At 64.8% G+C, this 56,765-nt stretch carries 55 protein-coding genes (1 of these 55 running past the window's edge); 21 read left to right on the top strand and 34 right to left on the bottom strand.

The window, feature by feature from the left end; genetic code table 11:
* A protein-coding gene (locus K289_RS0100270) for an enoyl-CoA hydratase (RefSeq protein ID WP_027549601.1) crosses the window boundary here: on the bottom strand, positions 1-699 show its 5' portion. The gene continues 132 nt to the left of window position 1, outside the view; the window shows 699 of its 831 coding nt (coding positions 1-699); it begins with the start codon at positions 697-699; its stop codon lies off the left edge, out of view.
* 115 nt (positions 700-814) lie between these two features.
* Positions 815-1,516 (bottom strand): SDR family oxidoreductase, encoded by a 702-nt coding sequence (locus K289_RS0100265; RefSeq protein WP_027549600.1) that lies wholly within the window; start codon positions 1,514-1,516, stop codon positions 815-817.
* Positions 1,517-1,550: 34 nt separating this feature from the next.
* Here K289_RS0100265 and K289_RS50120 point away from each other — a divergent pair, with 34 nt between their 5' ends.
* From K289_RS50120 to K289_RS0100250, 4 genes are all read left to right on the top strand, one after another.
* Complete coding sequence (locus tag K289_RS50120; RefSeq protein WP_156917729.1) at positions 1,551-1,727, top strand: hypothetical protein; 177 nt, start codon at positions 1,551-1,553, stop codon at positions 1,725-1,727.
* A gap of 31 nt (positions 1,728-1,758) precedes the next feature.
* Entirely contained in the window at positions 1,759-3,543 is a 1,785-nt protein-coding gene (locus K289_RS0100260; protein WP_027549599.1) for an acyl-CoA dehydrogenase family protein, read from the top strand.
* Between the two features lie 47 nt (positions 3,544-3,590).
* Positions 3,591-4,679, top strand: a complete 1,089-nt coding sequence (locus K289_RS0100255; protein WP_027549598.1) for a Zn-dependent alcohol dehydrogenase — start codon at positions 3,591-3,593, stop codon at positions 4,677-4,679.
* 142 nt (positions 4,680-4,821) lie between these two features.
* On the top strand, positions 4,822-5,436 hold the full coding sequence (locus K289_RS0100250) for a 2-hydroxychromene-2-carboxylate isomerase (RefSeq protein ID WP_027549597.1): 615 nt from the start codon (positions 4,822-4,824) through the stop codon (positions 5,434-5,436).
* 3 nt (positions 5,437-5,439) lie between these two features.
* Here K289_RS0100250 and K289_RS0100245 read toward each other — a convergent pair whose 3' ends face one another.
* The 6 genes from K289_RS0100245 to K289_RS0100220 form a co-directional block, all read right to left on the bottom strand.
* Positions 5,440-5,796, bottom strand: a complete 357-nt coding sequence (locus K289_RS0100245; protein WP_027549596.1) for a nuclear transport factor 2 family protein — start codon at positions 5,794-5,796, stop codon at positions 5,440-5,442.
* Between the two features lie 147 nt (positions 5,797-5,943).
* Positions 5,944-7,416: an amidase gene (locus K289_RS0100240; RefSeq protein WP_027549595.1), complete on the bottom strand. Its 1,473-nt coding sequence runs from the start codon at positions 7,414-7,416 to the stop codon at positions 5,944-5,946.
* A 173-nt stretch (positions 7,417-7,589) separates the two neighbouring features.
* Positions 7,590-8,561 carry an iron exporter MbfA gene (mbfA, locus tag K289_RS0100235; RefSeq protein ID WP_027549594.1) on the bottom strand — a complete coding sequence of 324 codons (972 nt, stop codon included), beginning with the start codon at positions 8,559-8,561 and terminating at the stop codon, positions 7,590-7,592.
* Positions 8,562-8,626: 65 nt separating this feature from the next.
* Positions 8,627-9,775, bottom strand: coding sequence for an alpha/beta fold hydrolase (locus tag K289_RS0100230; RefSeq protein ID WP_027549593.1), 1,149 nt, complete (start codon positions 9,773-9,775; stop codon positions 8,627-8,629).
* A 291-nt stretch (positions 9,776-10,066) separates the two neighbouring features.
* Entirely contained in the window at positions 10,067-11,611 is a 1,545-nt protein-coding gene (locus K289_RS0100225; RefSeq protein ID WP_027549592.1) for an acyl-CoA synthetase, read from the bottom strand.
* Positions 11,612-11,685: 74 nt separating this feature from the next.
* Positions 11,686-12,858 carry an acetyl-CoA C-acetyltransferase gene (locus tag K289_RS0100220; protein WP_027549591.1) on the bottom strand — a complete coding sequence of 391 codons (1,173 nt, stop codon included), beginning with the start codon at positions 12,856-12,858 and terminating at the stop codon, positions 11,686-11,688.
* 154 nt (positions 12,859-13,012) lie between these two features.
* Between K289_RS0100220 and K289_RS0100215 the strand changes: the two genes are divergently transcribed.
* The 8 genes from K289_RS0100215 (at position 13,013) to K289_RS0100180 (ending at position 22,264) form a co-directional block, all read left to right on the top strand.
* On the top strand, positions 13,013-13,672 hold the full coding sequence (locus K289_RS0100215; protein WP_027549590.1) for a TetR family transcriptional regulator: 660 nt from the start codon (positions 13,013-13,015) through the stop codon (positions 13,670-13,672).
* 71 nt (positions 13,673-13,743) lie between these two features.
* Positions 13,744-14,502, top strand: a complete 759-nt coding sequence (locus K289_RS0100210) for an SDR family NAD(P)-dependent oxidoreductase (protein WP_027549589.1) — start codon at positions 13,744-13,746, stop codon at positions 14,500-14,502.
* Between the two features lie 233 nt (positions 14,503-14,735).
* Entirely contained in the window at positions 14,736-15,542 is an 807-nt protein-coding gene (locus K289_RS0100205) for an enoyl-CoA hydratase/isomerase family protein (protein WP_027549588.1), read from the top strand.
* 43 nt (positions 15,543-15,585) lie between these two features.
* Positions 15,586-17,457, top strand: coding sequence for an AMP-binding protein (locus tag K289_RS0100200; RefSeq protein ID WP_027549587.1), 1,872 nt, complete (start codon positions 15,586-15,588; stop codon positions 17,455-17,457).
* Positions 17,458-17,623: 166 nt separating this feature from the next.
* Positions 17,624-18,751 carry an acyl-CoA dehydrogenase family protein gene (locus K289_RS0100195; RefSeq protein ID WP_027549586.1) on the top strand — a complete coding sequence of 376 codons (1,128 nt, stop codon included), beginning with the start codon at positions 17,624-17,626 and terminating at the stop codon, positions 18,749-18,751.
* 121 nt (positions 18,752-18,872) lie between these two features.
* The gene (locus tag K289_RS0100190) at positions 18,873-20,120 is read left to right on the top strand and encodes an acyl-CoA dehydrogenase (protein WP_027549585.1); all 1,248 of its coding nucleotides are present in this window, start codon (positions 18,873-18,875) and stop codon (positions 20,118-20,120) included.
* Positions 20,121-20,241: 121 nt separating this feature from the next.
* Positions 20,242-21,486, top strand: coding sequence for an acyl-CoA dehydrogenase (locus K289_RS0100185; protein WP_027549584.1), 1,245 nt, complete (start codon positions 20,242-20,244; stop codon positions 21,484-21,486).
* Between the two features lie 64 nt (positions 21,487-21,550).
* Entirely contained in the window at positions 21,551-22,264 is a 714-nt protein-coding gene (locus tag K289_RS0100180; protein ID WP_035683516.1) for a nitroreductase, read from the top strand.
* Between the two features lie 207 nt (positions 22,265-22,471).
* On the opposite strand, the gene K289_RS0100175 is transcribed toward K289_RS0100180, so the two are convergent.
* Both K289_RS0100175 and K289_RS0100170 read right to left on the bottom strand, forming a co-directional pair.
* On the bottom strand, positions 22,472-22,711 hold the full coding sequence (locus K289_RS0100175) for a hypothetical protein (protein ID WP_027549582.1): 240 nt from the start codon (positions 22,709-22,711) through the stop codon (positions 22,472-22,474).
* A 135-nt stretch (positions 22,712-22,846) separates the two neighbouring features.
* The gene (locus K289_RS0100170; protein ID WP_027549581.1) at positions 22,847-23,848 is read right to left on the bottom strand and encodes a YafY family protein; all 1,002 of its coding nucleotides are present in this window, start codon (positions 23,846-23,848) and stop codon (positions 22,847-22,849) included.
* Between the two features lie 84 nt (positions 23,849-23,932).
* On the opposite strand from K289_RS0100170, the gene K289_RS0100165 reads away from it, so the two are divergent.
* Together K289_RS0100165 and K289_RS0100160 are read left to right on the top strand one after the other, a co-directional pair.
* Entirely contained in the window at positions 23,933-24,577 is a 645-nt protein-coding gene (locus tag K289_RS0100165) for a glutathione S-transferase family protein (RefSeq protein ID WP_027549580.1), read from the top strand.
* 17 nt (positions 24,578-24,594) lie between these two features.
* A complete protein-coding gene (locus K289_RS0100160) occupies positions 24,595-25,029 on the top strand; it encodes a DUF6157 family protein (RefSeq protein WP_027549579.1) in 435 nt (144 codons plus the stop codon).
* A 3-nt stretch (positions 25,030-25,032) separates the two neighbouring features.
* Here the strand turns inward: K289_RS0100160 and K289_RS0100155 are convergent, their stop codons facing one another.
* From K289_RS0100155 to K289_RS0100140, 4 genes are all read right to left on the bottom strand, one after another.
* The gene (locus K289_RS0100155; protein WP_027549578.1) at positions 25,033-25,818 is read right to left on the bottom strand and encodes an enoyl-CoA hydratase/isomerase family protein; all 786 of its coding nucleotides are present in this window, start codon (positions 25,816-25,818) and stop codon (positions 25,033-25,035) included.
* A 12-nt stretch (positions 25,819-25,830) separates the two neighbouring features.
* Positions 25,831-26,940, bottom strand: a complete 1,110-nt coding sequence (locus K289_RS0100150) for a cyclic nucleotide-gated ion channel (protein ID WP_027549577.1) — start codon at positions 26,938-26,940, stop codon at positions 25,831-25,833.
* A gap of 175 nt (positions 26,941-27,115) precedes the next feature.
* Positions 27,116-27,334 (bottom strand): hypothetical protein, encoded by a 219-nt coding sequence (locus K289_RS0100145; protein ID WP_027549576.1) that lies wholly within the window; start codon positions 27,332-27,334, stop codon positions 27,116-27,118.
* A 122-nt stretch (positions 27,335-27,456) separates the two neighbouring features.
* On the bottom strand, positions 27,457-28,890 hold the full coding sequence (locus tag K289_RS0100140; RefSeq protein WP_027549575.1) for a TAXI family TRAP transporter solute-binding subunit: 1,434 nt from the start codon (positions 28,888-28,890) through the stop codon (positions 27,457-27,459).
* Between the two features lie 407 nt (positions 28,891-29,297).
* On the opposite strand from K289_RS0100140, the gene K289_RS0100135 reads away from it, so the two are divergent.
* Positions 29,298-29,645, top strand: coding sequence for a DUF3307 domain-containing protein (locus K289_RS0100135; RefSeq protein ID WP_051310469.1), 348 nt, complete (start codon positions 29,298-29,300; stop codon positions 29,643-29,645).
* Between the two features lie 300 nt (positions 29,646-29,945).
* Positions 29,946-30,344, top strand: coding sequence for a hypothetical protein (locus K289_RS0100130; RefSeq protein WP_027549573.1), 399 nt, complete (start codon positions 29,946-29,948; stop codon positions 30,342-30,344).
* Here the strand turns inward: K289_RS0100130 and K289_RS0100125 are convergent.
* Together K289_RS0100125 and K289_RS0100120 are read right to left on the bottom strand one after the other, a co-directional pair.
* Positions 30,341-30,670 carry a YkgJ family cysteine cluster protein gene (locus K289_RS0100125; RefSeq protein ID WP_371260779.1) on the bottom strand — a complete coding sequence of 110 codons (330 nt, stop codon included), beginning with the start codon at positions 30,668-30,670 and terminating at the stop codon, positions 30,341-30,343. The genes K289_RS0100130 and K289_RS0100125 overlap by 4 nt on opposite strands.
* On the bottom strand, positions 30,670-31,368 hold the full coding sequence (locus K289_RS0100120) for a YafY family protein (protein ID WP_027549571.1): 699 nt from the start codon (positions 31,366-31,368) through the stop codon (positions 30,670-30,672). Before K289_RS0100120 ends, K289_RS0100125 begins: the two co-directional genes overlap by 1 nt.
* 118 nt (positions 31,369-31,486) lie before the next feature.
* Here K289_RS0100120 and K289_RS0100115 point away from each other — a divergent pair, with 118 nt between their 5' ends.
* The gene (locus K289_RS0100115; RefSeq protein ID WP_027549570.1) at positions 31,487-31,762 is read left to right on the top strand and encodes a hypothetical protein; all 276 of its coding nucleotides are present in this window, start codon (positions 31,487-31,489) and stop codon (positions 31,760-31,762) included.
* 36 nt (positions 31,763-31,798) lie between these two features.
* Positions 31,799-32,527, top strand: a complete 729-nt coding sequence (locus K289_RS0100110; RefSeq protein WP_027549569.1) for a glutathione S-transferase family protein — start codon at positions 31,799-31,801, stop codon at positions 32,525-32,527.
* Positions 32,528-32,794: 267 nt separating this feature from the next.
* Here K289_RS0100110 and K289_RS0100105 read toward each other — a convergent pair whose 3' ends face one another.
* The 10 genes from K289_RS0100105 to K289_RS0100060 all read right to left on the bottom strand — a co-directional run bounded on the left by K289_RS0100105 (position 32,795) and on the right by K289_RS0100060 (position 42,720).
* Positions 32,795-33,946: an ABC transporter substrate-binding protein gene (locus K289_RS0100105; protein WP_027549568.1), complete on the bottom strand. Its 1,152-nt coding sequence runs from the start codon at positions 33,944-33,946 to the stop codon at positions 32,795-32,797.
* A 79-nt stretch (positions 33,947-34,025) separates the two neighbouring features.
* A complete protein-coding gene (locus K289_RS0100100; protein WP_027549567.1) occupies positions 34,026-34,445 on the bottom strand; it encodes a thioesterase family protein in 420 nt (139 codons plus the stop codon).
* A 24-nt stretch (positions 34,446-34,469) separates the two neighbouring features.
* On the bottom strand, positions 34,470-35,231 hold the full coding sequence (locus K289_RS0100095; protein ID WP_027549566.1) for an SDR family NAD(P)-dependent oxidoreductase: 762 nt from the start codon (positions 35,229-35,231) through the stop codon (positions 34,470-34,472).
* 26 nt (positions 35,232-35,257) lie between these two features.
* Positions 35,258-37,141 carry a feruloyl-CoA synthase gene (locus tag K289_RS0100090; protein ID WP_027549565.1) on the bottom strand — a complete coding sequence of 628 codons (1,884 nt, stop codon included), beginning with the start codon at positions 37,139-37,141 and terminating at the stop codon, positions 35,258-35,260.
* Entirely contained in the window at positions 37,138-37,947 is an 810-nt protein-coding gene (locus K289_RS0100085; RefSeq protein WP_027549564.1) for a crotonase/enoyl-CoA hydratase family protein, read from the bottom strand. Before K289_RS0100085 ends, K289_RS0100090 begins: the two co-directional genes overlap by 4 nt.
* 147 nt (positions 37,948-38,094) lie before the next feature.
* Positions 38,095-38,775 carry a DUF2270 domain-containing protein gene (locus K289_RS0100080; protein ID WP_027549563.1) on the bottom strand — a complete coding sequence of 227 codons (681 nt, stop codon included), beginning with the start codon at positions 38,773-38,775 and terminating at the stop codon, positions 38,095-38,097.
* 126 nt (positions 38,776-38,901) lie between these two features.
* Positions 38,902-39,360, bottom strand: coding sequence for a DUF3237 domain-containing protein (locus K289_RS0100075; RefSeq protein ID WP_027549562.1), 459 nt, complete (start codon positions 39,358-39,360; stop codon positions 38,902-38,904).
* A 225-nt stretch (positions 39,361-39,585) separates the two neighbouring features.
* Positions 39,586-40,905 carry a TRAP transporter large permease gene (locus K289_RS0100070; RefSeq protein ID WP_027549561.1) on the bottom strand — a complete coding sequence of 440 codons (1,320 nt, stop codon included), beginning with the start codon at positions 40,903-40,905 and terminating at the stop codon, positions 39,586-39,588.
* A gap of 2 nt (positions 40,906-40,907) precedes the next feature.
* Positions 40,908-41,417, bottom strand: a complete 510-nt coding sequence (locus tag K289_RS0100065) for a TRAP transporter small permease (RefSeq protein ID WP_027549560.1) — start codon at positions 41,415-41,417, stop codon at positions 40,908-40,910.
* A 286-nt stretch (positions 41,418-41,703) separates the two neighbouring features.
* Positions 41,704-42,720 carry a TRAP transporter substrate-binding protein gene (locus K289_RS0100060; RefSeq protein WP_027549559.1) on the bottom strand — a complete coding sequence of 339 codons (1,017 nt, stop codon included), beginning with the start codon at positions 42,718-42,720 and terminating at the stop codon, positions 41,704-41,706.
* Between the two features lie 268 nt (positions 42,721-42,988).
* Here K289_RS0100060 and pobA point away from each other — a divergent pair, with 268 nt between their 5' ends.
* Positions 42,989-44,158, top strand: a complete 1,170-nt coding sequence (pobA, locus tag K289_RS0100055; protein ID WP_027549558.1) for a 4-hydroxybenzoate 3-monooxygenase — start codon at positions 42,989-42,991, stop codon at positions 44,156-44,158.
* Positions 44,159-44,176: 18 nt separating this feature from the next.
* Here the strand turns inward: pobA and K289_RS0100050 are convergent, their stop codons facing one another.
* The 8 genes from K289_RS0100050 to K289_RS0100015 all read right to left on the bottom strand — a co-directional run bounded on the left by K289_RS0100050 (position 44,177) and on the right by K289_RS0100015 (position 55,331).
* Entirely contained in the window at positions 44,177-44,809 is a 633-nt protein-coding gene (locus tag K289_RS0100050) for a glutathione S-transferase family protein (RefSeq protein ID WP_027549557.1), read from the bottom strand.
* 108 nt (positions 44,810-44,917) lie between these two features.
* Complete coding sequence (gene glpK, locus K289_RS0100045; protein WP_027549556.1) at positions 44,918-46,420, bottom strand: glycerol kinase GlpK; 1,503 nt, start codon at positions 46,418-46,420, stop codon at positions 44,918-44,920.
* A 255-nt stretch (positions 46,421-46,675) separates the two neighbouring features.
* Positions 46,676-47,449, bottom strand: coding sequence for an SDR family NAD(P)-dependent oxidoreductase (locus K289_RS0100040; RefSeq protein WP_027549555.1), 774 nt, complete (start codon positions 47,447-47,449; stop codon positions 46,676-46,678).
* A gap of 166 nt (positions 47,450-47,615) precedes the next feature.
* Entirely contained in the window at positions 47,616-48,758 is a 1,143-nt protein-coding gene (pimD, locus tag K289_RS0100035) for a pimeloyl-CoA dehydrogenase small subunit (protein WP_027549554.1), read from the bottom strand.
* A gap of 189 nt (positions 48,759-48,947) precedes the next feature.
* Positions 48,948-50,138 carry a pimeloyl-CoA dehydrogenase large subunit gene (gene pimC, locus K289_RS0100030; protein WP_027549553.1) on the bottom strand — a complete coding sequence of 397 codons (1,191 nt, stop codon included), beginning with the start codon at positions 50,136-50,138 and terminating at the stop codon, positions 48,948-48,950.
* Positions 50,139-50,201: 63 nt separating this feature from the next.
* Positions 50,202-51,389 carry an acetyl-CoA C-acyltransferase gene (locus K289_RS0100025; protein ID WP_027549552.1) on the bottom strand — a complete coding sequence of 396 codons (1,188 nt, stop codon included), beginning with the start codon at positions 51,387-51,389 and terminating at the stop codon, positions 50,202-50,204.
* Positions 51,386-53,068 carry a dicarboxylate--CoA ligase PimA gene (gene pimA / locus K289_RS0100020; protein WP_027549551.1) on the bottom strand — a complete coding sequence of 561 codons (1,683 nt, stop codon included), beginning with the start codon at positions 53,066-53,068 and terminating at the stop codon, positions 51,386-51,388. Before pimA ends, K289_RS0100025 begins: the two co-directional genes overlap by 4 nt.
* 166 nt (positions 53,069-53,234) lie before the next feature.
* Positions 53,235-55,331 carry a 3-hydroxyacyl-CoA dehydrogenase NAD-binding domain-containing protein gene (locus K289_RS0100015; protein WP_027549550.1) on the bottom strand — a complete coding sequence of 699 codons (2,097 nt, stop codon included), beginning with the start codon at positions 55,329-55,331 and terminating at the stop codon, positions 53,235-53,237.
* A 130-nt stretch (positions 55,332-55,461) separates the two neighbouring features.
* Here K289_RS0100015 and K289_RS0100010 point away from each other — a divergent pair, with 130 nt between their 5' ends.
* Positions 55,462-56,328, top strand: a complete 867-nt coding sequence (locus K289_RS0100010) for an IclR family transcriptional regulator (RefSeq protein ID WP_027549549.1) — start codon at positions 55,462-55,464, stop codon at positions 56,326-56,328.
* A gap of 66 nt (positions 56,329-56,394) precedes the next feature.
* A partial coding sequence (locus K289_RS0100005; protein ID WP_027549548.1) for an ATP-binding cassette domain-containing protein occupies positions 56,395-56,765 on the top strand: 371 nt, incomplete at its 3' end.

Genomic DNA, 56,765 nt, shown 5'->3' with positions numbered 1-56,765 from the left:
GGCTTCGTCGAGATTATCCTTCATGTAGCGCAGCGCGAGGCGCGGCCCTTCGGCGAACGATTTTGCCAGCGCGAAGGCTTCGGTCTGCAGTTTGTCGTCGGGCACGACGCGGTTGACGAGGCCGATCGCCTCGCACCTTGCAGCATCGATCTTGTCGCCGGTGAACATCAGCTCGCGCGCCCGCGCCGTGCCGATGAGCCGCGTCAGCAGCCAGGCGATGCCGTAATCGCCGCTCAGTGCGACGCGGGCATAGCCGGTGGCAACGAAGGCCGATTGCGCGGCGATGCGGATGTCGCAGGCCATGGCGATGGCGAGCCCGGCGCCGACCGCGGGGCCCGGCAGCGCCGCGATGGTCGGCTTGCGCACCGACACAAGTGCGCCGGTGAGCAGACGCTGCCGCTCCTGGAGATCGGCAACCTTGTCGTCAAAGGACATTTCGAGCTTGGCCTTGTCGCGATGCGCGCCCATGCCCTTGACGTTGCCGCCGGCGCAGAAGGCCTCACCGGCACCGGTGATGAGCAGCGCGCCGACATTGGGATCCTCGCCGCAGGTCCGGATCATCGTGCGCAGCGCGGGCGTCAGCGTGTCGGAGAGAGAATTGCGCGCCTCCGGCCGGTTCAGCGTGATCACCGCGACGCGGTCGCGGATGACGCAGAGGAGTTCATTGGTGCCGGTGTCGATGGTGGTTTCGGTGGTCATCTCGCTCCCTCTGCTCTTGTAGGGTGGGCAAAGCGAAGCGTGCCCACCATTGTTTCCGCGTCGTCCGTGGTGGGCACGGCGCTACGCGCCTTTGCCCACCCTACGGAAGTTCAATTCAAAACTTCTCCACCCAGGGCCGCAATTCCAGCTCCCAGCTCCAGGCGCTGCGTGGCTGCTGCAGGACGTTCCAATAGCTCTCTGCGATCGCATCGGGATCGAGCATCGAGTCCGGCTTGTCGTCGGGTTCGGTGCGTGCCGCGCTGCGGATGCCGCCGTCGATGACGAAATGCGCGACATGGATGCCTTGCGGCGACAGTTCGCGCGCCATGCTCTGCGCCAGCCCGCGCAGCGCGAACTTGCCCATCGCGAACGGGGCGGACTGGGCATAGCCCTTGACGCTGGCGGATGCGCCCGTGAACAGGATCGCGCCATGCTTGTTCGGCAGCATGCGCCTTGCCGCCTGCTGCGCCACCAGGAACCCGCCATAGGCGCTGACGGTGATCGATTGCGCGACATCCGCCGGCACGAGGTCGATGAAGGGTCCGCGGGTCCGGCCGCTGGCATTGTAGATGACGAGGTCGGGCGTGCCGATCTCGCGTTCGACGAGGCCAAACAGCCGCTCGACCTCCTCCGGCTCCGTCGCGTTGCAGGCAAAGGCCTTCGCGCCGGTCTCGGTACAGAGCGCGCCGAGCTTCTCGATCTTTCGCGCGGCGAGCGCGACGCGCAGTCCCTGGGCCGACAGCAGCCGCGCCAGCGAGGCGCTCAATCCTTCGCCGGCGCCGACGATCAGCGCGATCTTGTACTTCGGGTGGTCCATGGTTGGTCCCTCTGGGATAAGGAGCCGATCATCTATGCATCATGTGCGCGAACAACCAGCCGACGTACCGAACCGATCGATCACAATTCCGCAGAGCGAATTGCTCCCTCGCGGCGATCATGCCTCCCTGACAATTTGCGGCTTTATCCAACTCGCCGCCTGGAGCATGATCCACATCATGCAACGCGGCAAGCGGGAAAGCAGCCGCTGAAATGCCGCGGGACGGAAACGAAGAGGTCATCATGCATCAGCCCATCACGCCGCATCAGGCAGATGCTGTCGCGAGCCAATCGGGCCTGCTCGCGCCCGACACCACCGGCATGAATTTCTACCGCGCCGATCAGGCGTTGACGGATCTGCTGCGGATCCATCTGCCTGATGCGCTGTTCCGCCACATCGAGCCGCATCTGGACCGGCTCGGCGAGCTCGCCGGCGGCTATCTCGACGACTGTGCGCGCCTCGCCGACCGGCATACGCCGGTGCTGCACCAGCGCGACAAGTTCGGCCGCGATGTGCAGTGGATCGAATATCATCCGGCCTATCGCGAGCTGGAGAAGGCGGCCTTCGGCGAGTTCGGCATTCATGCGCTCTCGATCCGCAAGGGCATCATGGGCTGGCCGGACAAATACCCGGTGGTGGCGAAACACGCCTTCACCTTCCTGTTCAACCAGACCGAATTCGGCATGGGCTGCCCGATCAATGTGACCGACGGTTGCGCAAAACTGCTCGCGAATTTCGGCAGCGAGGCGCTGAAGGAAAAGTATCTCGACGGCCTCACGCAGACCGACATGAGCAAGCTGACGCAGGGCGGCCAGTTCATGACTGAGAAGGAGGGCGGCTCCGACGTCGGCACGCTGACCACGCGCGCAATACAGGACGGCGACCACTGGCGGCTCTATGGCGAGAAATGGTTCTGCTCGAATGCGGACGCGAAAGTCGTGATGCTGCTGGCGCGTCCCGAAGGCGCCGGGCCCGGCACGCGCGGCGTCGGCCTGTTCCTGATGCCGCGCTTCCTCGATGATGGCTCGCAGAACCATTACCGGATCGCGCGGCTGAAGGACAAGCTCGGGACACGTTCGATGGCCTCGGGCGAGATCAAGCTCGAAGGCGCGATCGCCTATGCCGTCGGCAAGCTCGATCGCGGCTTCGTGCAGATGGCCGAGATGGTGAACTCCTCGCGGCTGTCGAACGGTGTCAAGTCGACCGCCTTGATGCGCCGCGCCTATCATGACGCGATGACGGTCGCGAAGAACCGCGTGGTGTTCGGCAATCGCATCATCGACCTGCCGCTCGGACGGCGGCAGATGCTGAAGATCATGCTGCCGGTCGAGCAGGCGCTGTCGATGAGCTTCCTCACCGCCGACGCACTCGACCGCGCGGAAGCGGGCAGCCAGGATGCCGCGGCGCTGCTGCGCATCCTCACCCCGACGCTGAAATTCCGGGCCACGCGCGATGCCCGCAAGGTGTGCGGCGATGCGCTCGAGATGCGCGGCGGCATCGGCTATATCGAGGAATTCGCCACCGCCCGCCTGCTGCGCGATGCGCATCTCGGCTCGATCTGGGAAGGCACCGGCAACATCGTCGCGATCGATGCACTCAAGCGCGCGGTCGGCCGCCACGGCGCCGAATCCGCGCTCGCCGCCGATCTGCATGCCCGCCTCGACGACAGCGCCTCCGTGCCTCAGGCCTGGCGTGACCGGCTACGCGACCTCACCGATCGCGCCGTCGGTTTCGCGCGCGAGGTCGCGAGCAAGGTCGACAACGAAGCCGACGCGCGGCGTGCGACGAGCCTGCTCTATCATGTCGCAAGCGCCGTGGCGCTCGCCTGGGAAGCGCATCGCATCCATGAGATGCGCGGCGATGCGCGCCGGCTCTTGCTCTCGCGGCTGGTGATCGATCACCGGGTGTCGCCGAGCGATCCGTTCCGGCTCACGGAAAATGCCACGCAGCAGAAGATAGCTGCGCTGCTGCTAGGTGATCGTGCTGCCGGCATGAGCGAGGTTGGCGAACTGGTTCTGGCAGCGTAGGCTGCGCTTTACGATCAAACCAAAGAAAAGCGATAGGGAGTGCTTCGATGAAGGCCGCCGTCCTCTATGAAGTGAACCAGCCGCTCGTCATCGAGAATGTCAGCCTGCCGAAGCCGGGCCCGCGCGAGGTTCTGATCCGCACCGCGGTCGCCGGTCTCTGCCACTCCGATCTGCACTTCATGGAAGGCCTCTATCCGCATCCGCTGCCCGCGGTGCTCGGCCACGAGTCCGCCGGTGTGGTCGAGCAGGTCGGCTCCGACGTCACTTATGTGAAGCCGGGCGACCATGTCGTCACCTGCCTCTCGGTGTTCTGCGGCACCTGCGACAACTGCACGACCGGCCGCACCGTGCTCTGCACCGACACCACGGTGAAGATGCTGCCCGGCGCCTCCAACCGCATGCAATGGTCGAAGCCGGAGAAGCTGCACCAGTTCCTCAATCTCTCGTCCTTCGCCGAGCAGATGCTGGTGCACGAAAATGCGATCGTCAAAATCCGCAAGGAGATGCCGCTCGATCTTGCCGCGCTGATCGGCTGCGGTGTCATCACCGGCTATGGCGCGGTTGTGAACACGGCGAAGGTGACGGCCGGCGAGACCGTGGCGGTGATCGGTTGCGGCGGCGTCGGCATGGCGGCGATCAACGGCGCGCAGATCGCGGGCGCCGGCCGCATCATCGCCATCGACACCAATCCGGCAAAGCTGCAGCTTGCGACCAAGCTGGGCGCGACCGACCTCATCAATCCGGCCGACGGCGACGTCGTGAAGCAGGTCCGCGATCTCACCAATGGCGGCGTGCATCATTCCTTCGAGGTGCTCGGCCGCAAGGAGACCGCCGAGCAGGCCTTCGGCATGCTCGCCGCGGGCGGCACCGCCACCATCGTCGGCATGATTCCGTTCGGGCAGAAGATCGAGCTGCACGGCTTCGACTTCCTGCGCGAACGCAAGATCCAGGGCTCGTCGATGGGCTCGAACCATTTCCGTGTCGACATGCCCCGGCTGGTCGATTTCTACCTGCGCGGCCGGCTGCATCTGGAGGACTGGATCTCGGCCAAGCTGAAGCTGTCGGAGATCAACGAGGGCTTTGCCAACATGAAGGCGGGCAAGACGCTGCGCAGCGTGATCGTGTTCGATAGCTAGCTGGCGGTCGTGCCGAGGACCGAGGCTTGGTCGCGTCCGGTCTCAGCGCCCCGGTACACTTCGATCGATAACGAATTATTGTCGTGCCGGCGAATGCTAGGTTGGCCAGGCATCGGCGTAAGCCGATGGCTGGCGGGGCGGCATGGCTGCAACAATCGACGTCTACTACGATTTCAGGTCACCTTACGCCTATTTTGCCGCCCATCGAATCCGCGATCGGGAGATCGCGGGCCACTCGTGGCGGTGGTGTCCGGTTTCCATCGACGTGCTGCTCAATCTCCAGGCCGGTCGCGAGCCCTTCGCCCCTTACTCCGATCCGCTATCGGCGCCGAAGCGGGCGCATTTGATCGCGGATGTCCGGCGTCTGGCGGCTTACCACGATCTGCCTTTGCGTCCGCCACGGCCGGCCCGTCCCAACTCGGTCCCGGCGCTGTGTCTGGCGGCGCTCATCGACGAGTCCGCGCGCGCGGCGTTCACCATGTCCGTGTTCGACGCGCTCTGGCGCGACCGGCAGGACATCGCCGATCCCGAAGTGCTTGCCGCCTGCCTGACGCGCACGGCCGCGAGCGGTGACCTCGTATCGCGTGCGTTCACAGCGCCGGCACGCCTGCGTCTCGCGGAGCAAACAAAGGAAGCTTATGCGCGCGGGATCTTTGGCGTGCCGAGCTTTGCTGTCGGCACCGACATCTTCTTCGGCAACGACCGGCTGGACTTGTTGCGCTGGACGCTCGAACGGCAGATTCGATCTGCTTCCTAGGCCTCACCGCGACACGTGCGCCGACACCGCGAGCCACCACCTGCCGTTCTTCTTGGCCCAGCAATCGGTGTAACGGCCGGTGGCCTGCTGGCCGTCCGCCGTGGTGTAGCTGGTCGCCCCGTGGATGATGGCGAAGTCGCCCATGATGCGGATGATGACATCGCGTTCTCTGAGATTTCGGATCGCGATCGGCCGTGCCGTCTGTTCCAGGAAGGCCGCGCGATCGACCAGGGTCTTGTCGGGATTGGAGCAATAGAAATCCGGCGCCAGGATCTCGTCGAAACGCCTGACGTCGCAGTTCTGCACCGACGCGACATAGTCGCGGTTGAGTGCGGTGAGCTCTTCCATGTCCTGGCTCATGACATTTCCTTCCCTTCTGGTCATTCCGGGGCGAGCGACGTGCGAAACCTGGAGTCTCGAAGTCGTCCGCGAGATTCGCTTGATGACGGACAAGAGCATGTCTGATCGTAGCGATGCTTCGGTTTAGACCGAAACGATGAGTTCCATTCAGTCATCAAACAAAGGCGGCGGTGTGAAGCCGCCGAATTCGCGCTCGATCAGCTCGGCGAGCTTGAGCGGCGTGCGGTCCTCCAGCCACGGGCCGACGATCTGGACGCCGATCGGCAGGCCGTCGGGCGCGAAGCCGGTGGGGAGTGCGGTCGAGGGCAGGCCGGGCAGGGTGGCGATGCCGGGCCAGGCAAGATGATCCGGATAGACGTACTCCTTGCCGTCGATCTTGATCCGCCGCTTTTCCTGCTCAGGCGAATGATCGTGCGGATAGGCCGGCGTCGGCATGACCGGGCAGATCACCGCATCGAAGACCTTGAACAGCTCGCGCCATTGCGCGCGCAGCCGGGTGCGTCCGCCATTGGCCATGACCCAATCGCGATGGCTGAGCGCGATGCCGCGCAGCCGCTCCGCGGCGAGGCTGTTGTCGCTCTCGGGCAGCGCGGCCGCGGCTGCCTTGGCGCCGGCGTAGATGTCGGGCGCGAAGGTCGCGCCCAGGAACGACATCAGCATGCGCATATAGAGCCGCGACGACGCGGCGAAATCCGGCAGCAGCGGACTGTTGCGCTCAATCCTGACGCCGGCCTTGGCGAGGTTGTCGGCGAGCGCGTTGATGGTCCCGCGTACGGCGGTATCGGTCGGCAGCACCGGATCGGTGTCGATGACCAGCACTCGGAAATCCCTGAGTGCGTTGTGCCGCGGGGCCGGCAGGTCGAGTCGGTAGGCTTGGCCCGCGTCGATCGGATCGGGCCCGGCGATCACGTCGAGCAGCAGCGAGAGATCGGCGGCGCTGCGTGCCATCGGACCGATCACCGAAAGGTCGCGCTCGAACGGCAGGGGCGGCAGCGGCGGCGGGGTGTGGCCGCGCATCGCGACCAGGCCGAAGGTCGGCTTGTGCGCATAGACCCCGCAGTGGAATGCCGGCACGCGCAGCGAGCCGCCGATGTCGGAGCCGATCGACAGCGGGCCATAGCCCGCGGCAAGTGCTGCTGACGATCCGCCGGACGAGCCGCCGGGCGTGCGGCCGAGATCGTAAGGGTTATTGGTGGTGCCGTAGATGTCGTTGTAGCTCTGCCAGTCGCCGAGGCCGAGCGGGACGTTGGTCTTGCCGAGGATCACGGTGCCTGCGTCCTTTACCCGCGTGATCGGCAGGGCGTCTTCCTTGGCGATGAAATCCTTCTGCGCGGGAATGCCCCAGGTCGTCGGCAGGCCGGCGATGTTGTAGGATTCCTTCACCGTCATTGGCAGGCCGAGCAGCGGCTTGTTCTCGCCGCGCGCCAGCGCCGCGTCCGCCTCGCGTGCCGCAGTGAGCGCGCGGTCGAAATCCCTAACGCAGATCGCGTTGACCTCGGCGTCGTGACGTTCGATGCGGTCGATTGCGTCCTGCGTGAGCTCGACCGAGGAGACCTTCCTTGCGGTCAATGCCGCCGTCAGTTCGACCGCGCTCTTGAAGCTCCATTCCGATTTGGCCACTGCGCTTCTCCTGCTCTCATTGCGTGAGGGATGATGCGCAGGTTGACCAAATGCCGCAACCTCCGTTTGACGGCGATTGCTATGCTGGCAGGTTGTAGCGAAAGTGAGCCAAACAAGAGATCGCAGTCATCGCCCGGCTTGAACATTTGACCGGGCGATGACAAAGAGCGGCGCTACGCCGCCCCGATCAATATGCCCACGCCGAGCACGATCGCGCCGCCGAGCACGATCTGGAACACGGCCTGAAGGAAAGGCGTGTCCATGTAGCGTGCGCGAATGAAGGCAATCGCCCACAATTCGAAGAACACGACGACGCAGGCGATCGCCGTGGCGATCCAGAATGCGTTGGGCCATGCATCCGGCACGAGATAGGGCATGGTGTGGCCGAGCCCGCCAAGCGTGGTCATCGCCCCGCAGGTGACGCCGCGAAGCCATGGCGAGCCGCGCCCGGTTAGCGAGCCGTCATCGGAGAGCGCCTCCGCAAAGCCCATGCTGATGCCGGCGCCGATCGAGGCGGCGAGGCCGACCAGAAAGGTCTGCCAGTTCTGGTGGGTGGCGAAGGCGGCCGCGAACAGCGGCGCCAGCGTCGAGACCGAACCGTCCATCAGGCCGGCGAGGCCCGGCTGCACATATTGCAGCACGAACATCCGCCGCCGCGTGCGGTCTTCCTCGGCGCGCACGTCGGGCTTCAGGATTTGGTCGGTAAGCGCGACGGCGCGATTCTCGTGGTGCTTCTCCTCCTCGGCGAGATCGCCGAGCAAGCGACGCACGCCGACATCCTCGGCCTGCTCGGCGGCCCGCGCGTAGAACCGCTCGGCCTCGAGCTCCATGGTCCCGACTTCTTTGCGGATCGTGTCGAGCGGCAGGTTTTTCGTCAGCCAGATCGGACGTCGCCGCAGAAAACCCTTGACGTCCTCGCGGCGGATCGGCGGCAGATGCGGGCCGAAGCGCTCCTCGTAGAGCTGGAGCAGGCGATGCCGGTGGCCGCGCTCTTCCTCGGCCATCTCTTCGAAGATCTTTGCCGTGTCCGGGTATCGCTCCCGGAGGTCTTCGGCGAAAGTCATATAGATGCGGCTGTCTTGCTCCTCGGAGGAGATCGCGACCGCCAGCACCTCGCGCTCGGTCAGATCGGAAAAGTTCTTCACGATGGCCCTGCATATAGTTTAGAACAATTCTAAACTATATAGGCCGCGGTAGTTCCCGGGTCAAATCACGCCGCGCGGACCTTCGACAGGAAGTCGAGCAGCAGCCGGCTCACCTCGCCAGGCTGCTCCTGCTGCACCCAATGGCCGGCGCCATCGACGAGGTGGCAGCCGAGCATGTTGGTGCATCCGGTGCCCTGCATCGCTTCGAATACGCCGGGTCGCTGATACGTGCCCCAATCCTGCTTGCCCGAAATGAAGCACGAGGGCACGTCGATGCTGCGGCCGGCGAACAGTTGCAGCTCGTTATTGAAAACACCTGACGTGCCGCAGCGATACCATTGCAGCCCACCCTGGAATCCGGTGCGGCCGTATTCGGCGCTGTAATAGGCGAGCTCGCGGTCCGGCAGCCATTGATTGGCGGCGATGGCCGCCGGCGACGGCATCTCCTTCGCCACCGTCTCCGCCATGGTCTCGCCAGCGTCCATCACGTAGTACGTCGGCAGCTTTGCGAGCTCACCGGCGGACCACGATCTGAGCGGATAGGGCTTGTTGTCGATCCAGTCCGCGCTCTTGTGATGGTAATAGGCGCGCAGGAAATCATGCACGCCCTGCGGCGCATGATGCATGTCGGCATTCGCCGCGCGCGTCGAATAGTACCATTGGTAATGCTTGCGCGGGCGCGGCAGCGCCGCGAGCTCGCGATGTACGGGATCTTCGGCTGCAGGGTTTACCGGTGCGTCGACGGTGTTGAATGGCAACGTTGGCGGCCCGCCGAACGGCGCGCTCATCATCGTGACGGAGCGAAACACGTCGGGCCGCACCAGCGCGCACCAGGATGCGACCGGGCTGCCGAAATCATGCCCGACCACGTCGACCTGCCTGTAGCCGAACGCCGCCACCAGCCCGAGTGCGTCACGCACCAGGTTGAAGAGCCGGAACGGCGCGAGATCGCCGTCATATTCCGCGGTCCATCCGGTGGTCCGGCCATAGCCGCGCTGGTCCGGCGCGATGACGTGGTAGCCGGCGGCGGCGAGTGTCGGCATGACCTTGCGCCAGGAGAAGGCCAGCTCGGGGAAGCCGTGCAGCAACAGGACGCTTGGCCGCCCCTTCGTCTCGAAGCCAGCCTCCAGCACATGCATGGAGAGTCCGTTGATGCCGTCGATGGTACGCGAGCGGATGCCGGCGGGCAGGGGGATGTCGGGGAGGAATGCCATGGTGGTTGCCTCGGGCGCGGGCGGAGATGCGCACCATTATGCCGTGTGTGGCAATCGGCCAACCCGAAAACACGCCTGTCATTCCGGGATGCGCCGAAGGCGCAGGCCCGGAATCCATTGGGCCGCAGAACCAGTTGCATCATGGATTCCGGGTTCGACGCTGCGCGTCGCCCCGGAATGACGTGGTAGGGTGGGCAAAGCGAAGCGTGCCCACCATTCCAATGCGATCTTGAGCAAGAAATGGTGGGCACGGCGCTGCGCGCCTTTGCCCACCCTACGAATCCGTCGCCGCTAAATCTTCACCGCCGCCTTCGGCCAATACCGGTCGCGCAAATGGCGCTTGACCAGTTTTCCGGTCGGCGTGCGCGGCAGCTCTGACTCGAAATCGACCGCACGCGGGCACTTGATCGCGGAGAGGCGGCTCTTGCAGTAGGCGATCAGGTCGGCCTCGAGCTCCTTGCCGGCGCGCTTCATGTCGTGGGGCTGCACCACCGCCTTCACCTCCTCGCCCATCTCCGCGTTCGGCACGCCGAACACGGCGACGTCGGCGACATCAGGGTGGGTGATGAGCACGTCCTCGGTCTCCTGCGGGTAGATGTTCACCCCGCCCGAGATGATCATGTAGGACTTCCGGTCGGTGAGATAGAGAAAGCCGTCCTTGTCGAGATAGCCGACGTCGCCGAGTGTCGACCAGCCCTTGGCATTGTAAGCCTTTTTCGTCTTCTCGGGATCGTTGTGATAGGTGAAGGCCGGTGCGTCGGCGAAATAGACCGTGCCGATCTCACCCGTCGGCTGCTCTTCGTCGTTCTCGTCCAGGATCTTGATCTTGCCGACCACGGCGCGACCGACGCTGCCACGATGCTCGAGCCATTGCTGCGAATTGCAGACGGTGACACCGTTACCTTCCGAGCCCGCGTAATATTCGATCAGTATCGGTCCCCACCATTCAATCATGTTTGCCTTGACGTCGATCGGGCAGGGCGCGGCGGCGTGGATCGCGCCTTTGAGTGTCGAGACGTTGTACTTGGAGCGCACCTCGTCCGGAAGCTTCAGCATGCGTACGAACATGGTCGGCACGAGCTGCGACTGCGTGACCTTGTACTTCTCGACCAGCTTCAGGAATTCCTCGGCGTCGAAATGCTCCATGATGATGGAGGTGCCGCCCAGCGTGATCGCCATCATGTTGAAGCGCAAGGGAGCCGCGTGATACAGCGGCGCCGGCGAGAGGTACGTGCTCTCGGCATTCATGCCGCACATGTCGGCGCAGAGCACGCGCAGGAAGGCGTTCGGCACGTCAATCCGATTGCTCTCGAAGGCCTTCTTGACGCCCTTGGGGCGGCCGGTGGTGCCCGATGAATACAGCATGTCGTACCCGGCGACCTCGTCGGCGATCGGCGTCGCCGGCTGCGCGGCCATTTCCTTGTCGTAGGAGCGGAAGCCGGGCAGCGGCTCGTCCATCATGTAGAAGATCGGCTCGCCGGGCGCGCCCTTGATCAGGCCCTTGATCTGGTCGGCGCATTTCGGAGTGGTGATCACGACCTTGGCGCCGCAATCGCCGATGATGTAATCGATCTCGTCCTGCTTCAGATAGCGGCTGATCGCCGTGTAATAGAGGCCGCTGCGTTGTGCCGCCCAGCAGATCTCCATGAACGCGAGTCGGTTCTCCATCAACAGCGCGATGTGATCGCCGGCCTTCAGCCCGAGCGAGCGGAACAGGTTTGCGCCCTGGTTCGAGAGCTCGTCGAGCTCGCGATAGGTGATCGCCTTGCCGGTTCCGGCCATCTGGTAGGCGATCTTGTCGGGTGTAGTACGGGCGTGGATGGAGGGGTGGGTCATGGTGGAGGTCTCGAGGCAAAGTTAAGGTGTCGTCCCGGCTTTCGCCGGGACGACACCGTTATTTTGGCCGCGGCTTACAGCCGCTCCACGATCGTCACATTGGCCATGCCGCCGCCTTCGCACATGGTCTGCAGGCCGTAGCGCTTGCCGCGCTGGTGCAGGGCGTGCACCAGCGTCGTCATCAGCTTGGTGCCGGAGCCGCCGAGGGGATGGCCGAGAGCGATCGCGCCGCCATTGACGTTGAGACGCTCGGGATCGGCGCCGGTGGTCTTGAGCCACGCGGTCGGAACCGAGGCGAAGGCCTCGTTGACCTCGAACAGGTCGATGTCGCCGATCTTCATGCCGGCCTTCTCCAGCGCGCGCTTGGTGGCGTGCAACGGCGCGTCCAGCATGATCACGGGGTCGCCGCCCGTCATGGTCATGTGATGCACGCGCGCCAGCGGCTTGACGCCGAGCTGCTTCAGTCCGCGCTCGTTCACCACCAGGACGCCGGAGGCGCCGTCGCAGATCTGGCTGGCGCTCGCCGCGGTCAGCTTGCCGTTCTCAGCGATCAGCTTGACGCTCTTGATGCCGTCGAGGCTGGCGTCGAAGCGGATGCCCTCGTCGATGTGATGGGTGTCCTTGGAGCCGTCGGCGCGGGTGATCTCGAGCGGCACGATCTCCTTCTTGAAGTGGCCGGCCTGCGTCGCCGCGATCGCGCGCTGATGGCTGTTGTAGGAATATTCGTCGAGCTCATCCTTGGACAGGCCGTACTTCTCGGCCATCATCTCCGCGCCGGTGAACTGGCTGAATACGATGTTGCGATACTTGGTCTCGATGCCCGGGCTCTTGTAATTGCCAAAGCCGTTCTTGGCCGGGAGCTGCGAGGACAGGCCCATCGGCACGCGCGTCATCGATTCCACGCCGGCCGCGATCACCACGTCCATCGCGCCCGACATCACCGCCTGCGCGGCAAAGTGCAGCGCCTGCTGCGAGGAGCCGCACTGGCGGTCGATCGAGGTGCCCGGCACGCTCTCCGGCAGCTTCGAGGCCATCACCGCGTTGCGCGCGACGTTGTTGGACTGCTCGCCGACCTGCATGACGCAGCCCATGATCACGTCCTCGACCAGAGCGGGATCGACCTTGGTCCGGTCGACCAGCTCGTCGAGCACCTTCGCGGCGAGATCGGCCGGATGCCAGCCGGCGAGGCGGCCCCCCTTGCGCCCGCCCGCGGTACGCGCAGCGGCGACGATGTAAGCCTCGGCCATGTCGGTTTCTCCCTGGGATTTGTTCTGAAAGGGTTGGTTGTCGGGCGCGGATTAAAGGGGCGGACGATCATTTAGTCAATCGATCAATTAACTCTTGTGATGAGGCGCTGCTTGCGCTTATCTGCGCCCCACTCGCGGCGAGGACAGGGATCTCGTGACTACCAGCGTACCGACCAGGCTTCCGGCGACGAAGAATTCCACAGCGGAGAAGCTGCTGGTGGCAGCGAGCGAGCTGATGATCGAGCGCCACTCGATCGAGATCTCGCTGAGCGACATTGCGCAAAAGTCCGGCGCCAACGCCGCGCTGGTCAAATATCACTTCGGCAACAAGGACGGCCTGCTGCTGGCGCTGCTGGAACGCAACGCCGCGACCGAATTGTCCAATCTCGAATATCTGCTGGCGCAGCCGATCACGTCGACCGCGAAGCTGAAGCTGCATATCGGCGGCATCATCCGCGCCTATTACCGGTTCCCGTATATGAACCGGCTGATCCACTATCTCCTGCACGAGACCAAGCCGGAATGCGCGGACGCGGTCTCGAAATTCTTCGTGGCGCCGCTCCTGGACTTCCACCGCCGCTTGCTCGCCGACGGCGTCAGCCGCGGCGAGTTCCGCGCCACCGATCCGGTGCTGTTCTACACCAGCCTGATCGGCGCCTGCGATCACCTGTTCTTCGGCCGGCACGCGATGTCTCGCGCGATCGGCGTCGGCCCGGTCACCGACGAAGTTTGCCGGCAATACATCAAGCACATGGAAACGCTGATCTGCGGCGGCATCCTCACGCAAGCCGAGGAAGCCGTCGCGGCCGGATAATCCGGCCGAAGACGTTCAATCCAGAGACGTTCAAGTCCAGAGAAGAAACGCCCAAGGAAAGGTATTTTGCGATGCAGCTGAAAGACGTAGCCGTTCTCATCACCGGCGGTGGTTCGGGCCTTGGTGCCGCAACCGCCCGCGCCATGGCCGCCAAGGGCGCCAAGATCGGCGTGATCGACCAGAGCAAGGAAAACGCCGAGAAGGTCGCCGCTGAGGTGAAGGGCATCGCGCTGCACGCCGACGTCACCAGCGAGGAGCAGATCAAGGCGGCGATCGCGAAGGCGGAAGCCGCCCACGGCGTCGCGCGCGTGCTGATGAACTGCGCCGGCATCGGCGGCTCGCAGCGCATCGTCGGCCGCGACGGCGTCTACCCGCTGGAAAAGTTTGCGCGCATCATCAACGTCAACTTGATCGGCACCTTCAATTGCCTGCGCCTGTTCGCCGAACGCCTCGTGACTGCAGAACCCATTGGCGAAGAGCGCGGCGTCATCGTCAACACCGCTTCGGTCGCGGCTTACGAAGGCCAGATCGGACAGATCGCCTATTCGGCCTCGAAGGGCGGCGTCGTCGGCCTCACGCTGCCGGCCGCGCGCGATCTCGCGAGCCAGAAGATCCGCGTCAACACCATTGCGCCCGGCCTGTTCTTCACGCCGCTGCTGATGGGTCTGAACGAAGAGGCCCGCAAGAGCCTTGGCGCCCAGGTGCCGCATCCCTCGCGGCTCGGCGATGCCGCCGAGTACGGTTCGCTCGCCGTGCACATCGTCGAGAACCCGATGCTCAACGGCGAAACCATCCGCCTCGACGGCGCCATCCGCATGGCGCCGCGGTAAGGCGCTGTCTTCTTCCTTCTCCCCTTGTGGGAGAAGGTGGCATAGGCGGCCTTCGGCCGCCGTCCTTAAGAGAACGCCGAAGCAAAGCTTCGGCTATTGCGCCGGATGAGGGGTCTCTATCCGCGGCTGACCCCTCACCCAAGCGAATTCCTGGCTAGCGACGTACTTGCCCTCTCCCACAAGGGGAGAGGGCACAATAGCCGCCACCTCAAGCGCGGATGCAGGAGCGCTTTATGTCCCAACCGCTGCTGATCGAGCATGATGACGGCGTCGACCGGGTGACGCTCAATCGTCCTGAAAGCCTCAATGCGCTCGATCCGGCGCTGATCGACGCGCTCAACACCTACTTCCAGGGCCTCCAGCGCAACCGCGACACGCGCGTCGTCGTGCTGAAGGGCGCCGGCAAGAATTTCTGCGCGGGCCTCGATCTCAAGAATGCGATGGCCCGCCGGGCCGGCCAGCAGGAACCGCCCGGCGTCACCGAGTCGCTGGATTCGCAGCGGCGCATCGCCGACATCGTGATGCTGATGCGGCGCTGTCCGCAGCCGATCCTGGCGCTGGTGCAGGGCGCGGCGGCCGGCGGCGGCTTCGCGCTGGCGCTTGCCTCGGACATCCGCATCGCCACCAAGTCGGCCCGGATGAACTGCGCCTTCATCAAGCTCGGTCTTGGCGGCTGCGACATCGGCACCAGCTATTTCCTGCCGCGCCTCGTCGGCGTCTCCGTGGCGTCCGAGCTGATCCTCACGGGACGCTTCATCGGCGCCGAGCGTGCGCTTGCGGTCGGGCTCGTCTCCGAGGTCGTGGACGAAGACAAGCTCGACGACGCGGCCGAACCTTATGTCGACGCGATGATGACGGCCTCGCCCGTGGGCCTACGTCTGTCCAAGGAATGTCTCAACATGAGCGTCGATGCCGGATCGCTGGAGGCGGCGATCGCGATGGAGGACCGCAACCAGGTCCTGTGCAGCCGCTCCGAGGAATTTTCGGAAGGCATCAGGGCCTTCCTTGAGAAGCGAAAGCCTGTCTATATCAAGCGCTGAACGATGAAGATCCGCAAAGGACAATAATTCCGGGAGACGCAAAATGAGTGGGAGTGCGGCGGCGGTGATGACGAAGCCCGCCTTTCGCAAGGTCGAGTGGATCGCGCGCGACATCGATATCGAGCGCCGCGACGACGGCACTGTGGTGCTGATGTCGCGCATTCCGCTGCAGGCTTACGAGAAGCATCTTCCGGCCTCGCTCGCGAAATGGGCGAAGGAGGCGCCCGAGCGCATTTGGCTCGCACAGCGCGGCGGTCCGAAGCGCGAATGGCGAAAAGTCTCCTATGGCGAAGCCAAGCGCACGGTGGACGCGCTGACGCAAGCGCTGCTGAATCTCGAGCTCGAGGGTCGCCCGGTCGCGATCCTCTCCGGCAATTCGATCGAGCACGCGCTGATGACGCAGGCGGCGATGCAGGCGCGTTCGCCGGCGGCACCTGTCTCGCCCGCCTACTCCTTGATGAGCCACGATCACGTCAAGCTCAAATATTTGTTCGACCTGATCAAGCCGGCCGTCGTGATGGTGCAGGATGGTCCGACGTTCGAGAAGGCGCTGAAGGCGCTCGATCTCAGCGCTGTCACCGTCGTTCACGTCGTGCGGCCCTGTGACGGCATCAAGAGCGTCGGATTCGCCGAGCTCGCGGCAACGCCCGTGACCGCGGATGTCGAGGCGTCGATCGCGAAAATCACGCCTCAGACTGTCGGCAAGCTGCTCTTCACCTCCGGCTCGACCGGTATGCCCAAGGCCGTCATCAACACCCAGGAGATGATGTGCGCGAATGCGGCGATGATGATGCAGGTGCGGCCGCGCATACCGGGCGGCCCTCTGCCAACTATGCTCGACTGGATGCCCTGGAATCACACCATGGGCGGCAATGCGGCGTTCCATCCCGTTCTGGTCGATGGCGGCACGCTCTATATCGACGACGGCCGGCCGATGCCGGGCCAGTTTGAGGAGACGCTGCGCAATTTGCACGAGATCTCGCCGACCTATTACGCCAACGTGCCGGCCGGCTATGCCGCGCTTGCGGCGGCGATGGAGAAGGACGATGCGCTCTGCCGTTCCTTCTTCAAGAATCTCTCGATCATGGCCTATGGCGGCGCGCGGCTGCCGGACGATCTCTACGACCGCATGCAGGCGCTGGCAGTGAAGACCACCGGCGAGCGCATCGTGTTCTACACCGGCTGGGGCTCCACCGAGACCGCACCGACCTCGACCGGCACCTATTGGGACACCGAGCGCGTCGGCCTGATCGGCCTGCCGTTCCCCGGTGTCGAACTGAAGATGGTGCCCTGCGGTTCGAAGTATGAGCTGCGCCTGCGCGGCGTCAACGTCACGCCCGGCTATTTCGGACAGCCTGATCTCACGAAGAAGATGTTCGACGAGGAAGGTTTTTACTGCATCGGCGACGCCGGCATCTTTGTCGACGATGCGGACCCAGTGAAGGGCATCATCTTCGCCGGCCGCGTGGTGGAGGATTTCAAGCTCACCACCGGCACCTTCGTTCATGTCGGCTCGCTCCGTACTGATGCGATCGCCGCGGCCACGCCCGTCGTGCATGACGCGCTGGTCGCAGGACAGGATCGTGCCTTCATCGGCCTGCTCGCCTGGCCGAACCTGCACGCCTGCCGTCAGCTCGTTGGCAATCCGGAGCTGAGCTTCGCGGATGCGGTGAAGCATCCCGAGGTGATCGCCTGCTTCAGGCGCGGGCTGGAGACGCACAATAGGGAATGCGAGGGCGCGAGCAGCCGCATCATCGCGCGCGCGATGCTGATGGTCGAGCCGCCCTCGATCGACGGCAACGAGCTCACCGACAAGGGCTACATCAACCAGCGCGCCGGCCTCGAGCGCCGCGCGGCACTGGTGGAGCGGCTGTATGCGGACAAGCCGGATGAAGATGTGATCGTGCTGCGATGAACCGCTCCTCTCCCAACCACGTCATTCCGGGGCGCGACGAAGTCACGAGCCCGGAATCCATCGGGCCGCACATGTGCGGTGAAATGGATTCCGGGCTCGCCGCTTACGCGGCGCCCCGGAATGACGGCATCAATGAATGAGAACAAATAAGCAAAGGTAAGCCGCCATGAACTTCGATTTCTCTGACGATCAGAAACAGCTCCGCGATCAGGCGCGCAAGTTCCTCAGCGAAAAATGTTCGCCCAAGGCGGTACGCGTCGTGCTCGACGGCAAGGCGCCGTATGACAGCGATCTGTGGAAGGGCCTCGCCGAGATGGGCTTCCTCGGCGTCGCGATCCCCGAGGAATTCGGTGGCGCGGGTGCAGGCCATCTCGAGCTCTGCGTGATCGCGGAGGAGATGGGCCGCGCCAATGCGCCGGTGCCGTTCTCCTCGACGGTCTATCTCGCCGCCGAAGCGCTGCTGATCGCCGGCAGCGACGCGCAGAAGAAGAAGTGGCTGCCGGCGATCGCCTCGGGTGAGGCGATCGGAACGCTGGCGCTGTTCGAGGGCAAGGGCAATCCGTCGCCGAAGAACATCAAGCTCGCGGCCTCGAACGGCGTGCTCAATGGCGTCAAGAAGCCGATCGCCGACGGCGCGATCGCCAACTTCGCGGTCGTTGCTGCGCGCACGGGAGCGAGCGGACGTGATGGCGATATCTCGCTGTTCCTGGTCGATCTCAAGGCCGCCGGTGTCGAGGTGAAGAGTCTCACCAATCTCGATCCGACCCGCGGGCAGGCCGAGATCACGTTCAAAGATTGCAAGGCCGAGCCGCTCGGTGCGGTCGGCGAGGGCTGGAGCATCCTCACCCAGGTGCTCGACCGTGCCGCGGTGCTCTGCGCTTTCGAGCAAGTCGGCGGCGCCGACCGCGCGCTGGAGATGGGGCGCGACTACGCGCTCGACCGCATCGCCTTCGGCCGCCAGATCGGCTCGTTCCAGGCGGTCAAGCACATGCTGGCCGACATGTACGTTTCGGCGACGCTGGCTCGCTCGAACAGCTATTACGGCGCCTGGGCGCTCTCGACCAATGCGGCCGAACTGCCGGAGGCCGCCGCGGCTGCGCGCATCAGCGCGACGCAGGCGTTCCAGCACTGCGCCAAGAACAACATCCAGGTTCACGGCGGCATGGGCTTCACCTGGGAGTTCGACTGCCACATGTACTACCGCCGGGCGAATGCCATGGCGCTCGGGCTCGGCAGCCTGTCCTATTGGGAAGATCAGTTGATCGACCGCATGCGCAAGAAGAACGCGGCGTAACGACGGTCGTAGGATGGGTAGAGCGAAGCGAAACCCATCATCACGCGAAGGTTGGAAGAGATGGGTTTCGCTGCGCTCTACCCATCCTACAAGATGAACGGCGCGGCCGAGGACTGAGACGATGAACTTCGACGACACCCCGCAGGAAGCCGAATTCCGCGCCATCGCCCGCGCCTGGATCGCGGCCAACGCGCCCAAACAATATGAAGAGGAGCTGCGCAAATCCTCGCTCGGCCGCACGCAGCTCAAGAACGCCAACATTCTGGAGGTCGCAAAGGCCTGGCAGAAGAAAAAGGCCGAGGCGGGCTGGGCCTGCCTGCACTGGCCGAAAGAGTATGGCGGCCGCGGATCATCGCCGATCGAGCGGGTGATCTGGCAGCAGGAGGAGGGCCCGTTCGGCAAGCTCTCCCATATGTTCATCATCGGCCACGGCATGTGCGGACCGACCATGATGGCGTTCGCGCGCGAGGAGCATAAGCGCACATTTCTGCCACCGCTCGCCTCCGGCGAAAAAGTCTGGTGCCAGCTCTTCTCCGAACCGGCGGGCGGCTCTGACGTCGCGGGCCTGCGCACCCGCGCCGAGAAGGATGGCGACGACTGGGTGATCAACGGCCAGAAGATATGGACGTCGGGCGCGCATTATTCCGACTACGGCATTCTCCTGACGCGAACCGATCCCACCGTGCCCAAGCACAAGGGGCTCACCATGTTCTTCCTGGACATGAAGAGCCGGGGTGTCGAGGTGCGGCCGATCAAACAGGCGAGCGGTGCCTCCGACTTCAACGAGGTCTATTTCACCAATGTCCGCATTCCCGATCACCAGCGCCTCGGCGAGGTCAATGACGGCTGGAACGTCTCGCTGACCACGCTGATGAACGAGCGCATGTCGATCGGCGCGGGCGTGGCGACCGGCTTCCCCGAGCTGTTCGATTATTGCTCCAGCCTGATGCTGGAGGATGGCCCGGCGATCGAGAACGCAGCGGTGCGCTCGAAACTCGCGAACTGGGCGGTGAAGACGAGCGGGCTGAAATACACCAGCATGCGCGCGATCTCGGCGCTGTCGAAGGGCGAGCGGCCGGGGCCGGAAAACTCCATCGGCAAGCTGGTAGCGGGCTCGATGATCCAGGACGTCGCGACCTACGCGCTGGATCTGCAAGGCGCCGCTGGCGTGGTCAGCGGTCCCGAGGACGCCGAAGTCGCAGGCCGCTTTCAGGCGATGCTCTTGCGCGCGCCGGGCACGCGCGTCGAGGGCGGCACCGACGAGATCATGCGCAATATCATCGCCGAGCGCGTGCTCGGTCTGCCCGGCGACATCCGTGTCGACAAGGACGTGCCGTTCAACAAGATCCCGACGAAGGGAAGAGGTTAGAATAGTAGTGGGCAAAGGCGCCTAGCGCCGTGCCCACCAATTCTATCGAGAGCGAGAGAAGGTGGTGGGCACGCTTCGCTTTGCCCACCCTACGCACCAAGCAAGGATTGTGAGGTCCGCCATGAATTTCGATGATACGCCGCAGGAAGCCGCATTCCGCGAGACCGCGCGCAAATGGGTGGAGGCCAATGCGCCGAAGGAGCTGGAGGCTGAGCTGTCAAAATCCTCGCTCGGCCGCATCCGGCTTGCGAAGCATGACATCGTCGATATCGGCAAGGCCTGGCAGAAGAAGAAGTTCGAAGGCAACTGGGCCTGCCTGCACTGGCCGAAGGAATATGGCGGTCGTGGCGCCACTCCGATCGAGCGCGTGATCTGGCAGCAGGAGGAGGGCGTCTATGGCAAGCTGACGCAGCCGTTCCAGATCGGCGAGGGCATGTGCGGCCCGACCGTGATGGCCTGGGGCAGCGAGGATGCCAAGCGCCGCTATCTGCCGAAGCTCGCTTCGGGTGAGGAGATCTGGTGTCAGCTCTTCTCCGAGCCGTCCGCCGGCTCGGACCTCGCCGGCCTGCGCACCCGTGCGGAGAAGAAGGGCGACAACTGGATCGTCAACGGACAGAAGATCTGGACCTCGGGCGCGCACTATTCCGACTATGGCCTGCTGATCGCGCGCACCGATCCGAACGTGCCCAAGCACAAGGGTCTCACCATGTTCTTCCTGGACATGAAGAGCCCGGGCGTCGAGGTCCGCCCGATCAAACAGGCCAACGGCATGCAGGAGTTCAACGAGGTGTATTTCACCGACGTGGTGATCCCCGACAGCCAGCGGCTCGGTGCCGTCGGCGAGGGCTGGAGCGTCTCGCTGACCACGCTGATGAACGAGCGCATGTCGATCGGCGCGCGGCTTGCGACCGGCGTGCCCGAGCTGTTCGAGTTCTGCTCCAACCTGATGCTGGAGGATGGGCTTGCCATCGACGATCCCTCCGTGCGCTCGAAGCTTGCGAGCTGGGCGGTGAAATCGAGCGGGCTGAAATACACCAGCTACCGCGCGATCTCGGCGCTGTCGAAGGGCGAGCGGCCGGGGCCGGAGAATTCGATCGGCAAGCTGGTCTCGGGCATGATGCTCCAGGACATCGCGACCTACGCGATGGACCTCCAGGGCGCGGCCGGCGTTCTCACGGGAACGGACGAGGAGACGGTGCAGGGCCAGTTCCAGCAGATGCTGCTGTCCTCGCCCTCGATGCGCATTGCCGGCGGCACCGACGAGATCCTGCGCAACATCATCGCCGAGCGGGTGTTGGGCCTGCCCGGCGACATCCGCGTCGACAAGGACGTGCCGTATAACAAGATCCCGACGAAGGGGCGTTGATTTGGAATCGTAGGGTGGGTTACGCCTTCGGCTAACCCACCCTACGGAAGACAAAGGACGCGCCATGGACGCCAAATCGCCCAACGCCCGCTACGCCACCGAGGACCGCATCGGCGTGCTCGAAGAACTCCTCAACGAGCGCTACTCCGTGCGCGCCTTTCTCCCCAAGGAAGTCGATCGCGCGACAATCGAGCATGTGCTGCGGACCGCGCAGCGCACCGCGTCATGGTGCAACAGCCAGCCCTGGCAGGTGCTGATCGCCAGCGGTGCGGCGAAGGAACGCTTTCGCAAGGCGATCTACGCGGAGGCGGGGGCCGGTGCCAAGGACGACCATGACTTCACGCCGCCGCGCGAATATGTCGGCGTCTATCTCGATCGCCGCCGCGAGAGCGGTTTTCAGCTCTACAACACGCTGGGCATCGCCCGTGGTGACAAAGCCGCTTACGCCAAGCAGGCGCTGGAAAATTACAATTTCTTCGGCGCGCCGCATGTGGCGATCATTCACACCAACGAGCCGCTCGGCATCTACGGTGCGATCGACTGCGGTGCCTATGTCAGCAATTTCATGCTGGCGGCGCAGGCGCTCGGGCTCGGCACCATTCCGCAGGCTGCGCTTGCGCGCCACTCCGGCCTGATCCGGCGTCACTTCAACCTGCCCGACGATCGCCGCGTCGTCTGCGGCATCTCGTTCGGCTATGCCGATCATGCTCACAGGGTCAACAGCTACCGCACCTCACGCGCCAGCGTTGCGGAGACGGTGACGTTCTTGGACGAGTGATATTCTCTCCACGTCGTCATTGCGAGCGCAGCGAAGCAATCCAGAATCCCAACGAGGAGACGTCTCTGGATTGCTTCGCTACGCTCGCAATGACGGATTGGAAACGATGTGCTTTCAAACTCTCCGTGGGCCGCGGAGCGATTCGAACCCGTTCACAATGAAAACCCCGATCGCAAAGCGACCGGGGCTTATCATGGATGCGAGATCTCAGTAGATCCCGTACGCGCAGACGTTCACGACGCGAACGCGCAGGCCGTGGCGGGTCTGGATGACGCGCTCCTGGTAGCAGTTGCTGACGCCGGTGTTGACATAGAGGCCGCCATAACCCCAGCCCCAGCCGGGACCCCAGTGATGGTGGAAGCCGTGGGCCGATGCGGCGGTGGGCACGAGAGCGGCAGCGCCGAGCGAGCCGGCAGCGATCAGACCGAGTGCAAGCTTACGAAACATCTTCATTCTCCAGTTGGCGCGAGGCCGTTGTTGTGTCCCTGCATCTCGGTCGAGCTGAGCTGCAAATGCGTTCACGCCGTGCCGGGAGAATCGTGTTTCAGGATTGTTTCGTCGGCCGCGTCGGATGGTAAACCGTCAGGCCTTTCGCGTCGCCCGGGCGGTGGCGCGCGACGATCGATAGCGAGCTGCCATGGCTTGTGTGAGCTGGATCATCTTCGCGCGCAGCTCCGCCGGCTCCAGTACCTCGGCCTCGGGCCCGAGCCGCAACAATTCTGCGGCAGCGTGCCACACCGTCTTGCCGATCGGCACATGAGCGATGCGCCAGCCGTCTGCGTCGATCGTCTCCTCGAGACGCGTGCGCGCCTTGACGTAAGGCTGGCTCAGCGCGTCGAGGAGCTTCACGCCGAACGGCGACAGCCGCACGGTCGCGACATCGGGATGCAGCTCGGCCTCGAGCCTCAGCGTCGCAGCCTGCCAATAGGCGGCAAGACCAAAATTGGCGGGACGGTCGAAACGATCCGAAAGCACGGTGCAGTCGAGCACGCGCGCGACGCGATAGGTGCGCACGCTGCCGTCGACCTCGCCGGCGAGATACCAGCTGCCAGCCTTCAGCACGAGGCCGAGCGGTGCGACGCGACGCTGCTTCTTCGCCCGCCAGCTCTGATAGCGGATCTTGATCAGCGTTCCCTGGAGCAACGCGCCGGCGATGGCGCGCAGATGTTTCGGCTCCTCGGCCTCGCCGAACCAGCCCGGCGCATCCAGATGGAAGCGCTCCTGCATCCGGCCGGCGTCCTGCCGCAGGCTCGCGGGGAGTGCCGCCATCAGCTTGGTCTGTGCGGCCATCATCGCGGCATCGAGCCCGAGTGCGGCTGCCGGGCCGGGCAACCCGGTGAGGAACAGCGCCTCCGCTTCGCTCTGCGACAACCCATTGAGCCGCACCCGGTAGCCGTCGAGCAGGCGATAGCCGCCCTCCGCGCCGCGGTCGGCATAGACGGGCACGCCGGCGGCCGCGAGCGCATCGATGTCGCGATAGATGGTGCGCACCGACACCTCGCAGGCGTCCGCGAGCTCAGGTGCAGTGACCTGCCCTCTCGCCTGAAGGGTGGTGAGGATCGATAGCAGCCGGCTCGCGCGCATGGTCCCATAAACCATACCTGACACAGGATGTCAGGTATGGTCCGGTAGAGAGACGCCATCGCAGACGGCCAGCCGGAGACTGCCATGACCGATCCGAACCGCATCATCCTCTATTATGCGCCGCAAAGCCGCGCCACGGGCACGCGGGTGCTGCTGGAGGAGCTGGGCGCGCCCTACGATCTCCACGTCCTCAACATGAAGGCGGGCGAGCAGCGCAGGCCCGCCTATCTCGCCATCAATCCGCTCGGCAAGGTGCCGGCGATCCGTCACGGCGAGGCGCTGGTGACCGAGCAGGTCGCGATCTACATCTATCTCGCCGACCTGTACCCACAGGCGGGCCTCGCACCCGCGCTGAGCGATCCCTTGCGCGGTCCCTATCTGCGCTGGATCGCCTATTACGGCTCGTCGTTCGAGCCGGCGCTGATCGACAAATTCATGCGGCGCGAGCCCGCGCCGATCACACAGTCGCCCTATGCCGATTACGACACCATGCTGGGCGCGCTCGAAGCGCAACTGTCCAGGGGGCCGTATCTCCTGGGCGAACGCATGACGGCGGCCGATATTCTTTGGGGCGTGGCGTTCAACTGGACGATGATGTTCGGTATCGTGCCGAAGAAAGACGTCTTCGTCCGCTATTCCGAGCGCATCACGTCGCGACCTGCGTTCCTGCGGATCAATGCGGCCGATGATGAGATGGCGGCGCAGCATGCCGCTGTCGCCGGGGAATGAACAAGTCGGGTCTTCGCATGACAAAGCCGATCCATACGACCAACTGTTTCGACACCTTCATCCAGGTCGCCGAAGACTGTCCGGCGCGCGCGGGCGAGGAGCCACCGCCGCGCGCAGGACGGCCGACCGTGGCCGGCCTGCAATACGCGATGGTCGCGAAGGCGCCTTACAGATACACGTCGGACGACGTGATCTTCGCGACCTCCGCGCCGGGGCGCGAACTCGATGCAAAGGCAACGAAGGCGGAGAAAAGCGCCGCCCGGGCGGCGTTCTTCTCGCGCGGGCAAGCCTGCATGCGCGCCTCAAGCCTCGGCAAGCGCTTCGGCTGGGGCGTGCATGCCGACAGCGAAGGCCGCATCGCGATCTACGCCGTCGACAGCAAGCGCTACCAGACGCTGGCGCGCGATCCGAAGCTCACGCAGGTGCGCGCGATGCGGTCGAAGCGGGGGTGATCCTCAAAACCTCGGCGGCCGCTTCTCCGCGAACGCCTTGATGCCTTCCTTGATCTCGTCGCCGCGCATGCTGTCGCGGTGGCGCTGGTCGGCGGCCAGCTCATCGAGCTCGCCGCGGGCGAATTCGTTGATGGCGCGCTTCATGCCGCGCATGGCGTTCGGCGCGTTGCCGGCGAGGATCGTCGCGAGCTTGTCGACTTCCTCGTCCAGCGTTTCCTCCGGCACCATGTCGGTGAGATAGCCGATCCGCAGCATCTCCGGCGCGCTGATCCTCGTGGCGGTCAGGAACAGTTTCTTGGCGTTGTCGACGCCGAGCCGCGTGACGTAGCGTTTGATGCCGCTCTTGTAATAGTGCAGCCCGAGCCGCGCCGCAGGCATGAACATCTCGGCGGTGTCGACGCCGATGCGGAAATCGCAGGCGAGCGCGAGGTCGGTCGAGCCGCCATAGACACCGCCATTGAGCCGGCAGATCGTCGGTACGCCGAGATCCTCCAGCCGGTTGACGACGACCTCGAACGCCGAGCCCGCGCTCTGCTGCTCCTTGGCGCTGACCGCGCGCTCGGCCACCGAGTTGAGGTCGTAGCCTGCGGAAAAGGCGCGACCGGTGCCGGTCAGCACCAGAACGCGGATCGCGGGATCCGCCTCGATCCGGTCGAACAGTTGCATGAGCTCGTCGAGGTCCTCCGCCTGGAGCCGGTTGAGATGTTTCGGGCGGTTGAGGCGGATGGTGGCGCGGGCGCCGGTGATTTCGAGCACGGGGCCGCTGGCCGCGTCGGCTGTGTCCGACATTCTTGTCTCCGTTTATTTGTTTTCGAGCGCGCGGCGCTTGGCCTCGGCGTCGATGGTCTCGGCGAGATCGGGATGCCGTGCCATCAGCACGCGGAAGTCGACGAGGTCGAGCACCAAAAGCCGCGACACTTTCGTGGTCGAGACACTGGCACCCCGCACATTGTTGCCGAGCAGCGCCATCTCGCCGAAGAAGGCGCCCTCGCCGAGCTGCACCTTCTTGCCGGGAAGATCGACCTCGACCTCGCCGGCGGCGATGAAATACATGCAGTCGCCCTGCGCGCCCTTCCGGATGATCATGGTGCGCGCCGGCAGCTCCATGGTTCGCAGCATATGGGTGACGTCGGCGATCGCCGCGGGGCCAAGCGCTGCAAAGAACGGCACCTTGCTGACGGATTCCCAGGTCTTGAGGAAATTGTCGCGCCGGGTCTCGGCGGCAAAGCCGGTCGCCAGAATACCGGTCCAGAGTCCGAACACGCCGAGGCCGGAGATCATCACCAGCGCAGCCACCATGCGGCCGAGCGGCGTCACCGGCACGACGTCGCCGTAGCCCGTGGTCGTCAGGGTCACCACCGCCCACCACAGCGCGGCCGGGACGCTGCCGAAGGTCTGCGGCTGCACGTCACGTTCCAGGAAATATTCGGCGACCGAGGCGAGGAAGACCACCATCAGGAAGATCACGAGCACGCTGAGCAGCGGGCCCGATTCCAGCACCAGCACGCGGCGCAGCTGCCGCAGGCCGGGAATGCCCGGCACCACCTTCATGACCCAGAGCACGCTGAGCAGCCAGGCCGTCCTGAGCTCGACACCCAGCACCAGGGCGATCGGCACGGCCAGCGCTCCGATCGCATCGACCAGCCCCGCGGACGAGGACATATAGAGCGAAAGACGTCCTTGCCGCCTCATGTGGCGCAGCCGGACCACCCATTCGAAAACGAAGTAGAGGAGGCAGACCCACAAGAGGCCGTCGAGCCAGCGGTACGCGGCATCGTAGGCCGGGTTGACCGTGAGTAGCACCATCGCCCCGACGCCGACGATCACCGCCCCATAGGCCGCCTTGGTCATGTTGCGGCCGGCCGTGGCAGCCACGAACTGCGCCAGAACGGGGATCAACGGCTTGGACATGCGGGAAGGCGGCCCGGGTTTTGGGTAGGTTTTCGAGGTCCCGGCTGGGACGTCGGCGCCAAAGTGCCTGTGCGGGCGGGGGCCGTCAACGACGGCAAATGGCGCATAGGCGTGCCATTGCGCATATCAGGGCACAGGCACCCGGCGCAGCCATGGGATACGGCGGACTCCGCCGCTACTTGAAGTGCGGCGGCTCGTCGTAGCCGTGGCGGCTGCTGAAGAACAACAGCACCATCAGGCCGATGCCGACGACCACCGAGAACCCTGCGCCCAGCGCCAGCGCCACATAGCCTTCCGTCGGGATCGGGTCTCCCTCGATCGTCATCGCGGAATAGCCGAAATAGCCGACCGCTGCCAGCATTCCCAGAAGGAGGATGACGAGGAGTGTACGCATGCAGCGTTCTCCGGTTGTATCCGGGGCACCAACGATCGTGAATCGGGACGGTTCCCGGGTTCCGGCGGTTCACCCGAAATACCCTGCAGGGTTTCCGCGGTAAGGGTGCTGCGCCTGCGCGCTCAGGCGCTCTGCGCGGTCTTCACCACCACCACATTGCTGTCGTCGTGTGGAACGGGGTCGGCCTTCTCCACCTCGGCAGCATGGCGTTTCAGGTAGTCACGGCGCATGCCGATCTCGTCCCGGACGAATTCATAGCCGAGCTTGAACGTATCGAGGCCGTCGGTACTGATGGTGCCGTCTCTGAGTCCGATGACCGCGCCGCGCAGAATGCCCTCCAGCTCGTCCTGAAGACATTCGAGCTGATCCAGTGAATGGGCATGCTCGATGCGCTCGCCGATATCGAGGATCGCGGTGGACAGCTTGCTGGCCTTTTCCGGCGCCACCCTGGTGATCTTGGTGTAGATCGCGGCGAAGATCGAGCCGATGATGCTGAGCGCGCCGGCGCCCAGATACATCATGTCGCTGTATTTATCCATGAACGACTTGGTGTCGTCGTTGATGTAGTCGGCCGCGCCCTGATGAGCCATCACGAAGGCGTCCTTCTCGGTCGAGGCCGGCTCGATCCTCGTCGCAAAGCCGTTGTCGAGCCCGAGCGCGGACTTGTTCTCGTAGACGATACGCGCGAGGTCGCCGCCCGTGGTCAGGGACATCTTGGACTGCGCGACCAGGAGCCATTCGAGCCCGATCGTATCGAGGTCATCGTCCGGAATTTCAGGCGAGGCGGACAGCGTGCCGGCCGTCAGCGTCTCGTCGGAAATGCCGGGGAATTTGCGCGCCAGCGCCTTGGCTTCGTCGATCGCATTCAGTGTGAACCCGCCATGCTTGGCGACCTGCTCGTAGGCCTTGTCGCGCACCGCGCGGGATGCGTGGACAATGGCGATCACTGCGCTAAAGCCGCTGGACGGCGCGAACAGCTTGTCGAGCGTCGCGCCCTGCGGCGCCATCTGGATCTTCGCGGCGTCCGGACCGTCGGGGATGTCGAGGATGCTGCGCACGAAGGCGAGCGAGGACTCGTTCTCGGCGACAACGGCGACCTTTTTCTTCTTCAGCTCGGCGAGCGATTTGATCTTCTTGTTGCCGGGGCCGAGCAGCAGCACGAGATCGTGCTCCAGGATCGCCAGCGTGCGTGCCCGTGGCGGCACTTTGGCGTCGGTGCGCAGGATGGCGAGATCGGCCTGCCTGCGGTCGAACTGTGCGAGCGCCCTGGCATTGTCAGGGTTGTTGACGATCTTGATCCGGAAGTGCGAGGCGTTGTTCTTCAGAAGCGCGGCGAGCTTGGTCGCAAACAGTGCCTCGTCGCTGTTGGGGGCGCCGACGGCAAAGGTCAGCGTCTCTGAATTGTGCAACATGGCCCGGCCGGCCCAGACGGTGACAAGCGACAGAAGCAGGGTCAGCACGACGTACAGAAGGACCTGCTGCTGATTGGTCTTGATCACCTTGCGGCGCAGGGTCCGTCGCGGCTCGGTCGGTGCCGTCGGGCCTTCAGTACTCATGGCAGCACTCTGGCCTTATGCGGGATGGCGGGCGGCGGCGGATCTGCCAGCCGCGCGCGCCCTGAAATTTCGTACACGCCTGAAAAAAAGAACGATATTCTCTACTTGGGGATGATAGCGCTCCGGCCCGAGAATGCAAATTTCGAGCCGAAGGTAACCTTACTTGGACCGTCCGCGGCGATTGGTCGTCCTATCGCCGTTCGGCCACAGTTGGTGATTTTCGAGTTCCCCCGGGATGCATTCCAACGCGGGAGATGTCATAAATGACCGATCCCGGGGATTTGGCCGGGTCCAAGAAGAAGTTGCGCTGAACGCTCCATTTTTTGCTTCCCATGTCAATGAGGGCGCCAGCTTTGTCGTTTCCACCCATGTCATCGGCGATTCCGGTTGAAGCGCTCATTGGCTGGATGTTGCTGCTGACCTTCAAGCACATCATCGCCGATTTCGTCCTGCAAACCGCCTGGATGGCGCACGGCAAGGACCAGAAGCACGGCTGGGGTCTGCCGCTTCTAGTGCATTGCCTGATTCACCTTGCGGTTGCGCTGCCGCTGATCCTGATCGTGGCGCCGCGCTTCTGGTTCGTGGCCCTGATCGACTTCGGGATTCACATCATCGTCGACCGCGCCAAGGGTCTCGTCTCGGCCAATCTCCATGTCAACCAGGAGCATCCCTGGTTCTGGACCTTGATCGGTGTCGACCAGGCGCTGCACCATCTCACCGGCTTCGGTCTCTCCATCTTCATGGCTGCCAACTGAAGCCGGCTGCCTGCCGATGGGCAGGGCGATTGCGGGTGCGTGGTGCGCTGAAGTTTCGACAGCGTCATGCCCGGCTTGTCCCGGCCAACCACGCCTTACCGCACGGCACAAAGAACGTGGATGCCCGGGACAAGCCCGGGCCTGACGACTGCTGCAGATCCGCATATGCGATCGGATACCCGATGAGGGCCGGACCGATTCACGGCGTGGGCGCAAGGACCCCGGGTGACTACCGGTCAGTGTGGTTAACCTTTCATTAGAGAATTGCGCGGCATCTTCCGCACACGAGGGAGAACTGCAATGTTTTCAAGCCGCGATACCTTTGAAAGCGATTTCTGCCCGGTCCGCGACGAACTCCTTGGCGAGATGTATCGCGCCAATGAGAGCGGCCTGCCGAGGCTGGTTGAGAGTGTTTCCCCTGACGTCCGCGCCAGGCTGGCGCTGTTCTGCTATCGCCGCAGCCATTTGCATTCGCTGGCGGTCGCGATCGCAGCGAGCTGCAGCGAGCGCGACCTGATCGAGAGCGGTGGCCGTGTCGGCTCGACGCTCTACGCGCTGTCGCGCGAACGCTCGGCCAAATCGACGCCGTCTCTGTCCGGCGGCCGCAAGCCGATCACGCTGTCAACCAAGCCGCTCTCGGTGCTTGCGCCGCTAGAGGATGAGTTCGACGACGAGATCAGCGAAGCCGTGCCGGCTTAAGCTACCACGATCGCCGGCAGTCCGAATTTGCGCCGCGCCATCGTGCATTCGGCATCACCCGGCATGCAGGTGCGGCACACTTCCGGTCGCACCTGGTAGATGCCACAAGCTGTCGTCTTCCCGATTTCCCCTTGCAACGCTGCGCAGCGATCGCCCTCGCAGCGCATGCCGGATTGCCGGTCGTTGACGAGCTTCTCCGGAATCAGCGCGAGCTCCTCGTCGCTCTCGATCGAGAAGCGCGGCCAATTCGCCGAATAGCCGCAGCAGGCGCCGCACGCCTGGCAGCAGCTCGACAGATCGGTGGTGGACATCTCATCGATCGCCATCACGTGTCCTTCGGCGGACCCCAGACCAGGCTCTGCCGCCATTTCGCCCGCAGCACGTCGCGCCGCTCCGGATATCTTTCGTCGAGATAGGTTGCCTCCACCACGCGGTCGGTGCGGAAGCTGCGGAAGTCGCTGCGCAGCTCGCACCAGGCTGCAAGCAGGCGGACGGCTTCGAGATAGCCGACCGCGATCGGCCAGATCATGCGCTCGCTCGGGCGGCCCTGCTCGTCGCGATAGCGCAGCATGATCTTCTTGCCCTCATGGATCTGGGTACGCGTGCGCACCATGTCCATCCGGTCGGGCTCCCTGTTCCAGCTCGGCCGCGCGCGGCTCGCCGGCTCGAGCACGAAGGGGCGCAGGCGTTCGGGCACGGTGTCGGCGATCTTGGCCATCAGGTCTTCGGCCGCGCGCGCGAGCGCCGTGTCGGCGTGGCCCGCGACCCATTGCGCACCCAGCACCGCCGCCTCGATCTCGTCCGGCGTCAGCATCAAAGGCGGAAGGTCGAAGCCCTTTTCCAGGATGTAGCCCATGCCGGCCTCGCCGCGGATCGGCACACGCTGGCCGATCAGCGTGGCGATGTCGCGATAGACGGTGCGCTTCGATGTCTCGAGCTCGGCCGCGATCGCGTCGGCCGTGAGCGGTTTACGGCTGCGCCTCAGCACCTGGATGATCTGAAACAGCCGGTCGGCACGTCTCATGACAATTCTCTTTCCCTGATCGCAGGCGGCTCAAAAAACTGCGCGCTGATGCTGACAGGATGTTGGCAGCAGGGGAGTTCTATACCGGGACAACGCTTCGACTGAAGAGGATTTGTCCATGATCATTCCTACCCAATTCGGCACGGCCGTCCCGCTCTGGCGGGTGCAGGCTTCGCTGCACGCCTTGCTGCATACCTGGGCGTTCGGCCGTCTCGCGTCTCTCGATCTCATGTTCGTCGACTTCCGCCTTGCGCTGGCGAGCCTTGTGACCCGCTCGCTGGTCCAGGTCGCGGACACCCTGGTCCGCCACCTCATGGGCCAGGCCTGGCGAGGGGCTCGTTTCGCCAAGGATATCACGGCTGCTGCCACCATGGTGGCAGCAGCCGGACGCTAGGTTCCAATGCATCTTTCGAGGATCAGGAGAGCAGACATGATCACCCTCTACGGCTTCGGTGTCGGATTCGGCCTGCCGGAAATCAGCCCCTTCGTCACCAAGACCGAGGTGCAGCTCAAGATGGCGGAACTGCCCTATCGGAAGGAGCGGGCCATGCCGCCCGCGTCGCCCAAGGGGCAGTTGCCCTTCATCGACGATGACGGCGAGGCGGTGGCCGATTCCACCTTCATCCGCGCCCATATCGAACGCCGCTACGGGTTCGACTTCGACGCCGGCCTCTCCTTGCAGCAACGCGCGCAGGCCTGGGCCTTCGAGCGGATGATCGAGCATCACGTCTACTGGGCGCTGGTCGGCGCGCGCTGGGTCGATCCGGTTAATTTCGCCAAGGGGCCTGCGCATTTCTTCGACGGCGCTCCAGAGCACAACCGCGAGAAGCTGCGCGAGGATGCGCAATTCCGCGTCGCCGAAAACTATCTGCTCTCCGGCCTTGGCCGCCACGCGCCGGATGACGATGTCGATCTCGCCGTGCGCTCGCTGTTTGCGCTCTCGGTGCAACTCGGCGACAAGTCCTATCTGATGGGCGAGAAGCCCTGCGGCGTCGATGCGTCCGCGTTCGGTGCGCTCGCGGGAATCCTGACCCCGTTCTTCGACTCCAAGCTGCGCGGGCGGGCCGAGGAGTTTCCGAACCTCACCGCCTATGTCGACCGGATGATGGGACGGTATTACCCGGAGTTCGCCTGGACCAGGCTTGCGCAGGCCGCTTAGGACGCGGGCCTTTCCGCGGGCACGCTGCACCTCTCCCGCTTGCGAGGGAGGTCGACGCGCTCGCAGAGCGCGGCGGGTGGGGGCTCTCTCCACTCGGGGATTTTCTCGGTAAAACTCAGGCATCCCGACGCGGATACACCCCCACCCCAGCCCCCCGCAAGCGGGAGAGAGAGCGCAGTGAAATTCGGGCCGCAGCCACGATCACCGGCAAAAAGAAAAGAGCCGGCCCGCGGGGCCGGCTCTGACTGTCTCGAAACTGACGCTGTGTTATTTCACGAGCTTGTATTTGCCGTTCGTCACCGTGAGCAGGATGCGCGAGCGCTCGTCAAGGCCGTAGCGATCCTTTTCGGTGAAGTTGTAGACGCCCTGACTGGCCGCCAATTCCTTTTCCGTCAGCAAGGCTTGCCGGATGGCCTCACGAAACTCCGGCGTGCCCGGCTTTGCCGTCTTCAGAGCGACCGGAATGACGCGCTTCAGGAGCTCGAAGGCGTCATAGGAGTGGCCGGCGAACTGGCTGCGGCTGTTCGGGCCGTACTTCGCTTCATAGGCGGTGTTGAGCGCAAGGCCCGGCTTCTTGGTGGCCGCTTCGTCCGGCTGATCCTCGGGGTCCATGACCGGGCCCGAGGCCATCAGCACGCCTTCGGCCGCTTTGCCGGCGATGCGGATGAAGTCCATGCTGGCCGCGCCGTGGGTCTGGTAGATCAGACCCTGATAGCCGCGCTCGCGCAGCTCGGTCTGGGGCAGCGCGGCCGCGGTGCCGGAGGCGCCGACCAGGATCGCGTCGGGATTGGCGGCGACGAGCTTCAGCACCTGGCCGGTGACCGAAGTATCGGGACGCGCGAAGCGCTCCTCGTCGACGATGGTCACGCCCATCGGCACGGCCTGGGCCTTCAGGTCGTTGAACCAGAGGTCGCCATACGAATCGGAATAGCCGATATAGCCGACGGTCTTTACGCCCTTGGACTTCATGTGATCGTAGAGCACCTTGCCCACGATCGGAATCGGCTGCGGCATCGCCACCGACCACTTCATGCGCTCCGGCGTGATCGGAAACGGCGCGAGGCCGAAATGCGGAATGCCGGCTTCGTTGGCGACGTTGGAGACCGCGATCGTCGGCGGCGTCAGCGCCGAGCCCATGATGATGTCGGCCTTGGATTCCGTGACGAAGCGGCGGGCGTTGGTGGTTGCCGTGGTCGGGTCGCCGCCGTCGTCGAGCACGATCACCTTCAACGGCACGCCGCCGATCTCTTTCGGCACGAATTCCAGCGCGTTGCGCTCGGGAATGCCGAGGGCCGCGCCCGGGCCGGTCGTGGTGGTGGTGATGCCGATGGTGATTTCATTGGTCTGGGCCAGCGCGGGCAGCGCCGGCACGGCGAGCGTCGCGGCGGCAATCGCGGCGGTCAGGTAAAAACGTTTCATCTATTCCTCCCTTTACGTGTTTCTTTGAAAGCAGAAATCGGGGGGCTGATTCAGCCCCGTCTTTGGATGGTGCGGCGATTTAGCTCCCGATGAATTTCGCCACCATTTCCGGCGGAAACGGCGCCGATTTCAGCTTGTCGGGGTCGTTCGGGTCGCGGCCGACCAGGACGCGGGTCTCGAAGGCTTCGATAGCCAGCGCCTCGCCCTTGTAGACATTGTGCTTCACCTCGAAGCTCGAGCGCTTGATGCTCTCGATCTTGGTTTCGATGGTGATCCAGTCGCCGTGGGTCGAGGGGATGTAGAATTTCGCCCGCGTATCGACCATGGGAATGCCGATGAGGCCGTATTTGTGGACCAGGTCCTGCTTCGGGAAGCCGGCCTTCTCGAACAGGACCGAGGTCGAATCGTCGAACATACCGAAATAGCGCGGGTAATAGACGATGTTGGCGGGATCGCAATCGCCCCATTGGATCTGTACGTCGCGCCGGTTCACGAACATGTGCTGCCCTTGCCTTTGCCGCGCTTACTTCGGTGCCATGCGCAGCGAGCCGTCGAGCCGCACCACCTCGCCGTTGAGATAGGAATTCTCGACCATGTGCAGCGCGAGCGCCGCGAACTCGTCGGCGTTGCCGAGCCGGCGCGGGAAGGGGATCGCAGCCGCAAGCGAATCCTGGGCTTCCTGCGGCAGGTTGGCGAGCAACGGTGTCAGGAACAGGCCGGGCGCGATGGTGAGCACGCGGACGCCGAACTGCGCGAGCTCGCGCGCGATCGGCAGGGTCATGCCGACGATACCGCCCTTGGACGCGGAATAGGCCGACTGCCCGATCTGGCCGTCATAGGCGGCGACCGACGCGGTGTTGATGATGACACCGCGCTCGCCGGTGGCCTGCGGCTCGAGCTTGGACATCTCGGCTGCGGCAAGGCGCAGCATGTTGAAGGTGCCGATCAAATTGACCTTGATCACCTTGTCGAAGTCGGAAAGGGCCATAGGCCCGTCACGGCCGACGACGCGCTTTGCGACGCCGATGCCGGCGCAGTTGACCAGCACGCGCGCCGGACCATGGGCCTTGGCGGCCTGCGCGACCGCAGCTTCAGCGGAGGCGGCGTCGGAGACGTCGCAGGCGACAGCCACGCCCTTGATCTCCGCGGCGACAGTCTCGGCGAGCTTGGCGTTGAGGTCGCAGACCGCGACCTTGGCGCCCTGCGCCGCCAGCTTTCGCGCGGTGGCCGCGCCCAGTCCCGATGCGCCGCCGGTGACGATGGCTGCCTGATCCTTCAACAACATGGCGTTCTCCTTTGGCGGATGTTTGGTTAGCCGACCGATATCACACGGTCCGATGGATTGGCAGCATAGAGCTCCTCGATCAATGCGGCCCTATGCTCGAGCACCGCGCGCTGGTTGATCGAACCCTTGTCGGTGACTTCGCCCTTGTCGATCGACAGCGGCGTGTCCAAGAGGATCGCGCGCGTGATCCGCGTCGAGGAGCCGGTGGCCGCGCCGAGGAAGCGGGTTAGGCGCTCGCGAAAGGCGTCGCGGATCAGACGGTCGCGTGCTGTCACGACGAGGTCGTCGGCCGCCAGCGTTGGATTGACCAGCCGGCAGCCGTCGAGGTCGAGCACCACGAGCGCGGAGATCTCGTCACGGTTGATGCCGGCGATGACGACGTCACGTACCAGCGGCGCGCAGGCCGCCACGAAGCGTGCGCGCAGCGGGCCGACGCTGACCCAGGTGCCGCTCGCGAGCTTGAAATCCTCGCTGACGCGGCCGTCGAAGTCGAAGCCGGCGTTGAGATCGTCGGGATCGGCGGGCTTCAGCGCGTCGCCGAGCTTGTAAAAGCCCTCCTCGTCGAAGGATTTCGCGGTCACGTCGGGCTGGCGCCAGTAGCCGGGCAACACGTTCGGGCCCTTGGCACGCACTTCCAGCTTGCCGTTGTTCGGCACGAGCTTGGCGTCATTGCCCGAGACCGGCAGGCCGACATGGCCGGAGCGGCTGGTGCGCGGATTGACCGACATGAAGAACGGCGCGGTCTCGGTTGCACCGAGGCCCGTCAGCATCGGCACGCGATAGCCCTTCTCCTTGACCGCGAGCTCGTCGAGGCTGTTCCAGACGAAGGGCGAGAGCGCCGCGCCCGAGAAGAACATCGCGTGCAGGCGGTCGAAGAATTTTGCGCGCAGCCCCTGGTCGTCGCGCAAATAGGGCAGCAGCGATTCATAACCCTTGGGCACGTTGAAATAGACCGTCGGCGAAATCTCCTGGAGATTACGCACGGTCTCCTCGATGCCGCCGGGCACCGGCTTGCCGGCGTCGAGATACATCGAGCCGCCATTGTAGAGCGTCAGTCCGATATTGTGGTTGCCGCCGAAGGTGTGGTTCCAGGGCAGCCAGTCGATGATGACCGGCGGCTCGTCCTTGAGGAAGGCCAGCGTCTCGCGCAGCATCACCTGGTTGGCGCAGATCATGCGCTGGGTGTTGATGACGGCCTTGGGATTGCCGGTCGAGCCGGAGGTCAGCAGGAATTTGGCGATCGTGTCCGGGCCGATGTTGCCATGCACCTCGTCGAGCGCGGGATGGATCGGCGTCGCCATGAGGTCGGCGAGCAGCGTCACGTCGCGGCCCGGCACGGCGCCGTAGGACGCAGCGATCTCGGTGCCGAGCGAGACGTTGGCAACAAGCGCATCGGCGAACTTGTCGGCGTCCTCGGCGAAGACCAGGCCGGGCGTCAACAGCTTCATCAGATAGGACAGCTTGCCGTAGTCCTTCGACACCAGCGAATAGGCCGGCGACACCGGACAGAACGGAATGCCGGCGTAGAACGCGCCGAACGCGAGCAGCGCGTGATCGATCGAATTGCCGGAGAGGATCACGACCGGCCTGTCCGCCGACAGGCCGCGCTGGATCAGCGCGGAGGCGATGTGCCGGCTCGCGGTGAGCAGTTCGGCGTAGGTGACCTTGCGCCAGCCGCGCCCGCCTTCGCGCTCGGCCATGAAGGTGCGGTCCGGCGTGGTCTTCGCCCAGTGGTGCAGGCGGTCGGTGATGCGGACGGGATAGTCGCCGAGCGGCTGCGTCGGCCTCAGATAGATCGTGCCGTCCTCGCGCCGCTCGATATTGACTGCGGGGTCGCCGAACGAGATCGGCCGCAGCGGAGAAGTGCTCGCGCCGCGCTCCGTGGTGGAAGAGGACGGCTGCGCGCTCATGACTTCGGCTTCACCTTGGCGGTCTTGTGCTCGAGGAATTCGCGGATCCTGCGTTTCGCCTCCTTGTCGCTCTGCGCCACCGTCGCCATCAGCGATTCCATCAGGAGGCCGGTCTGCGGATTGGCTTCCGCGATCATCGGCAGCGCCTGGAGCACGGCAAAATTCGTCAGCGGCGCGTTGGAGGCGATGCGGGTGGCGAGCTCCAGTGCCTTGCCGAGGCCGTTGCCGGCTTCCGTCACGTATTGCGCGAAACCGTAGGAGGCGCCTTCGGTCGCGGAATAGACGCGGCCCGTCAGCATCATGTCCATCATCCGCGCCACCCCGATCAGCCGCGGCAGCCGCACCGATCCGCCGCCGCCGACGAAGATGCCGCGCTGGCCTTCCGGCAGCGCGAAATAGGTCGAGGGTTCGGCGACGCGGATATGCGCAGCGCAGGCCAGCTCCAGCCCGCCGCCGATCACCGCGCCCTTGAGCGCGGCGATGACCGGCACGCGGCTGTACTGGATACGGTCGAACACACGGTGCCACATCTGCGAATGCAGGAGCCCGCCGGTGGCGTCGTGGTCGGTCAGTTCGGAGAGGTCGAGGCCGGAGGAGAAATGGTCGCCGATGCCGTGGATGACGACCGCGCCGATATCCTCGGGCAGCGTCGCGAAGCAGTCGCCGATTTCCAGGATGATGCCGTCGTTCAGCGCATTGCGCTTGGCCGGCCGGTTGAGACCGACGGTCAAAATCCTGTCCGCCCTCTCGATCCTAAGCAGCCCGGAGGCTCCCGCATCAGCGGTGTCGGCGTTTCCCTGTGTCATTTGCGTCCTTGTCAGAATAGTTATGTTGTATAACGAATTTTGAGGGAGTCAACAAGGGGGAACGGGTTCCCCGCCCGTTGTGGGGCGCGCGGGCTCGCCCCGGAGCCCGCTCAACAGCGCCTGCGCTGCTGCGGCCATTCTCCGTCGCTAGCCCATGGCCACTCCGTCGCCCTTGGCTCCGTGCTCGCGTTGGTCGAGCCATAACGTGCCGAGCGCGAACGCCAGCCAGCCGAAATCGTAGGCAAAGCCCATGAGCAGAACGGTCCAGCCGGAAAGCGGTCCGACGGCCGCGCGATTGACGAATTCGGCCAGGCTGGCTGCGGGTGTCGGATGGATTGCGATCTTGCCGTAATAGGCGACCGCCTGGATGACGAGAATCCCGGCGTAATTGCGACGCAGCCGTCGCCCTGCAGCGCGGACGAATGAAATGTGATGGCGGGGCGCGGTGTAGTCGCGCGCGAGAATGGCCTGCCAGCTGTCGTCGCGCGCCTCGCGCGTGAACATCGGCGCATAGAAATTCTTCTCTAGCCAGCGGGCCCGGGCCCGCCAGACGTTGAAATAGCGATAGCGCCGCGCCTCCATCGCGAGGAACACGGCGATCAGCAGCCCGACGAGGACGAGCGGCAGGGGCGACGCCTCCGGGCTCGAAAAGGTCGTCGATAGCGCGATGCCCATCGTGACGATCGACCAATTGGTCGTGTTGTCGAGCCGCGTTCGCCAGATCGTCGAGCGATAGACCTCGCCCCGGTACAGATGGGCGATGGCGCCCATTTCGGCAGGATCAAAGCCGTGATGCGGGCTTGAGTCGCTGGAAGCCATAAGGGACATGGTGGCACTCCCGTGGTCTGCGCAATCTTGCGCACGCATATCCTGAACCTGCTCAGCCCCGGGGCATAGGCCCTGCGTGGCTTTTGCGGGAGGGGATTGATACGGTCCAACCGGGAGGCGGGAGCCTCACATAACCTGATGCACGTCGATCACCACGCGATCCGCGTGGCGTGCGGCTGAGGCGACGAAGATGTGCTGCATCAACCAGCGGTACTTCTCATGCCCCGTCTCGAACTTCGGGACGGTACGAAAGTAGATCAGCTCGGGGGCGACCGGCTCGCCGCGTTTCAGCTTTTGCAGCAGCTCGACCGGGCCGAAGCGCATGCCCTTGTTCTCGACATAGACGGTCGCGCCGTCGTCGGTTTCGAAGGCGTATCTGGCCTCTAAGTCGATCAGCTCGTTGGGGCGGATGGTCTGGAAATCGGCGCCATATGGCAACACCGTGCCGGTCACAGTGCCCGTCACCTCGCCGCCGATGATCGGAATGATGCGGCGAACGCCGATACCGGTCTCGCCGGCGGTGACGACGTCACCGATGCGCGCGGTGATGGTGAAGACGTATTTGGTCTCGAGGGTGGGGGTCATGCGTTACTCCAACCTGCATTGCGAAGGCGCCGGCTTCTTCGCCTCTCCCCGCTTGCGGGGAGAGGCCGAAATTCAAGCTCAGCTTGAATTTCGGGTGAGGGGGACTCTCCGCGAGTCCCGCTGTCACCGTCCGCGCGGAAGCTCCCCCTCACCCCAACCCTCTCCCCGCAAGCGGGGCGAGGGAGCGCACTATCGCCGCAGACGCCGCTCGATTCATTTCACGCCTCAATGCGCCATCATGCGCGTCGGCAGCCAGGTCGCCAGCAGTGGAAATGCGATCAGGATCACCAGCCGCACCAAATCGGTCGCGACGAACGGGATCACGCCCTTGAAGATGGTGGAGAATGAGACGTCCTTCACCACGCTCTTGATGACGAAGACGTTCATGCCGACCGGCGGGTGGATCAGGCCCAGCTCGACGGTCATGACGATGATGACGCCGAACCAGATCGGGTCGAAGCCGAGATGCGTGATCACGGGGAAGATGATCGGCACGGTGAGGATGATCATCGCCATGGCGTCCATCAGGCAGCCGAGCACGAGATACATCACCATGATCAGCGCCAGCACGCCGTAGGAGCCGAGGCCGAGGCCGGTCAGGAATTCCGTGACCTTCTGCGGCGTCTGCGTCACCGTGAGGAAATAGCCGAAGATCAGCGCGCCGATCAGCACGGTGAACACCGCGGCCGCGGTGCGCGTCGCCTGGAGCAGCGAGGCCAGGAGCTTCTCGCGGTCGAGCCGTCCGGTGAGCACGCCGATGATGAAGGCGCCGGTGGCGCCGACGCCGCCGGCTTCCGTCGGCGTGAAGCGCGGCAGGAAGGGCAGGCCGTAGAGGCCGCCGATCACGAACACGAACAGCAGGACGGGCGCCCAGATGTCCTTCAGGCCGGCGAAGCGCTCGCGCCATGGCAGCACCTTGCCCTTGGGCAGGAAATCGGGGCGGAAGTACCCGATCAGGCCGATCGTGATCATGTACATGGTCATCGCCAAGAGGCCCGGGATGATGCCGGCGATGAACAGCTTGCCGATGTCCTGCTCGGTGATGATGCCGTAGACCGCGAGCACGGTGGAGGGCGGCAGCATCGCGCCCAGCGTGCCGCCGGCGGCGATTACGCCGGTGGCGAAGGATTGCGGATAGCCGAAGCGGCGCATCTCGGGGTAAGCGACGGCGGAGAAGGTCGCGGCGGTTGCGACCGAAGAGCCGCAGATCGCGGCGAAGCCGCCGCAGGCGCCGACAGTCGCAATGCCGAGGCCGCCGCGTAAATGGCCGACAAAACCGTTGGCGGCGCGGAACAGCTCGCGGCTCATGCCGGAATTGCTGACGAAGGAGCCCATCAGCAGGAACATCGGGATGACGCCAAAGGTGTAGTCGGTCACCGTGCGCATCGAGGTCTGGCCGACCAGCTTCAGCGCCGGTGTGGCGCCGACCAGATAGGAGAAGCCGGAGACGCCGACGAGCCCCATGGCCATGCCGACGGGCACGCGCAGCAGCATCAGGGCGAACAGGGAAACGAAGCCGAGTACGGCGACGGCATCGGTGCTCATGGTTACTCCGTCGCCTTCAGCTTGGGGTCGTGCATTTCTTCAGGGTGGAAGATCAGCCGGTAAGTGCGGATCGCGATCAGCAGCACCGCGGAGATGTCGCCGATCCAGGCGATCGCGAAGAACGGCCAGGTCGGCATATGCAGGTCGAACGTCTGCACATTGTCGTTGTAGGTGCCGCGCACCTTGTCGAACAGCGTCCAGGTCTGCACGGTGACGACGAACAGCAGCACCAGCGTCGCGAACACGTCGATCCAGCGCTGGTAGCGCGGTGTGACATTGGCCCAGACCAGGTCCACGGTGATGTGCGTGCCGCGATAGGAGGTCGCGGCGATGCCCCAGAAGATCAGGATGCCGAGCAGCATGCGGCCGATGTCGAAGGAATCGGGGATCGAATAGTTCAGCGTGTTGCGCAGCAGCACCGACAGGAAGATGTCGAGCGCGACGATGCCGACGAAGCCGGCCGCGATCCATTCAATCGTGTCGATAAAGCGATCCATCCAGGCGCGCTTCACGGGGTGGTCCTATCGCGTGATGTCATTCTGGCTCTCGGCTCTAGCGGCGATCCTTCGCCTCTCCCCGCGTGCGGGGAGAGGCCGACGCGCGAAGCGCGGCGGGTGAGGGGAGTCTCCGCGAGCCCGACTGCCACCGCCCTCGCGGAGACTCCCCCTCACCCCAACCCTCTCCCCGCAGGCGGGGAGAGGGAGAGGAAGCGCCGTGCGCTCTTAACGTCTTCGCAATGCAATCTCAGGACAACGGCGGCGAGATGCTTCCCGCCGCCGTTTGCCTGTCCTCGCAGCGTTACTCCGCCAGCGCGTTGTACTTCTTCAGCGACGCCTTGAGGTCGGCGAGCGCTGCATCCGGATCGGCGCCGGTCTTCTTCACGCCGTCGCCCCAGGTCTTGACCAGTGGCTCGGCGGCCTTCTTCCAGGACGCGGTCTGCTCCGGGTTCAGCTTGTAGACCTCGTGGCCTTCTTCCGCCTTCACCTTGTCGATGCCGGCGTCCTCGAACTTGCCCCAGTGCTCGCCGACCACGCCGGCCATCTCGGTGGTGCAGTTCTTGTCGATCGCGGCCTTCTGCTTGTCGGACATCGCGTTGTACTTGTCCTTGTTCATCACGAACACGAAGGTCGTGACGTAGAGCGGCGCGTCCATGTGGTACTTCGTCACCTTGTCGATGCCGAACAGCACCAGCGAGCCCCAGGGGAAGGTGACGCCGTCGGCGACGCCGCGCTCGATGATGTCGCGCACTTCAGGCGCGGACGACTGCACATTGGTGCCGCCGAGCGAAGTGACGAAATTCGCCATGGTGGCGTGCGCCGGGCGGATCTTCAGGCCCTTCACGTCCTCCGGCACCACGATCTTCCTGGTGCGGGAGTGGAAGGAGGAGGGCGAGTGGACGAAGGCGAGGCAGTATTTGACGTCCTTCATCTCCTTCTCGGCATATTTCCGGTACCAGGCGTCGAGCCCCATCGAGCCCCCCTTGGCGTCCGAGATCAGGAACGGCAGCTCGCCGGCGCCGATGATCGGGAAGCGGCCGGGCTGGTAGCCGGGATTGACATAGGTGACGTCGGCGATGCCATCGCGCGCCATGTCGTAATGGTCGAAGGCCTTGCCGAGCTGCTGCGCCGGGAACACCTTGCCCTTGATGGTGCCGCCGGAGTCCCTCTCGACCGCGGCCGCCCAGTCTTCCAGCGATTTCTGCAGCGGATGCGAGGCCGGCACCCAGTGCGAGATCTTCAGGTCGAAGGTCTTGTCCTGCGCGAACGCAGGCGTCACGCTCGCTGCCAGCAGCAGTGCCAGACAGGCTTTCCTCATCGGTCGTCTCTCCCTCTCTTGACCGCGGGCTTCGCCGGCCCGGGCTCATTAGTTAACATGTTATATAATTGGCTGGCTTGTTCAAGCCGGAACTGGCGACGCATCGCCTGTGTCGATCTACGTCAGCCTTGTTGCACGGATTTGTCGCGCTGCGGCGACGAGCGCTCCCCTTTTGCTTTTGCCCAACCGTTATGTGAGATAATTATCTTGCGCGGGACAACGCGACAAGCGAGCCGCGCGCACCCTACAGGATCGGAAGGAGCAAGTATTGCGGACAAAAGTCGCAATCATCGGGGCTGGGCCGGCCGGATTGTTGCTCGGGCAACTTCTGCACAGCTACGGCATCGACAACGTCATCCTGGAGCGGCAGAGCGCCGACTATGTGCTCGGGCGTATCCGTGCCGGCCTCCTGGAGGAGGGCACCGTCGCGCTGCTCGATGAGGTCGGTGCCAGCGCACGGGCGCATGCGGAGGGCCTCATCCATGAGGGCATCGAGCTCGCCTTCTCGGGCCGTCGCCACCGCATCGACATGAGGGCTGCGACCGGCAAGACGGTCATGATCTACGGCCAGACCGAGGTCACGCTCGACCTGATGAATGCGCGCCATGCGGCCGGCCTCACCACGGTCTACGAGGCCAAGGATGTCCAGCCGCATGATTTCGACGGCAGTCACCCGCGCGTAACTTACGTCAAGGACGGCGCCGCCCACGAGATCACCTGCGACTTCATCGCCGGCTGCGACGGTTTTCACGGCATCAGCCGCGCCAGCGTTCCGTCCTCCGCGATCGAGGAGTTCGAGCGGGTCTATCCGTTCGGCTGGCTCGGCATCCTGTCCGAGACGCCGCCGGTCAGTCACGAGCTGATCTATTCCAATCATGCCCGCGGCTTTGCGCTCTGCACCATGCGCTCGACCAAGCGCAGCCGCTATTACGTGCAATGTGCGCTCGACGACCACATCGACCAGTGGCCCGACGACCGTTTCTGGGACGAGCTCAAGCGCCGGCTCGACCAGGAGGCGGCCGACAGTCTCGTCACCGGACCGTCGATCGAGAAGAGCATCGCGCCGCTGCGCAGCTTCGTCGCCGAGCCGATGCGCTTCGGCAAGATGTTCCTGTGCGGCGACGCCGCCCACATCGTGCCGCCGACCGGCGCCAAGGGGCTGAACCTCGCCGCGTCCGACGCACATTATCTCGCGACCGCCTTGCGCGAATTCTACGACGAGAAATCGAGCGCCGGGATCGACGCCTATTCGATCACGGCGCTGGCACGGGTCTGGAAGGCCGTGCGCTTCTCCTGGTGGATGACCTCGATGCTGCACAAATTCCCCGACACCGGCTCGATCGGCGCGCGCATCCAGCTCGCCGAGCTCGACTATGTCACGCAGTCCAAGGCCGCGATGACGTCGCTGTCGGAGAATTATGTGGGATTGCCGTTTTGAGCTGGCACGGAGTATCGTTCACCCCTTCGGCGGGGCGAGCGGCTGCACGATCTCCTTGAACGGCGCCAGCGCCTCGCAAGCGTCCGCATGCGCGGCAAGCGCCGGATAGTGCGACGCCTCGAACAGTGATGGATGGGCTTCGCGGGTGAAGCGGACGACGCAGGCCACCGCAACGTCGGCGTGACCAATGCGATTCCCGAGCCAATAGGGCGTTGCCACCTTTGCGCGCTCGGCCTCCAGCGCAACGAGGACATCGGCGATCTGCGTCGTGCAGCGATCGACCCACAGCGCAAGCTGCTGATCCTTCCGCAGCACGCGCTCGTAGAGCAGGCTCACCGCCTTGTCGCCGAGGCCCGTGGCCAGCGCGCAGATGCGCTGGTGCCGCCGGCGCTCCGCGCCCGTGCGCGGCAGCATTGCCTTCTCGCTTCCCACGAGCTCGTCGAGATAATCGAGGATGATCGTGCTCTCGATCAGCGCCTCGCCGTCGTCGAGCACCAGCGTCGGCACGCGGCGCAAGGGATTATAGGGCGCAATCTTGTCGGCATCGCCGAACGTCGACCACGGCCTGTGCTCGAAGGCGAGCCCATAAAGCTTCAGCGCGATCGCGACGCAGCGGACGAAGGGGGAGTCGTATTGGCCGATCAGGAGCATGCTAACCTCTCGTCGATGAACCTGCCCGTCATTTTCAGATGCGTGACGACGGCAGTGATCTTCCCGTTGGGCACATCGGAATAGCCATCCGGCACGATCATCCCTTTCTTATTCCCCCTCGTCGCTCGCCAGCACGCCCTTCACCGCGCGCGCCCAGCCCGCGAGCTTCCGCTCCCTCGTCGCCTGGCTCATGTTCGGCTTGAAGCGGTGCTCGAGGCGCCAGTTGTCGGCGAATTTGGTCGGCTCGGGATAGACGCCGGCGGCAAGGCCGGCGAGATAGGCGGCGCCGAGTGCCGTCGTCTCCTGGATCACGGGACGGTCGACCGGGGCGTCGAGGAGGTCGGCGAGGCGCTGCATGGTCCAGTCCGAGGCGGTCATCCCGCCGTCGACGCGCAGTACGACGCTTGCGGTCTCCGAGCTCGGCCAGTCGGCGCGCATCGCGGCCCAGAGGTCGAAGGTCTGGTAGCAGACGCTCTCCAGCGCGGCATGCGCGAGCTCGGCCGGGCCGGTGTTGCGGGTGAGGCCGAACAGCGCGCCGCGCACGCGCGGATTCCAGTAGGGCGCGCCCATGCCGACGAAGGCCGGCACCAGATAGACGCTCTGCATGGAATCGGACTGGTCCGCGAGCGGTCCGGTCTCGGCCGCATGCTTGATGATGCCGAGGCCGTCGCGCAGCCACTGCACCGCGCTGCCGGCGACGAAGATCGAGCCTTCGAGCGCGTAGGTGCGTTTTCCCCCGAGCTGATAGGCGATGGTGGTGAGCAGCTTGTTGCTGGAGACCACCGGCGTGGTGCCGGTGTTGAGCAGGGCGAAGCAGCCGGTGCCATAGGTCGACTTCATCATGCCCGGGCGGAAGCAGGCCTGCCCGATGGTGGCGGCCTGCTGGTCGCCGGCAATGCCGGCGATCGCGATCGCGCCGCCGAACAGGTCCGGCGTGCACTCGCCGAAGCGGGCCGAGGAGTCCTTCACCTCGGGAAGCATCGAGCGCGGCACGCCGATGATCTCCAGGAGTTCGTCGTCCCACTGGCCGGTATGGATGTTGAAGAGCAGCGTGCGGGAGGCGTTGGTGGCATCCGTTGCATGCACCTTGCCCCCGGTCAGCCGCCAGAGCAGATAGCAATCGATGGTGCCGAACATCAGCTCGCCGCGCGCGGCGCGCGCTCGCGCGCCGGGAACGTGGTCGAGGATCCAGGCGACCTTCGTTCCCGAGAAATATGGATCGATGATGAGGCCGGTCTTTTGCGAGATCGTCGGCTCGCGCCCGTCGTGCTTCAGCTTCGCGCAGACGTCCGCGGTGCGGCGGTCCTGCCAGACGATGGCGCGGTGCACGGCCTGTCCCGTGGCGCGGTCCCACACCACCGTGGTCTCGCGCTGGTTGGTGATGCCGATCGCGGCGATGTCCTTTGCCGCGATCCCCGCCTTGTCGATCGCCTCGCGGCAGACCTTCACGGTCGAGGTCCAGATGTCCTCCGGCTCATGCTCGACCCAGCCCGAGGCCGGAAAATGCTGCGGAAACTCCTGCTGCGCCTTCGCCGCAATAGAAATGTCGCCGCGAAACACGATCGCGCGCGAGGAGGTGGTGCCCTGGTCGATGGCGAGGACGAAAGACATGGAAGCTACCTTGGCGTTTCCGTAGGACGGATCATTGTGTCGCGCCAAAGGGAGCGGATTAGGGCGGGAAGGTCAATATCCCTCCACGACGTCGTCCCGGCGAAGGCCGGGACCCATAACCCCAGGGCAAAGTCGTTGCGCGAGCCGGCAACCACGAGTCTTCGCCAAACCACGCCCTGTGGCTATGGGTCCCGGATCGGCGCTCGCCAACGCTCGCTTGTCCGGGACGACGTGTGGAGAGGTCGGAGCGAAAAACTACACCGCCGCCGTGGTAACGCCGCCGTCGATGACGATGGTCTGCCCCGTCATGAAGCTCGACGCATCCGAGGCGAGATAGGCGACTGCGCCGGCGATCTCGTCGGGTTCGCCGATGCGGCGCAGCGGCGTGGTCGCGGTGCGGCGCTTGAGGAGGGCCTCGTCTTCCCAGAGCGCGCGGGCGAAGTCGGTTTTGACGAGGCCCGGCGCGATGCAGTTGACCCGGACGCCCTTGGGGCCCCACTCGCCGGCGAGCGAGCGGCACAGCGCGAAGTCGGCGGCCTTGGAGATGCCGTAGGCGCCGATCACGGTCGAGCCGCGCAGGCCTCCGATCGAGGAGATGATGACGACCGAGCCGTTCCCACGCTCCGCCATCTGCGGGATTGCCAGCGCCGAGAGCCAGATGTTGCTCTTGACGTTGCTTCCCATGATCTTGTCGAAGGCCTCGTCGGTGATGTCGAGCAGTGGGCCGTAATACGGGTTCACTGCCGCATTGCAGACGAGGATGTCGATCTTGCCGTAATGCTTGATGGTGCCTGCGATCAGCGCCTCGACCTCGTCCTTGCGGGCGATGTTGCAGGGGATGACGATGGCATCGCCACCGGCGGCGATGATGCCGTCCGCGACTTCCTTGCAGGCATCAGCTTTCCGCGAGGAGATCACGACCTTGGCGCCGAGCTTTGCCAGCAGCTCGGCGGAGGAGCGGCCGATGCCGCGGCTCGAGCCGGTGACGATTGCGACCTTGCCGGTGAGATCGAACGGGGTGTTTTTCATTGTTGTTGGCTCCGTTGATTCCATTTGCTCCGTCATTGCGAGCGCAGCGAAGCAATCCAGACCGTCTCCGCGGAAAGATTCTGGATTGCTTCGCTGCGCTCGCAATGACGACGTGGTGAGATCCCGGGCTCATCGCTTCGCGATGCCCCGGGATGACAGTCGTGGATCAGATCAACCCGCCAGCATCGGCAACGCGGCGCTGGTGATACTCGGTGTCGCCAAACGTGTTCTCGATCATGGTCAGGCGCTTGAAGTAGTGGCCGATCTTCGCTTCCATGGTCATGCCGATGCCGCCGTGGAGCTGGATCGACTGCTGGCCGACGAATTTCAGCGACTTGCCGATCTGCACCTTGGCCGCGGCGATCGCGTTGGAGCGCTCCTTGGCGTCCTCGAAATCGTTCGCCATGGTGGCGAACATCGACATCGAGCGCGCCTGCTCGGCCGCGACGAACATGTCTGAGGCGCGATGCTGGAGCGACTGGAACGAGCCGATCGCGACGCCAAACTGCTTGCGCGTCTTGATGTACTCGACGGTGGTCTTGAGCGACTCGTCCATCAGGCCGACCGCTTCGGCGCAGAGCGCGACGCGGGCTTCATCGACCACACGCTCGATCAGCGCCAGGCCATCCTCGGGATTGCCGATCGCAGCGTCGCTGCCGACCTCGACGCCGGTGAAGGTGATGTCGGCGGCGTGCAGGCCGTCCTGGGTGGGATAGCCCTTCCTGCTGACGCCCTTGGCATTCGCCGGCACCAGGAAGACGCCGACGCCGGTCTTGTCGCGGCGGTCGCCCTTGGTGCGCGCGGTCACGATCAGAGTGTCGGCGTTCTCGCCGTTGAGCACGACGAACTTTTCGCCGTCGATGACCCAGCCGTCGCCTTTCTTCTTCGCGGTCGTGGTGACGTCGAAGAGATCGTAGCGCGAGTTCTTCTCGAGCTGGGCAAAGGCGAGCGTCTTGCTGCCGTCGATGATGCCCGGCAAATGCGCGGCCTTCTGCGCGTCGCTGCCGGCGTGACGCAGGAAGCCGCCGCCGATCACCACGGTTGCGAGATACGGCTCGAGCACCAGCGCCTTGCCGAGTGCTTCCATCACGATCATGGTCTCGACGCCGCCGCCGCCGAAGCCGCCATCGGCTTCCGCGAAGGGCAGGCCGAGCAGACCCTGCTCGGCGAGCTTGTCCCAGACGGCTTTGCTCCAGCCGCCCTTCTCCTTCATGTACTTCTTGCGCTGCTCGAAATCGTAGGAATCGGTCAGCAGGCCGTCGATGCTTTCCTTGAGAAGCCGCTGCTCCTCGGACAGATCAAAATCCATTTCTGTTTCCTCAAGTAACAAGTGTCTGCGTTGCGCGGGGCCCCTCTTCACCTCTCCCCGCTTGCGGGGAGAGGTCGGATCGCTGTTGCGATCCGGGGGAGGGGGTACCGCTCTCTCGGCAGTCTCTGCTCGGAGAGAGGCCCCTCACCCCAACCCTCTCCCCGCGAAGAGCGGGGAGAGGGAGAGGAATCACAGCCCCAGCACCGCCTTGGCGATGATGTTGCGCTGAATCTCGTTGGAGCCGCCGTAGATCGAGACCTTGCGGTTGTTGAAGTAGCTCGGCGCGATCTGGGCGGTCCAGTCCATGGCTTCGTTCGAGCCGTCGTCGCCGTGGATGTCGTAGGGCGCGGCGAACGGGCCGATCACTTCCATGAGCAGCTCGGTCGTGGTCTGCTGGATTTCGGAGCCCTTGATCTTCAGCACGGACGAAGCCGGATTGGGCTTGCCCTTGCCGTGCTTGCCCTCATCCGCGACGACGCGGAGCTGGGTGAGCTCGAGCGCCTTCAGCTCGATCTCACAGGCCGCCAGCTTCTCGCGGAAGGCGGCGTCCTGGATGATCGGCTTGCCGCCGGACTCGACCTTGCCGGCGAGATCGCGGATGCGGCGCAGCCGCTCCTTGGAGACGCCGACGCGGGCGATGCCGGTGCGCTCATTGCCGAGCAGGAACTTTGCGTAGTCCCAGCCCTTGTTCTCCTCGCCGATCAGGTTCTCATAGGGCACCTCGACGTCGTCGAAGAAGACTTCGTTGACCTCGACGCCGCCGTCGATGGTCTGGATCGGGCGCACCGTGACACCCTTCGACCTCATGCTGAAGACGATGAAGGAGATGCCCATCTGCTTCTTGGCGCTGGCATCAGTACGGCAGAGGCAGAAGATCATGTCGGCATGTTGGGCGAGCGTGGTCCAGGTCTTCTGGCCGTTGATGATCCACTTGTCACCCTTGCGCTCGGCCTTGGTCTTGAGCGAGGCAAGGTCCGAGCCCGAACCGGGCTCCGAGAAGCCCTGGCACCACCAATCGTCGACATTGGCAATGCGCGGCAGGTACTGCTTCTTCTGCTCCTCGTTGCCGAAGGTGTAGATGACCGGGCCGACCATGCTGACGCCGAAGGCGAGCGGCTGCGGCGCCGGATAGGACTGCAGCTCCTCGTTGAAGATGTAGTGCTGCACGGACGTCCAGCCCGTGCCGCCATACTGCTTCGGCCAGTGGCTGACGCCCCAGCCTTTCTTGTTGAGGATGCGCCACCACGTCACCATCTCGTCCTTCGACAGATGGCGGCCCTCGACCAGCTTGCGCCGGGTGTCCGGCGGCACGTTGTCGCGGAAGAACTGCCGCACCTCCTCGCGAAACGCCTGCTCTTCTTTCGTGAATGCGAGATCCATCGGATCCTCCTGTCCAGCTTCTTTTCTCTGCGTCATCCTGGCTTTCGCCAGGACGACGGTGAACTACTGCAGCACCTCAAACAATCCCGCCGCGCCCATGCCGCCGCCGACGCACATGGTGACGACCGCGTACTTGGCCTTGCGGCGGCGGCCCTCGATCAGGGCGTGGCCGGTGAGCCGCGCGCCCGACATGCCGTAGGGATGGCCGACCGCGATCGCGCCGCCATCGACGTTGATCTTGTCGGGGTCGATGCCGAGCTTGTCGCGGCAGTAGAGCACCTGCACCGCGAAGGCCTCGTTCAATTCCCAGAGACCGATGTCGTCGACCGTCAGCCCGTGGCGCTTGAGCAGCCGCGGCACGGCGAAGACGGGGCCGATGCCCATCTCGTCCGGCTCGCAGCCGGCGGAGACGAAGCCGCGGAAGATGCCGAGCGGCTTGAGCCCCCGCTTGGCGGCTTCCTTGTCGCTCATGATCACGGACGCGCTGGCGCCGTCGGAGAGTTGGCTGGCGTTGCCGGCGGTGATGGTGAAACCTTCGCCGCGCACCGGCTTGAGGCCGGCGAGGCCTTCAGCCGTGGTCTCGGGACGCGGGCCTTCGTCCTGCGACAGCGTGACGTCCTTGAAGGAGACTTCGCCGGTGGCCTTGTCGGTCACGGCCATCCTGGTCGTGATCGGCGCGATCTCGTCCTTGAACTTGCCGCCCTGCTGCGCGGCCGCGGTGCGGCGCTGGCTCTCCAGCGAATATTCGTCCTGCTTCTCGCGCGAGATGCCGTAGCGTTTGGCGACCACTTCCGCCGTATCGATCATGGGCATGTAGACCTCGCCCTTGATCTTGAGCAGCGCCGGATCCTGGGCGTGGAAGCCGTTCATCTTGTCGTTCTGCACGAGGCTGATCGACTCGCCACCGCCGCCGACCGCGATCTCGACGCCGTCGAAGATCACCGAGCGCGCCGCGAGCGCAATCGCCTGCAGCCCCGAGGCGCATTGCCGGTCGATGGTGGTGCCGGCAACGGTGACGGGCAGGCCAGCGCGCAGCAGCGCCTTGCGCGCGATGTTGCCGCCGGTCGCACCCTGCTGGAGGGCGGCGCCCATCACGACGTCCTCGACCTCCTTCGGATCGATCTTTGCGCGCGCGACGGCCTCGCTGATAGCGTGGCCGAGCAGCGTTGCGCCCTCGGTGGCATTGAGCGCGCCGCGATAGGCCTTGCCGATCGGGGTGCGGGCGGTGGAAACGATGACGGCGTCGGTCAAGAGCGACCTCCTGATGCGAGTTGGGTGGATTGTGACGGTTTCTGCTGCTGGCGCAATTCGTGGCGCGACAGCTTTCCGACGGGCGTGCGCGGCAGGTCGTCGACGAACTCGACCGCGGCTGGCAATTCGTGCTTGCCGACCTTGCCTGTGAGCTGCGCACGCAATTCGTCGAGCGAGAACGGCTTTGCGTCCGGCCTCAGCTTGATGAAGGCCTTCGCCGCCTCGCCGCGATACTGGTCGGGAATGCCCAGCACGATGACCTCGTGCACGCCCGGAATGGTGTAGATCGCCTGCTCGATCATCTGCGGATAGACGTTGAAGCCGCCGGAGATGATCATGTCCTTCTTGCGGTCGACCAGGAAGAAATAGCCGTCCGCATCCATGTAGCCGATGTCGCCAGTGAGGAAGCGGCAGTCGGCAAAGGACTCCGCCGATTCCTTCGGCTTGTTCCAGTAGCCCCTGGTGACGTTCGGGCCCTTGATGCGGATCTCGCCGACCTCGCCCGGCGGCAGCACCTTCGTGGAATCGTCGAGCGCGACCACGTCGAGCTCGATGCCGGGCAGCATCAGGCCGATCGAGCCGGGCTTGTCCGGACCTTCCGGCGGATGGCCGGTGCCGGGCGAGCAGGTTTCGGTCATGCCCCAGCCGCTCCGGAGCTTCTTGCCGACCTTGCTCTCGAAGAATTTCGCCACCTCGACCGGCAGCGGCGCGCCGCCGGAGCCGATCGCATTGAGCGAGGAGAAATCGCGCTTGGCGAGATCGGGCAGCGCCGCGATCGCGATCCACATCGTCGGCACGCCCGGGAAGTACGTCGCGCGCTTGACCTCGATGTCGCGCATCACCGCCTCGACGTCGAAGCGCTGATGGAGCGAGATCAGATTGCCGCGGCGGAGCGAGGAGAGCAGCACGACGGTCAGCGCATAGATATGGAACAGCGGCAGCACGCAGATCACGCGCTCGATGACGTCGCCGCGCGCTGCGCGTGCCGGCTTGCCCCAGACGTCGTAGATCGACACGGCGGAGGTGAGATTGCCGTGCGTGAGCATCGCGCCCTTGGGCAGACCGGTGGTGCCGCCGGTATATTGCAGGAGCGCGACATCGTCGGCGGTCACGGCCGGCCACTCTGCCGGCGCGGCGGCGCCGTCGGTGAAGGTCTTGAAGGTCACGATGCGGGGATCGCTCGGGATCGCCGCCTGCGGCGTGCCGACCTTGCCCCAATTGTCGTCCTCGCACACGACGAGGCGGTCGATCAGGCCCTTGTCGAGGAATTTCAGCGCGGTCGGCAGCAGCGCGGCGAGGTTCGAAGTGACGAGCACCCGCGAACCGGAGTCGGCGACCTTGTGTGTCAGCGCGATCTCGCCGTCGAGCGGGGAGAGATGCGCGACACGGGCGCCGGCCTTCAGCGCGCCGAAGAAATTGACGGGGTGATCGGGGGTATTGCCGAGGAACAGCGCAACCGACGAGCCTTCGCCGCAGCCGGCGCGCAGGAACGCCGCAGCCGCGCGCTCGGCCATCGCGGCGAGCTCGGCGTAGCTGATCGGACGTTCGCGAAATTCCAGCGCAGCGCGCGTGCCGTAATCAGCGGCGGCTTTCGACAACAGGTCAGGGAGCGTGCCCTGGACGATGGTGTCGTCCCAACGCACGCCCTCGGGATAAAACCGTTCGCCGGGATGGGTCATCTTCTGCACCACAATCAGTCGTCATTCCGGGGCGCGACGAAGTCGCGAGCCCGGAATCCATCAGGCCGCGCGATCAAAGGCGAAATGGATTCCGGGTCTGGCCCTTCGGGCCATCCACGTTGCGCAACTGCGCGACGCGGAACGACACGCGGACAGGCAGCCGCCATCACGCCGCTTTCGACGCCGCCGCCAGCGAGGCGAAGGTCTTGCCCTCCGCCGCGAGCTTCTTCAGCAGCGGGGCGGGCTCGAGGCTGGGGTCGTTGGTCTCCTTGGCGTAGAAGGCGAGGCGATCGGCGATGTGCTTGAGGCCGACCGTGTCGGCCCAGAACATCGGGCCGCCGCGGTAGATCGGCCAGCCGTAGCCATAGAGCCAGACCACGTCGATGTCGGAGGGGCGCGCCGCGATGCCTTCTTCCAGGATCTTCGCGCCTTCGTTGACCATCGGATACATCATGCGCTCGAGGATTTCCTCGTCGCTGACGACGCGCTTCTTGCGGCCGAGACGAAGCAGCGTCTCGTCGATCAGCTTCTCGACCTCCGGATCGGGCAGCGGCGAGCGCGAGCCCGCCTCATACTTGTAGTAGCCCTTGCCGGTCTTCTGGCCGAAGCGGCCGGCTTCGCACAGCGCGTCCGCGATCTCCGACTTGATGCCGCGGTCCTTGCGCGAGCGCCAGCCGATGTCGAGGCCGGCGAGGTCGCCCATCGCGAATGGCCCCATCGGCATGCCGAATTTTGTCACCACGGCGTCGACTTGCTGCGGCAGGGCGCCTTCGAACAGCAGCTTCTCCGACTGCTTGCTGCGCTGGGCCAGCATGCGGTTGCCGACAAAACCGTCGCAGACGCCGACCACCGCCGGCACCTTGGCGATCTTGCGCGCGATCGAGACGGCGGTGACCAGCGCATCCGGCGCGGTCTTGTCGGCGCGCACGATCTCGCACAGCTTCATGACGTTGGCCGGCGAGAAGAAGTGCATGCCGAGCACGTCCTGCGGTCGCTTGGTCGACTTCGCGATCTCGTCGATGTTCAGATACGAGGTGTTGGAGGCGAGCACCGCGCCCGGCTTGACGAACTGGTCGAGCTTGCCGAACACTTCCTTCTTCACCGCCATGGTCTCGAACACCGCCTCGATGACGAGGTCTGCATCGCCGACATTCTCGATGCCGACGACGCCGTTGATCAGTGCCATGCGCTTGGCAGGCGCGTCCGCCGGGATGCCGCCGCGTGCCGCGGTCGCTTCCCAGTTCTTCTGCATGATGCCCATGCCGCGCTTGAGCTGTTCCTCGCCGGTCTCGATCAGCGTGACGGGAATGCCGGCATTGGCAAAGGACATCGCGATGCCGCCGCCCATGGTGCCGGCGCCGAGAATGGCAACACGGTTGACCGGCCGCGACTTGGTGCCTTCAGGAACACCCGCGATCTTGTTGGCCTCGCGCTCGGCGAAGAACGCGTAACGCTGCGCCTTGGACTGGTCGCTGGCGACGAGCTTGAGGAAGCCTTCGCGCTCCTTCTTCAAGCCCTCGTCGAACGGCAGGTCGATGGCATAGCCGACGGCGTCGGCCGCGGCGAACGGCGCTTCCAGGCCGCGCGCCTTCTTGGTCATGGCGGCGACCGCATTGGTGAAGATCGAGCGGTCGGCCTTGGCGGCGGCGATCTTGGAGTCGTCGTCGCGCAGGCGCCGCAACGGGCGCTTCTCGGCGAGCAGCTTGCGAACAAAAGCTTCGCCGCCGGGGGCGGGGCCTTCGACGATTTCCTCGATCAGGCCGTTCTTCAGCGCCTCCGTCGCGCCGATCGGATCGCCGCCGACGATCATCTTGACCGCGAGCTCCGGTCCCACTGCGCGCGGCAGGCGCTGGGTGCCGCCGGCGCCGGGCAGAAGACCGAGCTTCACCTCGGGCAGGCCGAGCTTGGCCTCTTTCACGGCGACGCGGAAATGACAGGCAAGCGCAACCTCGAGGCCGCCGCCGAGTGCGGTGCCGTGGATCGCGGCGACGACCGGCTTCGGCGAATTCTCGATCTCCGAGAGGACGTCGTTGAGGGCAGGAGCCTTCGGCGGCTTGCCGAATTCGGTGATGTCGGCGCCGGCGATGAAGGTGCGTCCGGCGCAGGTCAGAACGATGCCCTTGATCGCGGGATCGGCTACCGCGGCCTTGATGCAGTCCAGGATACCGCCGCGGACTGCGGCACTCAGCGCATTGACCGGAGGGCTATCAACCGTGACGATCCCGATTTCGTCATGACGCTCAAGCTTGACCACTTCGCTCACGGCTTCCCTCCTTGGTGGGGATTTACTTTTGTTCGATTTCGCGGTGCGGAATTTAATTCCGCATCTTGACGGCAGGGTTATTTTGAAGCACGGACGTTGTCAACGACTCCGCGCAAGAAGCAGATCAGGGATGAAGCGTACAGGAAAGAAGACTGCGACCGATCGGAATTTCGTCGTCGCGCTTTCCCGCGGACTAGATGTATTGCGCGCATTCCAACCCAGCGACGGACTTCTCGGCAATCAGGAAATCGCGGCGCGCACGAACCTGCCGAAGCCGACGGTGTCACGGCTGACCTACACGTTGACGAAGCTCGGTTATCTTACGCCGGTTCCCCGTTTCGAGAAGTATCAGCTCGCCCCCGCGGCGATGGCACTCGGTTACGCGGCGCTCGCCAATCTCGGTGTTCGGCATTTGTCCGAGCCGTTCCGCGAGGAAGTGATGCGCGCGACCGGCGGCGCGGTCGCGGTCGGCGGCCGCGATCGTCATAGCATGATCTATTTTGGGCAGAGTCGCGGCAGCGAGACGGTGGGCGTTCAACTTGACGTCGGCTCTCGCGTGCCGATTGCAACCAGCGCGATGGGCCGCGCCTATTTCTGGGCGCTGGACGAAGATGGCCGCGCAGACCTATCGCGTATTCTTCGCGAACATTACGGCAGCCGCTGGCCCAAGATGCGCGACGGACTGGAGCGTTCCGGTGAAACCGTCGCGAAGTATGGTTTTGCGATTTCAGTCGGCGACTGGCACGACGACATCGGTGCCGCTGGCGTCGCGCTCAAGCTGAACGACGGAACCGGTCCCTACGCCTTCAATTGTGGCGCGCCTGCATTCCGCTTCACGGAAGAGCGCTTGATCAACGACATTGGACCGCGTCTCGTCGCGATGGTAAGGAACATCGAAGCGGCGCTTGGGGGGCTGGTGCCTCATTCAAAAAAAGACGACAGCAAAAAGCTGAAATCAGGAGGAAAAGTTGCGCGTGTGGCCGAGGGGATCAGATAGCCTTTGTCATTGCCCGGGACGGCTCGCATCGTCCCTCCGCCCGCTGAACGGTGTGGGCGAGACGAGATGACGCAGGCACAGTTCGCGCAGGGGACGTCGCCTCTGCTCGCGGTTCGCGACGTCAGCGTCGTGTTCGGCGGCATCGTCGCGCTCAACGGCGTGTCCTTCGACATGCACAAGGGCGCCATCCTCGGCCTGATCGGCCCCAACGGTGCCGGCAAGACCACGCTGTTCAACTGCCTTTCCCGGCTCTACCAGCCCTCGTCGGGCGACATCCTGATGGAGGGTGTCAGCATCCTGTCGCGGCCGCCGCACCGGATCGCCGAGATCGGCATCGGCCGCACCTTCCAGAACGTGGCGCTGTTTCCGAATCTCTCGGTGATGGACAACGTCCGTGTCGGCGCCCATTCGAAGACCTCCGGCGACATCATCAGCGA

Source organism: Bradyrhizobium sp. Cp5.3 (genome assembly GCF_000426265.1).
Lineage (GTDB): Bacteria > Pseudomonadota > Alphaproteobacteria > Rhizobiales > Xanthobacteraceae > Bradyrhizobium > Bradyrhizobium neotropicale.
The sequence above is the reverse complement of the archived record's forward strand: the minus strand, read 5'-3'. Positions and strand labels throughout refer to the sequence as shown.

Coding starts and splice junctions, on each gene's coding strand:
- K289_RS0100190 (WP_027549585.1), top strand. CDS start 18,873: ATGAACTTCGACGACACCCCGCAGGAAGCCGAATTCCGCGCCATCGCC.
- K289_RS0100160 (WP_027549579.1), top strand. CDS start 24,595: ATGACAAAGCCGATCCATACGACCAACTGTTTCGACACCTTCATCCAG.
- K289_RS0100185 (WP_027549584.1), top strand. CDS start 20,242: ATGAATTTCGATGATACGCCGCAGGAAGCCGCATTCCGCGAGACCGCG.
- K289_RS0100125 (WP_371260779.1), bottom strand. CDS start 30,670: ATGGCGATCGATGAGATGTCCACCACCGATCTGTCGAGCTGCTGCCAG.
- K289_RS0100120 (WP_027549571.1), bottom strand. CDS start 31,368: ATGAGACGTGCCGACCGGCTGTTTCAGATCATCCAGGTGCTGAGGCGC.
- K289_RS0100220 (WP_027549591.1), bottom strand. CDS start 12,858: ATGGCCGAGGCTTACATCGTCGCCGCTGCGCGTACCGCGGGCGGGCGC.
- pimA (WP_027549551.1), bottom strand. CDS start 53,068: ATGACCCATCCCGGCGAACGGTTTTATCCCGAGGGCGTGCGTTGGGAC.
- K289_RS0100070 (WP_027549561.1), bottom strand. CDS start 40,905: ATGAGCACCGATGCCGTCGCCGTACTCGGCTTCGTTTCCCTGTTCGCC.
- K289_RS0100225 (WP_027549592.1), bottom strand. CDS start 11,611: ATGACCCACCCCTCCATCCACGCCCGTACTACACCCGACAAGATCGCC.
- K289_RS0100180 (WP_035683516.1), top strand. CDS start 21,551: ATGGACGCCAAATCGCCCAACGCCCGCTACGCCACCGAGGACCGCATC.
- K289_RS0100165 (WP_027549580.1), top strand. CDS start 23,933: ATGACCGATCCGAACCGCATCATCCTCTATTATGCGCCGCAAAGCCGC.
- glpK (WP_027549556.1), bottom strand. CDS start 46,420: ATGTCTTTCGTCCTCGCCATCGACCAGGGCACCACCTCCTCGCGCGCG.
- K289_RS0100195 (WP_027549586.1), top strand. CDS start 17,624: ATGAACTTCGATTTCTCTGACGATCAGAAACAGCTCCGCGATCAGGCG.
- K289_RS0100260 (WP_027549599.1), top strand. CDS start 1,759: ATGCATCAGCCCATCACGCCGCATCAGGCAGATGCTGTCGCGAGCCAA.
- K289_RS0100115 (WP_027549570.1), top strand. CDS start 31,487: ATGATCATTCCTACCCAATTCGGCACGGCCGTCCCGCTCTGGCGGGTG.
- K289_RS0100060 (WP_027549559.1), bottom strand. CDS start 42,720: ATGAGGAAAGCCTGTCTGGCACTGCTGCTGGCAGCGAGCGTGACGCCT.
- K289_RS0100230 (WP_027549593.1), bottom strand. CDS start 9,775: ATGGCATTCCTCCCCGACATCCCCCTGCCCGCCGGCATCCGCTCGCGT.
- K289_RS0100155 (WP_027549578.1), bottom strand. CDS start 25,818: ATGTCGGACACAGCCGACGCGGCCAGCGGCCCCGTGCTCGAAATCACC.
- K289_RS0100075 (WP_027549562.1), bottom strand. CDS start 39,360: ATGACCCCCACCCTCGAGACCAAATACGTCTTCACCATCACCGCGCGC.
- K289_RS0100255 (WP_027549598.1), top strand. CDS start 3,591: ATGAAGGCCGCCGTCCTCTATGAAGTGAACCAGCCGCTCGTCATCGAG.
- K289_RS0100265 (WP_027549600.1), bottom strand. CDS start 1,516: ATGGACCACCCGAAGTACAAGATCGCGCTGATCGTCGGCGCCGGCGAA.
- K289_RS50120 (WP_156917729.1), top strand. CDS start 1,551: ATGCATCATGTGCGCGAACAACCAGCCGACGTACCGAACCGATCGATC.
- K289_RS0100170 (WP_027549581.1), bottom strand. CDS start 23,848: ATGCGCGCGAGCCGGCTGCTATCGATCCTCACCACCCTTCAGGCGAGA.
- K289_RS0100100 (WP_027549567.1), bottom strand. CDS start 34,445: ATGTTCGTGAACCGGCGCGACGTACAGATCCAATGGGGCGATTGCGAT.
- K289_RS0100095 (WP_027549566.1), bottom strand. CDS start 35,231: ATGTTGTTGAAGGATCAGGCAGCCATCGTCACCGGCGGCGCATCGGGA.
- K289_RS0100050 (WP_027549557.1), bottom strand. CDS start 44,809: ATGCTCCTGATCGGCCAATACGACTCCCCCTTCGTCCGCTGCGTCGCG.
- K289_RS0100110 (WP_027549569.1), top strand. CDS start 31,799: ATGATCACCCTCTACGGCTTCGGTGTCGGATTCGGCCTGCCGGAAATC.
- K289_RS0100210 (WP_027549589.1), top strand. CDS start 13,744: ATGCAGCTGAAAGACGTAGCCGTTCTCATCACCGGCGGTGGTTCGGGC.
- K289_RS0100200 (WP_027549587.1), top strand. CDS start 15,586: ATGAGTGGGAGTGCGGCGGCGGTGATGACGAAGCCCGCCTTTCGCAAG.
- pimC (WP_027549553.1), bottom strand. CDS start 50,138: ATGGATCTCGCATTCACGAAAGAAGAGCAGGCGTTTCGCGAGGAGGTG.
- pimD (WP_027549554.1), bottom strand. CDS start 48,758: ATGGATTTTGATCTGTCCGAGGAGCAGCGGCTTCTCAAGGAAAGCATC.
- K289_RS0100105 (WP_027549568.1), bottom strand. CDS start 33,946: ATGAAACGTTTTTACCTGACCGCCGCGATTGCCGCCGCGACGCTCGCC.
- K289_RS0100145 (WP_027549576.1), bottom strand. CDS start 27,334: ATGCGTACACTCCTCGTCATCCTCCTTCTGGGAATGCTGGCAGCGGTC.
- K289_RS0100010 (WP_027549549.1), top strand. CDS start 55,462: ATGAAGCGTACAGGAAAGAAGACTGCGACCGATCGGAATTTCGTCGTC.
- K289_RS0100130 (WP_027549573.1), top strand. CDS start 29,946: ATGTTTTCAAGCCGCGATACCTTTGAAAGCGATTTCTGCCCGGTCCGC.
- K289_RS0100140 (WP_027549575.1), bottom strand. CDS start 28,890: ATGAGTACTGAAGGCCCGACGGCACCGACCGAGCCGCGACGGACCCTG.
- K289_RS0100080 (WP_027549563.1), bottom strand. CDS start 38,775: ATGTCCCTTATGGCTTCCAGCGACTCAAGCCCGCATCACGGCTTTGAT.
- K289_RS0100085 (WP_027549564.1), bottom strand. CDS start 37,947: ATGACACAGGGAAACGCCGACACCGCTGATGCGGGAGCCTCCGGGCTG.
- K289_RS0100175 (WP_027549582.1), bottom strand. CDS start 22,711: ATGTTTCGTAAGCTTGCACTCGGTCTGATCGCTGCCGGCTCGCTCGGC.
- K289_RS0100150 (WP_027549577.1), bottom strand. CDS start 26,940: ATGTCCAAGCCGTTGATCCCCGTTCTGGCGCAGTTCGTGGCTGCCACG.
- K289_RS0100090 (WP_027549565.1), bottom strand. CDS start 37,141: ATGAGCGCGCAGCCGTCCTCTTCCACCACGGAGCGCGGCGCGAGCACT.
- K289_RS0100245 (WP_027549596.1), bottom strand. CDS start 5,796: ATGAGCCAGGACATGGAAGAGCTCACCGCACTCAACCGCGACTATGTC.
- K289_RS0100205 (WP_027549588.1), top strand. CDS start 14,736: ATGTCCCAACCGCTGCTGATCGAGCATGATGACGGCGTCGACCGGGTG.
- K289_RS0100135 (WP_051310469.1), top strand. CDS start 29,298: ATGTTGCTGCTGACCTTCAAGCACATCATCGCCGATTTCGTCCTGCAA.
- K289_RS0100040 (WP_027549555.1), bottom strand. CDS start 47,449: ATGAAAAACACCCCGTTCGATCTCACCGGCAAGGTCGCAATCGTCACC.
- K289_RS0100250 (WP_027549597.1), top strand. CDS start 4,822: ATGGCTGCAACAATCGACGTCTACTACGATTTCAGGTCACCTTACGCC.